At 41.7% G+C, this 57,671-nt stretch carries 44 protein-coding genes (1 of these 44 running past the window's edge); 18 read left to right on the forward strand and 26 right to left on the reverse strand.

What is annotated here, in order from left to right; all coding sequences use genetic code 11:
* Nucleotides 1-185: 185 nt before the first annotated feature.
* On the reverse strand, nt 186-1,334 hold the full coding sequence (locus I6E24_RS00910) for an aspartate aminotransferase family protein (RefSeq protein ID WP_235325490.1): 1,149 nt from the start codon (nt 1,332-1,334) through the stop codon (nt 186-188).
* Between the two features lie 21 nt (nt 1,335-1,355).
* Nucleotides 1,356-1,871 (reverse strand): pyridoxamine 5'-phosphate oxidase family protein, encoded by a 516-nt coding sequence (locus tag I6E24_RS00915; RefSeq protein WP_235325492.1) that lies wholly within the window; start codon nt 1,869-1,871, stop codon nt 1,356-1,358.
* A 174-nt stretch (nt 1,872-2,045) separates the two neighbouring features.
* Between I6E24_RS00915 and I6E24_RS00920 the strand changes: the two genes are divergently transcribed.
* Entirely contained in the window at nt 2,046-2,738 is a 693-nt protein-coding gene (locus I6E24_RS00920) for a Crp/Fnr family transcriptional regulator (RefSeq protein ID WP_235325494.1), read from the forward strand.
* Nucleotides 2,739-2,787: 49 nt separating this feature from the next.
* Here the strand turns inward: I6E24_RS00920 and I6E24_RS00925 are convergent, their stop codons facing one another.
* The 8 genes from I6E24_RS00925 to mfd form a co-directional block, all read right to left on the reverse strand.
* Nucleotides 2,788-4,074, reverse strand: coding sequence for an alginate export family protein (locus tag I6E24_RS00925; protein WP_235325496.1), 1,287 nt, complete (start codon nt 4,072-4,074; stop codon nt 2,788-2,790).
* 17 nt (nt 4,075-4,091) lie between these two features.
* Nucleotides 4,092-4,880, reverse strand: coding sequence for a cytochrome c biogenesis protein CcsA (gene ccsA, locus I6E24_RS00930; protein WP_235325579.1), 789 nt, complete (start codon nt 4,878-4,880; stop codon nt 4,092-4,094).
* Entirely contained in the window at nt 4,880-6,118 is a 1,239-nt protein-coding gene (locus I6E24_RS00935; protein WP_235325498.1) for a cytochrome c biogenesis protein ResB, read from the reverse strand. The genes ccsA and I6E24_RS00935 overlap by 1 nt, the downstream gene beginning before the upstream one ends.
* 7 nt (nt 6,119-6,125) lie before the next feature.
* Nucleotides 6,126-7,601, reverse strand: a complete 1,476-nt coding sequence (gene nrfA, locus I6E24_RS00940) for an ammonia-forming cytochrome c nitrite reductase (RefSeq protein ID WP_235325500.1) — start codon at nt 7,599-7,601, stop codon at nt 6,126-6,128.
* Between the two features lie 20 nt (nt 7,602-7,621).
* A complete protein-coding gene (nrfH, locus tag I6E24_RS00945; protein WP_204401063.1) occupies nt 7,622-8,182 on the reverse strand; it encodes a cytochrome c nitrite reductase small subunit in 561 nt (186 codons plus the stop codon).
* Between the two features lie 165 nt (nt 8,183-8,347).
* The gene (locus I6E24_RS00950) at nt 8,348-9,943 is read right to left on the reverse strand and encodes an ATP-binding protein (protein ID WP_235325502.1); all 1,596 of its coding nucleotides are present in this window, start codon (nt 9,941-9,943) and stop codon (nt 8,348-8,350) included.
* 277 nt (nt 9,944-10,220) lie between these two features.
* On the reverse strand, nt 10,221-13,514 hold the full coding sequence (locus I6E24_RS00955) for a S41 family peptidase (RefSeq protein WP_235325504.1): 3,294 nt from the start codon (nt 13,512-13,514) through the stop codon (nt 10,221-10,223).
* A 37-nt stretch (nt 13,515-13,551) separates the two neighbouring features.
* On the reverse strand, nt 13,552-16,923 hold the full coding sequence (gene mfd, locus I6E24_RS00960) for a transcription-repair coupling factor (RefSeq protein ID WP_235325506.1): 3,372 nt from the start codon (nt 16,921-16,923) through the stop codon (nt 13,552-13,554).
* An 81-nt stretch (nt 16,924-17,004) separates the two neighbouring features.
* On the opposite strand from mfd, the gene I6E24_RS00965 reads away from it, so the two are divergent.
* A complete protein-coding gene (locus tag I6E24_RS00965; RefSeq protein ID WP_235325508.1) occupies nt 17,005-19,191 on the forward strand; it encodes a tetratricopeptide repeat protein in 2,187 nt (728 codons plus the stop codon).
* A gap of 84 nt (nt 19,192-19,275) precedes the next feature.
* Here the strand turns inward: I6E24_RS00965 and I6E24_RS00970 are convergent, their stop codons facing one another.
* The 3 genes from I6E24_RS00970 to I6E24_RS00980 are packed head-to-tail and all read right to left on the reverse strand — an operon-like array spanning nt 19,276 to nt 21,583.
* The gene (locus I6E24_RS00970; RefSeq protein ID WP_235325510.1) at nt 19,276-20,181 is read right to left on the reverse strand and encodes a DMT family transporter; all 906 of its coding nucleotides are present in this window, start codon (nt 20,179-20,181) and stop codon (nt 19,276-19,278) included.
* A 27-nt stretch (nt 20,182-20,208) separates the two neighbouring features.
* Complete coding sequence (gene truA / locus I6E24_RS00975) at nt 20,209-20,961, reverse strand: tRNA pseudouridine(38-40) synthase TruA (RefSeq protein WP_235325512.1); 753 nt, start codon at nt 20,959-20,961, stop codon at nt 20,209-20,211.
* A 4-nt stretch (nt 20,962-20,965) separates the two neighbouring features.
* A complete protein-coding gene (locus I6E24_RS00980; RefSeq protein ID WP_235325581.1) occupies nt 20,966-21,583 on the reverse strand; it encodes a DUF5715 family protein in 618 nt (205 codons plus the stop codon).
* A gap of 240 nt (nt 21,584-21,823) precedes the next feature.
* Here I6E24_RS00980 and I6E24_RS00985 point away from each other — a divergent pair, with 240 nt between their 5' ends.
* From I6E24_RS00985 to I6E24_RS01005, 5 genes are all read left to right on the forward strand, one after another.
* The gene (locus I6E24_RS00985; RefSeq protein ID WP_235325514.1) at nt 21,824-22,900 is read left to right on the forward strand and encodes a YeiH family protein; all 1,077 of its coding nucleotides are present in this window, start codon (nt 21,824-21,826) and stop codon (nt 22,898-22,900) included.
* Nucleotides 22,901-23,511: 611 nt separating this feature from the next.
* Nucleotides 23,512-25,509 carry an AAA family ATPase gene (locus I6E24_RS00990; RefSeq protein WP_235325515.1) on the forward strand — a complete coding sequence of 666 codons (1,998 nt, stop codon included), beginning with the start codon at nt 23,512-23,514 and terminating at the stop codon, nt 25,507-25,509.
* 58 nt (nt 25,510-25,567) lie between these two features.
* On the forward strand, nt 25,568-26,185 hold the full coding sequence (locus I6E24_RS00995) for an L-threonylcarbamoyladenylate synthase (protein WP_235325517.1): 618 nt from the start codon (nt 25,568-25,570) through the stop codon (nt 26,183-26,185).
* A 25-nt stretch (nt 26,186-26,210) separates the two neighbouring features.
* A complete protein-coding gene (locus tag I6E24_RS01000; RefSeq protein ID WP_235325520.1) occupies nt 26,211-27,068 on the forward strand; it encodes a mechanosensitive ion channel family protein in 858 nt (285 codons plus the stop codon).
* 184 nt (nt 27,069-27,252) lie between these two features.
* Nucleotides 27,253-27,534 carry a xenobiotic reductase B gene (locus I6E24_RS01005; protein ID WP_235325522.1) on the forward strand — a complete coding sequence of 94 codons (282 nt, stop codon included), beginning with the start codon at nt 27,253-27,255 and terminating at the stop codon, nt 27,532-27,534.
* Between the two features lie 19 nt (nt 27,535-27,553).
* On the opposite strand, the gene I6E24_RS01010 is transcribed toward I6E24_RS01005, so the two are convergent.
* The 6 genes from I6E24_RS01010 to I6E24_RS01035 all read right to left on the reverse strand — a co-directional run bounded on the left by I6E24_RS01010 (nt 27,554) and on the right by I6E24_RS01035 (nt 36,107).
* Nucleotides 27,554-28,375, reverse strand: a complete 822-nt coding sequence (locus I6E24_RS01010) for a Fic family protein (RefSeq protein ID WP_235325524.1) — start codon at nt 28,373-28,375, stop codon at nt 27,554-27,556.
* Between the two features lie 151 nt (nt 28,376-28,526).
* On the reverse strand, nt 28,527-30,047 hold the full coding sequence (locus I6E24_RS01015) for a DUF3843 family protein (protein ID WP_235325526.1): 1,521 nt from the start codon (nt 30,045-30,047) through the stop codon (nt 28,527-28,529).
* A 32-nt stretch (nt 30,048-30,079) separates the two neighbouring features.
* Nucleotides 30,080-33,055 (reverse strand): type III restriction-modification system endonuclease, encoded by a 2,976-nt coding sequence (locus I6E24_RS01020; RefSeq protein WP_235325528.1) that lies wholly within the window; start codon nt 33,053-33,055, stop codon nt 30,080-30,082.
* A gap of 11 nt (nt 33,056-33,066) precedes the next feature.
* Entirely contained in the window at nt 33,067-35,061 is a 1,995-nt protein-coding gene (locus tag I6E24_RS01025; RefSeq protein WP_235325530.1) for a site-specific DNA-methyltransferase, read from the reverse strand.
* A gap of 75 nt (nt 35,062-35,136) precedes the next feature.
* Complete coding sequence (locus I6E24_RS01030) at nt 35,137-35,499, reverse strand: hypothetical protein (protein ID WP_235325532.1); 363 nt, start codon at nt 35,497-35,499, stop codon at nt 35,137-35,139.
* Nucleotides 35,500-35,513: 14 nt separating this feature from the next.
* The gene (locus I6E24_RS01035) at nt 35,514-36,107 is read right to left on the reverse strand and encodes an HU family DNA-binding protein (protein WP_235325534.1); all 594 of its coding nucleotides are present in this window, start codon (nt 36,105-36,107) and stop codon (nt 35,514-35,516) included.
* 286 nt (nt 36,108-36,393) lie between these two features.
* Between I6E24_RS01035 and I6E24_RS01040 the strand changes: the two genes are divergently transcribed.
* From I6E24_RS01040 to I6E24_RS01060, 5 genes are all read left to right on the forward strand, one after another.
* Nucleotides 36,394-37,143 (forward strand): polyprenol monophosphomannose synthase, encoded by a 750-nt coding sequence (locus I6E24_RS01040; RefSeq protein WP_235325536.1) that lies wholly within the window; start codon nt 36,394-36,396, stop codon nt 37,141-37,143.
* Nucleotides 37,144-37,170: 27 nt separating this feature from the next.
* A complete protein-coding gene (locus tag I6E24_RS01045) occupies nt 37,171-38,511 on the forward strand; it encodes a dihydroorotase (RefSeq protein WP_235325538.1) in 1,341 nt (446 codons plus the stop codon).
* Between the two features lie 114 nt (nt 38,512-38,625).
* On the forward strand, nt 38,626-39,528 hold the full coding sequence (locus I6E24_RS01050) for a vitamin B12 dependent-methionine synthase activation domain-containing protein (protein WP_235325540.1): 903 nt from the start codon (nt 38,626-38,628) through the stop codon (nt 39,526-39,528).
* Between the two features lie 73 nt (nt 39,529-39,601).
* A complete protein-coding gene (locus I6E24_RS01055) occupies nt 39,602-40,753 on the forward strand; it encodes a metallophosphoesterase (RefSeq protein WP_235325542.1) in 1,152 nt (383 codons plus the stop codon).
* 40 nt (nt 40,754-40,793) lie between these two features.
* Nucleotides 40,794-41,546 carry a lysophospholipid acyltransferase family protein gene (locus I6E24_RS01060; protein WP_235325543.1) on the forward strand — a complete coding sequence of 251 codons (753 nt, stop codon included), beginning with the start codon at nt 40,794-40,796 and terminating at the stop codon, nt 41,544-41,546.
* 93 nt (nt 41,547-41,639) lie between these two features.
* On the opposite strand, the gene I6E24_RS01065 is transcribed toward I6E24_RS01060, so the two are convergent.
* Nucleotides 41,640-43,019, reverse strand: coding sequence for a threonine/serine exporter family protein (locus tag I6E24_RS01065; protein ID WP_235325544.1), 1,380 nt, complete (start codon nt 43,017-43,019; stop codon nt 41,640-41,642).
* Between the two features lie 286 nt (nt 43,020-43,305).
* Here I6E24_RS01065 and I6E24_RS01070 point away from each other — a divergent pair, with 286 nt between their 5' ends.
* From I6E24_RS01070 to I6E24_RS01080, 3 genes are read left to right on the forward strand one after another with little or no spacing between them, the layout of a single operon-like run.
* The gene (locus tag I6E24_RS01070) at nt 43,306-44,520 is read left to right on the forward strand and encodes an efflux RND transporter periplasmic adaptor subunit (RefSeq protein WP_235325545.1); all 1,215 of its coding nucleotides are present in this window, start codon (nt 43,306-43,308) and stop codon (nt 44,518-44,520) included.
* A gap of 36 nt (nt 44,521-44,556) precedes the next feature.
* Nucleotides 44,557-47,682, forward strand: coding sequence for an efflux RND transporter permease subunit (locus I6E24_RS01075; RefSeq protein WP_235325546.1), 3,126 nt, complete (start codon nt 44,557-44,559; stop codon nt 47,680-47,682).
* A gap of 3 nt (nt 47,683-47,685) precedes the next feature.
* Complete coding sequence (locus I6E24_RS01080) at nt 47,686-49,080, forward strand: efflux transporter outer membrane subunit (protein WP_394800343.1); 1,395 nt, start codon at nt 47,686-47,688, stop codon at nt 49,078-49,080.
* 113 nt (nt 49,081-49,193) lie between these two features.
* On the opposite strand, the gene I6E24_RS01085 is transcribed toward I6E24_RS01080, so the two are convergent.
* From I6E24_RS01085 to I6E24_RS01095, 3 genes are all read right to left on the reverse strand, one after another.
* On the reverse strand, nt 49,194-50,447 hold the full coding sequence (locus I6E24_RS01085) for an alpha/beta hydrolase (RefSeq protein ID WP_235325547.1): 1,254 nt from the start codon (nt 50,445-50,447) through the stop codon (nt 49,194-49,196).
* Between the two features lie 103 nt (nt 50,448-50,550).
* Nucleotides 50,551-52,872: a TonB-dependent receptor gene (locus tag I6E24_RS01090; protein WP_394800344.1), complete on the reverse strand. Its 2,322-nt coding sequence runs from the start codon at nt 52,870-52,872 to the stop codon at nt 50,551-50,553.
* Nucleotides 52,873-52,974: 102 nt separating this feature from the next.
* The gene (locus I6E24_RS01095; RefSeq protein WP_235325548.1) at nt 52,975-53,334 is read right to left on the reverse strand and encodes a hypothetical protein; all 360 of its coding nucleotides are present in this window, start codon (nt 53,332-53,334) and stop codon (nt 52,975-52,977) included.
* 173 nt (nt 53,335-53,507) lie between these two features.
* Here I6E24_RS01095 and I6E24_RS01100 point away from each other — a divergent pair, with 173 nt between their 5' ends.
* Complete coding sequence (locus tag I6E24_RS01100; RefSeq protein WP_235325551.1) at nt 53,508-53,993, forward strand: GNAT family N-acetyltransferase; 486 nt, start codon at nt 53,508-53,510, stop codon at nt 53,991-53,993.
* Nucleotides 53,994-54,018: 25 nt separating this feature from the next.
* Complete coding sequence (locus I6E24_RS01105; RefSeq protein WP_235325552.1) at nt 54,019-54,609, forward strand: YqgE/AlgH family protein; 591 nt, start codon at nt 54,019-54,021, stop codon at nt 54,607-54,609.
* Nucleotides 54,610-54,624: 15 nt separating this feature from the next.
* On the opposite strand, the gene I6E24_RS01110 is transcribed toward I6E24_RS01105, so the two are convergent.
* Genes I6E24_RS01110 through recR form a run of 3 tightly spaced genes read right to left on the reverse strand, consistent with a single transcriptional unit; the run spans nt 54,625 to nt 56,234 of the window.
* A complete protein-coding gene (locus I6E24_RS01110; protein WP_235325553.1) occupies nt 54,625-55,140 on the reverse strand; it encodes a GNAT family N-acetyltransferase in 516 nt (171 codons plus the stop codon).
* The gene (locus I6E24_RS01115) at nt 55,137-55,598 is read right to left on the reverse strand and encodes a hypothetical protein (RefSeq protein WP_235325587.1); all 462 of its coding nucleotides are present in this window, start codon (nt 55,596-55,598) and stop codon (nt 55,137-55,139) included. The genes I6E24_RS01110 and I6E24_RS01115 overlap by 4 nt, the downstream gene beginning before the upstream one ends.
* Nucleotides 55,599-55,616: 18 nt before the next feature.
* Nucleotides 55,617-56,234, reverse strand: coding sequence for a recombination mediator RecR (recR, locus tag I6E24_RS01120; protein WP_235325554.1), 618 nt, complete (start codon nt 56,232-56,234; stop codon nt 55,617-55,619).
* Between the two features lie 87 nt (nt 56,235-56,321).
* On the opposite strand from recR, the gene I6E24_RS01125 reads away from it, so the two are divergent.
* Nucleotides 56,322-57,671, forward strand: partial view of a sodium:solute symporter gene (locus I6E24_RS01125; RefSeq protein WP_235325555.1) — the 5' portion only. The gene runs 111 nt beyond the window's last position; only the first 1,350 of its 1,461 coding nucleotides appear in the window; its start codon is at nt 56,322-56,324; the stop codon falls past the right edge of the window.

The following is a 57,671-nucleotide window of genomic DNA, read 5'->3' on the forward strand; positions in this document are numbered from 1 at the left end:
ATATTTATCCGCAAAAATAAAGTAATTGACAAATTATAAATACCATAAGGTAATAATAAACTTAACCGGAAACAAATGATGTCATACGTTTGTAACTAAAATGAAAAGAAAACTAAAAGCCAAGTTTAAGAACTATTTAAATACTATTTAAATACCGTTTAAACAGTATTTAAACAGCTCTTAATTCAATCATTTCCGCATTCCATCTTACGCAAACACTTGTTAAACTTATCTATAAAACAATCCACCTCCGATTTTGAGATACACAATGGCGGCAATATCCTCAGAACATTTTTTCCTGAATATCCGGTAAATATATGATAATCATAAAGCAAAGAATTGCGGATATCAGAAACTGAAACCGTAAGCTCAATCCCTATCATCAGTCCACGCCCTCTCACTTCCTTGATTAACGGAGAATTCAAAGAACGCAATTTACCGATAAAATAGAAACCTACTTCATAGGCATTCTCTATAAGATGCTCATCTTTCATTACCTGAATCACCGACAATGCAGCCGCACATCCCAGATGATTTCCTCCAAACGTGGTTCCAAGCATTCCCTTACACGGCTTGAAAGCATCGCTTATCAATACTCCGGAGAAAGGGAAACCATTTGCTATGCCTTTTGCCACAGTAATGATGTCAGGTTTTATGCCGCACCACTGATGGGCAAAGAACTTTCCCGTTCGTCCGTATCCGGATTGTATCTCATCCAGAATGAGAACGGCATTATACTGTTGGGTAAGCTTTCTTAAAGCCTTGAGGAATTCATCATCAGGAATTCTTATTCCTCCCACTCCCGATATTCCTTCTATTATCACAGCACATACATCACCTTTACGCAGCACGTCCTCAATCTCGGCAATATTCATATCTGCAAAATAGACATTGTCATTGGAATTAATAGGTGCGGTTATCAGCGGATTGTCTGTCACTTCCACTGCAGCAGACGTACGGCCATGGAAAGAACTCTTGAAAGCTATAACCTTTTTCTTTCCGGTATGAAACGATGCCAGTTTAAGGGCATTCTCATTGGCTTCTGCTCCAGAATTGACAAAGAACGTACTGTAATCCGGATAACCGGATATTTCCCCTAATTCATACGCAAGTTTTTCCTGGAGTTTATTAATCACAGAGTTAGAATAGAACATCAGATTCTGCATCTGCTCATACATACATTTTATCAGATACGGATGAGAATGCCCTATTGATATTACAGCATGCCCGCCATAGAAATCCATATATGAATTTCCGACCTCATCATATACATAACAGCCTTTTCCACGAACTATATTTATGGGAAATACAGAATATACATCAAACAAATTCATAAGCAATTCTTTAGTATTTTATTATTCCATCCTGCCATACTTCATCTCATCACCATTCTTATCATACTGCTTACGCTTCCCTGTCGGAGGATCCAATAAGATTATCCTGACAACCGCCGTACGATGAAGACTTCTCTCAACCGCTTCTTCGAAAGCATCCATGTGTTTGGGCAAGAAACGTTGGCTTATCAATCTCAGAGCCAGTACCTTTTCATAATTGTCAGTTACAATTTCAGCCTTTCCGAATGCGATAGCCGAACGATACTGGAGAGTGAATGTTCCGTCTTTAGGTCCTACAGTAGGCTGGCATTTGGTTACAGCAGAAAGGCATACTTCCGGATTCACAGCAATGGCATCAAGCTTATCTCCCTCCGGAGCACAATGAAAATACCATACATTATCATCTTTGCTTGCCAGAGAAAGAGGCACACCGTATGCAGTACCGTCCGCTCTGGTAAAACTGACAGTTATATACGGAGCCTTTCGCATCACCTCCAATGCCCATTGGCTGTCCATTTCACGACTTGTTTTTCTCATATTCCACAAATTAATCATTCAACTGCCACAAAAATACTATCATTACATCAATCAGTATGTAAGATTTATGACAGAGACCTGCATTTGGCAATAAATAAAAGACATTAATACGTAAATATATTTGACTATTAGAGATTAAACAGATACTTTTGTATTTGAAACTGTAAAGCAAAGATGAAAACAATAACTTTCGATAATTACTACAAGGAGAAACTGTTGTCAATACCACTGTTTTGTGATTTGCCAGACAACATCAAACACGAGATTATCAAAAAGCTTGATATAAAGCTTTATGATATTGATGAAAACACAGTGGTATTGGAACAGGGTAATGTATGCTGCAATCTGTATGTACTTCTTAAAGGTACATTGGAAGTAAATATCATCGATGCTAACGCCAACGAGATCCTGATAGAATATATAGAATCGCCAAGAGCATTTGCTACACCTCACCTCTTCAAGAAGGACAACCGTCTGCCCGCTACATTTAAGACTATAGAGAAATCTGTATTACTGACAGCTACCAAAGACTCCACATTCGAGCTGATAAGTAAATACCCTGATATATTAAAAAATTTCCTTTGTGTCTCGGGAAATTGCAATGTGTGTACCACTATGAGGCTGGATGTACTGTCCAGAAAAACCATCCGCGAAAGAATACTGGTATATCTGATGAAAAGAATTGACAAAAAATCTTCTACAATAAAGCTTACACATACCATCACCCAGCTGGCAGAATACTTTAATGTCACACGCCCTGCCCTTTCGACGGAATTCAACAAGATGGAAAAGGAAGGTATTATTACCCGTAAGGAGAACAACTATATAGAACTGAATCTGAAAGCTATAAAGAATTTTGTTCTGTAAAAGAAAAAGGCCATCCCGCAAACTGAATGACCTTTCATAATCATTTATGTCATTTTATAAAAATTCTTGGGTTTATATTTAGCGAAACCCATCCCCAGTCTTGCCAACTGCTGTGGTTTCCACCTTTTACAACATCCATTGTTGAGGTTCCGAACATAACGGAATAACCTAATGACATACTTACATCTTTCATTATTTTCCAGTTCAACTGATAGTCAATCTCAGAACCAAGTGTACGTTTCAGGTTGTCCAGCTTGACCGCTGTAGCAAAATAATGATAGTTCAGCCCCATAGATACAGCATTTGATACCTTGAAGTCAACTCCCACATGAGTATCCGAAAGGCCCGGATTATAACCGGTCGCAAAATCTGTGGCATAGAAATAATCCATTCCTCCGTAAAACTTATGATGTGTGCCATATAGAGGATTGAACGCCTTATATTTTCCGTCTGCATCGCTGGTTCCGCTCAAATAGTCTGTACCTATACCCACAGACCATAATCTGTTTATACTATATGAGAGGTCTATATTTCCCATATAAGCGGAAACTGTGCGTGAAGCCGTATTTTTACCGGTCTGATAATAGAACGATCCTGAGATGTTCCATGAGTCCGGCATATATTTGATATAAGTACCGAAAGTCTGCATGTATTTGGTATCAGCCTTCCTTGTCGCGGCATCTCCACCTTCCTGACCAATGTTCATCGCAAGCAATGAAACCTGCAGAGGTGTTGATGCGCAATCATAATGATACCACAACGTCTGCATATTCTTGTAGAGCTTGGTTTTACTGCTGTCATAGAATGTTCCTCCTATTACGTTCTCGTCATTCTGATTGAAAGCAAATATTCCATGAAGCTGATGGCCATTGTTCTTATATCCTATCTTCAACGCGTCATGATAACGTCCGGCAACATTCCAGTCAAGGCTTCCGAGAATTCGTTCATCATCGTACACCAACGCCTGCCTACCCAGCTGCACAAACCAATAGTCATTCATATTGAAAGATGCCCATGCCTCATTCAATATGAAACGCCCGTTTTTATCAATAAGGGCATCCTGTCCCCATACACCTACATGCTGTGCAGAAAACCTTAAAGCCAGTTTCTGACGTTCATAACCGAATGTAAGTCTGGCACGCTCGTTTACGAATCCGGCCGGAGACTCTCCTTTATCCCGGGGATACAATGCACCATTACGGTATTCTCCCCTTGTACGAATCTGGGCTGACACCCAGAAACTGTCATCCGCTTTTTTGTCATCTTGAGCATAAGACAATGATGCATTCCCCATAAGAAGGAATGGAATCAAAAAATGTAAACTTATTTTTCCCATAAATTTCAAGGTTTTAATCAGTTCATATTATACGTGTGGATACTGCTGCCCTGGGCAGAAGGAAGGTAGTTTATACCCCACCAGCACATCTGTAGGAATACGAACGACAACAGCAGTATGTACAGCGAAGTTTTTCTCCTGTCCTGCATCCCTATCCTTATATGGATGTATGTAAGATACGAAAACCATGTCACAGCCGCCCATGTTTCTTTAGGGTCCCACGACCAGTAGTGTCCCCATGCCTCTTTAGCCCACAAGGCACCGGTCAGCATTCCCAAAGTCATGAATGACAGACCTACATACACCAGATTATCGCATAAAGCCATCTCCTTATTGTCACATCCGGTTTTCTTTACAAACAGCAGATAAATGCCCATCAGGGCAGATGCTCCGAGCATAGCGTATGCGAACATATAGATAATGACATGAGGGGCAAACCACGGACTCTGCAATGCAGGCATCAGCGCCTTGTTGTGGATTTCAGGTTTAAGTATGTTTACACATATAAATACCACGGACAGCATTGTACTGAATCCGAGTATCCATTTATATTTCCATCTGATGTAAGTAATCAATCCGGCCAATGGCAAAAAGAAAGAGTACCAGAGGCGAGTCTCTCCCATAGTGCGCAGTGGAGGACGTTCCAATGATGCCCACAACAGACCTATGAAGGTACCGAACACAAGGAGTCCGGCAATAGTGAAAACACATGCCTTCGACTGTGACCCTTTAAAGGCATTCCAAGAACCTGCAGTCCACAATACCACAGACAAAACGGCAAAATATATAAACCAGTCCCAACTCATCATTTTTCAGTTTTTACTTTATTGTTCTTCTGTGCTGTCACAAACATACATACAGCTCCCAGCATTATCATTATAATTCCGACATATACAGCAGGTAACCACGGGTCTGAAACCAGTTCAAAAACACTTATATCGCTCCAGCGTCCTTTACTTTCGTCATAGCTAAGCTGATATATCTTCCAACCTTCTATCTCGGCAGGTCTGTTCACCTCTATTGTCTCTTCCAGAGTTTTGCCGCTCTCAGTATAAATCATAACATCGGATGAATAACGGCGAGGCTCCCTGTCGGGCATGACAAGGCTACAATCATTGTCAAGACGCAATGCCTGATAAGGGAAAAGGAAACTTCCGCAACTTACCCATCCGCTGACAGTCTGTTTGCCGTCAGGCGATACAGCTCTAACATTTACGGCATAAGTTGCTCCGGTGCTAGGCCATTCCACATACTTCACAGTGTCATTCCCCGATACAGAAGCCGCCATCTCTATTCTGTCCGATATCTCAATATTCCATCCTGACAACATTCCTGATTTTACCCCTTCCTCCAACAAGATATGTTCCGGGGCATCATAGGGTAGAGCCTTGCCTGTAGCATTATCTATCAGCATAAGCTTGGGAGGATATTCATCAATACTGAAGTCTTTCAGTTCTACGGCAAGCGGCAGTTCGTACACATTTCCATCAGCATCAGTGGCACGCCATTCCGCCTGACCTATACGGGTGTTCATCGTAAGTCTCTTCATATCGGCACTTCCCAAAGTAGCAGAAACCAAGGCTATGAACAGGCCAAGATGATTCAACAGAAACGGTATTCTTCTGATGCGAAAATGAAACAGACTCCTTATAGAAACCAGTCCTACGATAGTAGTCATCCAAAGATAGACAAGAATAAAAGGCCAGAATGAAAGCATGCGGTTCAAGATGAATACATCTTCCGACTGTACCGAAGACGGCACCTGCCTTATCATTCCCATAAGCAATGTGAGGAGAACAACAGCAATCAAAGACGGAACAGCAGCCTTATACGACATAGCCCAACGTACGAAATACAGCTTCGACCTTAAAAGATAGAGCACTATCAAGGCGGCCACATACAGCACCAAGATATATACATTAAGCGGACTGGCAAAACTGTTCCAATCAACAGCACCGGTAATAATATGAAGTATAAGACCTATGACGACAAGTCCGCCACAGGTCATTATACCTTCTTTCAGTCCCCAAGAATTATTCCACATATCAATTTTAGATAATACGTCCGTTAGCCTTTGCTTCTTTCAGCCATCCAGGAACAGTATTGTTCATAAAACGTTCTTTGGCAGCTTTCTCGGCAGGGATATCGAGTCCGATGTATTTCTGAGCCTTTTCCTTTGTAGAAATATCAGGCATAGGAACATTGTCTGTATATCCATGCTTTGCAAGAACCTTTGATATAGAGAGTCGTGCCTGCAAAGCTCTGTCGAGTCCATGCGAAAGGATCCTCTGTATCTCCTGAGGTGCATGGAATGCAGCTCCGTGTGAAGCGACTCCAAAATCCCATCTCCACTGCGCTTCGCGAAGAAGCTTCAATACAGGTTTCATCTCAGTTTCAGTAGCACCCTTATCCCATGCGAACTTGGCTTCTATATGTGCAGACGCAAGTTCCTTTTCAAGACGGTTTCTTATTTCATTAGCCTTACGCTGACGTTCGTAAACATTGTTTCGCAAAGTCTCTTCGCTTTCACGATGACAAACCTGACATGTACGGTCTATCATGGCAAGCGGGCTCTGGATATGGTGGTCACTGAATTTCAATCCGCCTTCACTCTTATAAGGCATGTGGCAGTCGGCACATGATACTCCACGCTGTCCGTGTATTCCCATCTGCGAAATCTCATAGTCTGGATGCTGCGCCTTGATAATCGGAGCACGGCTCAATGCGTGAGTATAATCAGAGAAATTGTTTTCATCGTAATACTGCTCCATAGCCTCAACAGTCATACCTTTATCCCACGGGAAAGTCAGATATTTTCCGTCACCCTTAAAGTAGTATTCCACATGACACTGCGCACATACCAGTGAGCGCATTTCCTGTGGTGTAGCCTTTGTTATGTCTTTTCCCTGACGGGCAAAAGCTTCAATCAGTGCCGGACGGCTGATGTGAAGGTCCATAGTCTCGGAATCATGACAATCCGAACATCCTATTGGGTTTACAATCTCAGAACCGAAAGCTGCCCACTTGTTGTTATAGAATGAATCAACTCCTATTTCCTGCATCATACGTGGAACGTCCGGACTCTTACAAGTCCAACAGGTCGAAGGTTGTGGTCCGTCGTTTGCAGTCTGAGGGGCTCCTGTACGTAGAGTTGCACGGATATCCTCTATGGCATGCATGTGTCCTCGTGGTGTAGCATAATCTTTTGAGAAAGCATAGCCAGCCCATAGAATTACCATTTCGGGACGCTGCTCGAGTACATCAACCTGGATGTTTCCATTGAACTCACTCTGGAAATCAGTTATGGCAGTTTCTGTCCACGTCTGATATTCACGAGGAAAATCACTCTGGAACTTCTCATTCTGTGGAACGATTCCCTTCATAGGGTTCTTCCTGTTGTTGAAGATGCTCACCACCTCTGCCCTACGTTCGGACAGAGCAGACACCGCTAATCCCAAACAAAAAACTACGGCCATTGAAACAAAAAACAATAACCATCCATGCCAAGATTTAAAATTATTCATCATATACTCTAGATTTAATTATTTTACTTCTTCATTTTTCTAAGCCATTCCGGAACAGGAGAGTCTGGCAACGGCACAATAGCCGCAGGAGTGGAAGAAAGACTGTTTTTTCCACCATGGGGAACATCTCTGTGGCAGTCCCAGCATGCCTTACCTTTTCCTACTTCGGACATCATATAATCTATGCGTCCCGTTTCCACAAATTCCGTATTCAATTGCTGGTGACACCTGATACAATTATTCATTATAACCTGTGAACTTGCGGGATGGGCCTGTATGACCTGAGGTTCGGAACTTGTCAGAAAAGCCGCAACATGTTTCATTCCGTCCATACCCTTGAAAGTCCATTTCCTGACGAAATTCTCATGCGGTACATGACAGTCATTACACGTTGCATCCCTTGAATGGGAGCTGTGCATCCACGTTGCATAATAAGGCGACATGATATGGCAGTTCACACAAGCAGAAGGCTCATCCGTGAGATATGTATGCGCCCTCAGCAAGTAGAGAAAAAACAATCCTCCTCCTACAATTATTCCTGATACAACAGATATAAAAATCTTTTGTCGTTTAGATAGTGTCATAAATTATACTTTTTTGCAAATAAAACATTTTTTATGGAAAAATGGTGTAATAATTATGACACAGACGATATATTTTATCGTGCACTATGGCAAAATGAAGAAATTAGGTATTGCGTCAGCCCATTGCTGTGGTTAATAAAATTATAAAGACATTTACAAAAACTATTAACAAGTTTCCCTATTGTTCAGATTAGAGAAAACTGTTTTCCACTCATTAATAGTACCTGTTTCAGAAGAAAAGCTTACACCTATTTTATATACTTTCCTACTATCCGAAGCATATTCGCGCGCATAACCTCTCTCTTCTATTTGCTGAACAGCCTCATCAGCTGTACCATCAAGCTTGAACTCGAATATATATACATAATCAGATGTTTCCACGACACAATCCACCCGTCCCTGACTCTGAACTTTTTCCACATACACAGTATATACACTAATAAGACGCATTATTAAATAAAAAGTATATTGGAAATACCGTTCTCTCTCCTGTTCGTTATCTTTACGACGCATCGTATAAGGAATACTTGCGAAAAAGGATGTAAACAATGTATGAAGAGTCTCCGGTTCACCCGATTCAAATGCGTCAACAGCATCATCAATCCAGTTACTCACGTATGTACGAGGTTGAAGATAAGACGAAGCCAATGCAGTCAGTAAACCATCCTTAACCTCATTGTTCGGAAAATCCAGAAGGAACCGGTTTCGGCGCATATCATAATCCTTTATAGTCAGATAGCCACTCTGATAAATCATAGGAAGAGGACGCTCTATATCTGCCTTATAATCTATAAATTGTTCCGGACGGTAATATTTTCCTGTAAGTTCATTCATATTTTCTTTAGAATGCGAAAGAAGGCGAATAAGATATGTAGGTGTACCGGAACTGAACCAAAAATTATTCATACTTACACTATCAAAAGCATTAAGAAGACTGAAAGGATTGTAAACGTCAGTCATACGGTCACTGAAATGATAACCGTCATATTTCTGTTTTAGCATTTGCTTAATTTCATCCGTTGTACATCTGTACTCAGATGCCATTGCAGTCATTGGTTCTGCAAAATAATTCTCCAACTCATTCTGAGTGATTCCGCAAAGCGACTCATATCGTCTGTCCAAACTTATATCCTTGGGTTGATTAAAACCGCTGAACACACTGACCTGAGAAAATTTAGTAACACCTGTAAGAAATACAAACTGTAAATGAGCATCAGCACTCTTAAATGCAGAATAGAAAGATTTCAAAACATTACGATGCGTTTCTTCCAATTCATAGTCTATATCGAGTACATCCAGCATTGGTTTGTCATATTCATCAATCAAAACAACAGCACGATATCCAGTCTGTTCATGTGCAGCACGAAGAACTTCCACAAACCTATCTCCTATTCCAAGTATATCTGTCCTGTCCGGCAAATTAAAATTACGCTCCCATTCTGATACATAAAAAATCAGTTTTTTCTCCAGTTCACCAGGATTACTGAAGTTTGTACTATTAAAATCCACATGAAAGACCGGATGTATGTTCCATTCATTTTCAAGTTTTTCCATTGCCAATCCCTTGAACAAGTCTTTACGACCCAGATAATAGTTTTCTATAGTTGATACAAGAAGACTCTTACCAAAACGGCGTGGACGACTAAGAAAATATATTCCACCATCGTGTGTCAAACTGTATATCAAATCTGTTTTGTCTACATAGACATAACCTTCTTCTATAATACGATCAAAACTTTGGATTCCAATAGGATACTTCATGCTTATTATTTATTTTACATTGATGCGATAAAGATAATACAAACAAAGTGAAGAACAAAATGAAAGATAAATTTTCGGTTTGACCAATCAATAATATTAAAATCCGCAACAAAAAAAGAATTTTCTTTTATAACTTCTTCGCCAGCATAAATCGTATAAATTCAGGAGTGTTTTCATTCGTTCAGACATCAGAAAAAAAACGTGAGCAAATTTGACTTAAAACATGCCCACGTTTTACCTAAAATTTGCCCACGTTTTTTTTAAGTATTTTTAAGCCTTACTTGCCCGAATCGATTTCTTTCAGCAATTCCTCTACAGCAGCCTTCAGCTGAGTATCCTCACCTTTAACAATAGTTTCAGGAGAGTTCAGGATATAGATATCAGGTTCAAGCTGTGTATTTTCCAAATAGCTTCCGTCAGGCAAACGATAACCTACCACAGGAATACCGAATACAAGTGTAGGGTCCTGAAGACGCTCCCAGTTGACACTTGTCATAGTTCCTGGAACAGGAGCACCCACCAGTTTGCCTATACCTTTATGCTTATATACCCACGGAGTTCCATGAGCATTAGAGTAATTAGCCTCACACTGAAGCATAATAGAAGGCTTGTTCCATCTGCGGCTTGGCATATCACAAGCTTCACGACCTCTTACCACCTGTGTGAAGTATTTCTTGCCACTAAACAGCACCTCGATATCCTCATGCAGGCGACCTCCACCATTGAAACGTGTATCGATAACAATTCCTTCACAATTATTGTACTTACCTAAGATATCAGAATATACTGTACGGAAACTTCCGTCGTCCATAGACTGGACATGAACATAGCCCAGACGTCCACCGGAAAGTTTCTCTACCTCCTCGGCACGCTGCTTAACCCAACGTTTATACAAAAGGGAACTCATGGCACCACTTGTAACCGGTTTAACCACTTCATCCCATCTTTCACCGGATTCTGGATTATAAACAGATACAAGCACCTTCTTACCGGCCTTTCCGTTAAGGAGAGTTGTATAATCTGTATCCTTGTCTATAACACTGCCGTCAATCTTTTCAATTATATTTCCGGCCTCAACTTTGGAATTCTTTCTGTCAAACGGACCTTTGGCCACAACTTCAGAAATACGAAGTCCCTTACCGGAATATTCCCAGTCGTACAGTAATCCCAAGTTTGCTGTAGCCTCAGTCTTTGAAGACGGACGATAGCTTGCACCGGTATGCGAAACATTAAGTTCGCCAAGCCACTCACTAAGCATCTCTGCAAAGTCATAATTATTTGAGATATGAGGCAAGAAACGGCGATAAGCCGCGGTAAGTCCTTCCCAGTCTACTCCATGCATATTAACCTCATAGAAACGTTTTTTCTCCTGTTTATATACATGATTGAACATATATTCACGTTCTGCGGCAAGGTCCATTTTCATTTCAGCCTTATATGTTATAGGCTTCAGAGACTCGGACGAAGCATCCATTTTCTGCATATTGCTACCACCAAGAATAAATACAGCCTTACCTTCCTTGTCGGTCTGCATATCTCCCCATCCGGCATCCATCTTATGCAGGAGCTTGGTTTCTTTTTTTCTCAGGTCCAACTTCCACATATCATATCCACCCTCGAATGAAGACAGATAGTAAAGCTTCTCTCCATCCTCTGAAATAATAGCAGAAGCTATGCTTGATGAGTTAGGAGTAAGACGTACGATACGGTCTTCTATGCCATCTGTTTCAACTTCTACAGGTTTTACAGATTCTTCGTCCTTCTTGTCGGCATCATCACCCTTCTTTGATTTTTTATCGTCTTTCTTTGAACTCTTGTCGCCCTTAGAGTTGTTTTCCTTCTTGGAAGCCTTCTCCTGTTCTTCCTTCAGAGCCTTCTCTATTTCATAATCCTCCTTGCTAAGACGGAATTTATCATATGAGTCCTGATTCATGAAGACTATCATTACATCATCCAGCGAGCCCCATGAAGCATGATTACGCATACCATATCTCTCGGTAGTGAAAAGAAGAGCATTACCATCCATAACCCAGCGAGGAGAACCGCTTGTGTAACCGCTTCCTGTAATATTCACAATATCTCCTTTTCCGTCGGCCTTAACAATACCTATGTCAGTGTAAGGATCGTGTTTGTGACCTATAAATTCAAGAGTGAACCACTTTCCGTCAGGACTCCATGAATACTCAAATCCTCCGTAAGTATTATACCATGTAGAACCATCGGTGATCTGTCTTACTTTCTTCGATTCGAGGTTCACCACCATAAGTTTGTTTCTGTCTTCAATGAAAGCCACTTCCTTACCGTCGGGAGAGAACTTAGGATATCCACGTTCCACCGATGTTGAAGGCAGCAAAGCTTCTTCCTCTATAAGTGTGGCGTTAGGGAAATTAGGATCATCCTTACGGGCAATCTTAGCCAGATATAGTTCCCAGTTACCTCCTCTTTCGCTTGCATAAACCAAAGTGCGGTTGTCTGCCCCGAAAGAAACACCTTTCTCTGCTTCCGGAGTATTGGTTATCCGCTTGGTGGTATTGTATTCTACAGAAGTCACAAAAACCTCACCACGCACAATAAATGCCACCTGTTTACCGTCTGGAGATACTACCGCCTCACTTGCGCCACGTGTGAAGCTCATATTTTCAGGCATAGCCTCATCATCTCTCACAACAGTAACATTCAGTTTCTTTGGCTTTTCTCCAAGGTTCTGAGTATAAATCTCACCATTATAAGAGTAGCACAATTTATTTCCGTCACCAACCGAAAGGAATCTTACGGGATGAACCTTAAAGTCGGAAATCTGACTCACATTCTTTGGGTCCGAAAGTGGGAAAGAATAGACATTAAAAGATCCTCCGTTTCTTTCACTTAGGAAAAATACGGTCTTCTCATCATCCGAGAATACAGGATTTCTGTCTTCACCTGCACGCTCTGTAAGATTGGTATGCTTTCCGCTTTTTGTATCATATAACCAGACATCACGTGTTACGGAAGAAGTATGATGCTTTCTCCACTCATCTTCATACCCCTTACAGTCCTGATAAAGGAACAAATCGCCTTCATTATTAAACTCAACCATTTCGGCAGGAGTGGCAAGAACCTGTAAAGTTTTTCCTCCTTCTGCTGGAACTTTATAAAGTTCAGTCATAGCCGAAGTAGGGAAAAGAGCACTCTGTGCAGGGTCCTGAATAGATGCGGAAAAATAGACGAACTTGCCGTCGGTACTGAAAGCTGTAGGTATCTCTGACGCAGAATTAAGGGTAAGTCTGCGTGCCGGACCACCATCAGCCGACATAATGAACACATCCTGATTACCATAACGGTCGCTTGCAAAAGCTATTTGCTTACCGTCGGGCGACCATACCGGGTCCGATTCATACGACTCCTGTGTGGTAAGCTGAACAGCCTGTCCACCGTCGGAACTAACCTTATACACATCCCCCTTATAGCAGAAAACCACTGATTTACCATCGGGCGATATGCGTACATCACGCATCCATAAAGGATTAATACTTGCAGCCTGAGCAGTCAAAGCTCCCGCACCAAGTATCAGCATTAGAATATTCTTTCTCATTATTCAAATATTATATTTCAGTTCTATATTATTTTATTTATCCAGCTTGTATGCTCGTTATTTCCTGCAATTCCCTTACAGCCGACTGCACATCTTTTATATCCTTGATAATCATGCTGCGTTTTCCGTTCTGTTCCCTGAGATTACATTGGCGCGGATAGCGCGACATATAGCCTATCATCTTGCCGAAAGCCTCACTCTGATAGTACGGACTGTCAGGATTGCTTACAAAGAAGAGTGTCATACGTCCTGATTTCAGGAATATCTTCTCTATACCAAGACGCTTGGCGATACGTCTCAACGGAACTATACGTATCAGCTCTTCCCCTTCAGGCGGAATTGCTCCGAAACGGTCTATCAGACGCGCTTTGAAATCTTCTACATCTTTGTCGAGTTCCAGTTTGTCAAGCTCACGGTAGAGCAACATTCTTTCGCTGCTGCTCGGTATATATTCGTTAGGGAACAAGAGTTCGAGGTCGCTCTCTACGGTACATTCATCTACGAAACCTTCGCCGCTCAAAACCTCATCACCAGCTTTCACTTCATCGGCATAAAGTTCGGAGAACTCATCGTTCTTAAGTTCTGTAACTGCCTCTGCCAATATTTTCTGATATGTTTCATATCCCAAATCGGCAATGAAACCGCTCTGTTCGGCTCCCAGCATGTTTCCAGCTCCACGAATGTCAAGATCCTGCATTGCGATATGAATACCGCTGCCCAAATCGCTGAAGTTCTCTATTGCCTGCAGACGGCGGCGTGCTTCCGGAGTGAGAGAGCTTAAAGGCGGTGCAAGCAGATAGCAGAAGGCTTTCTTGTTTCCGCGTCCCACACGTCCGCGCATCTGATGAAGGTCGCTCAGACCGAAGTTCTGCGCCTGATTTATTATAATGGTATTGGCGTTCGGAATGTCTATACCGCTTTCTATTATGGTTGTAGCAAGAAGTACGTCGTAATCGTAATTAACGAAATCGAAAATAATCTTCTCCAGTTCATCGGGCTGCATCTGACCGTGACCTATACACACACGGCAATCTGGTATGTTTCTTTCTATCAGAGCCTTCAGCTCCGCAAGGTTCTGTATGCGGTTGTTCACAAAGAACACCTGACCGTTGCGGCTCATCTCGAAGTTTATAGCCTCGGTTATTATCTCCTCGTTGAAAGTATGAACCTCGGTCTGTATAGGATATCTGTTAGGCGGTGGTGTCTGAATTACAGACAGGTCTCTTGCGCCCATAAGCGAGAACTGGAGGGTGCGCGGAATAGGTGTGGCCGTCATAGTAAGTGTATCAACATTCACCTTTATCTGACGTAGTTTTTCTTTCACACTTACCCCGAACTTCTGTTCCTCGTCTATGATAAGCAAGCCCAAATCCTTGAACTTGACACTCTTTCCTATTATCTTGTGAGTACCGATAAGGATATTTATCTGACCGTCGGCAAGCTCTTTCAAAATTCTACTGGTATCCTTGGCCGTACGTGCACGGCTAAGATATTCCACCTTGCAAGGCAATCCCTCAAGTCGTTTCTTGAAAGTCTGGAAATGCTGGTATGCAAGAACAGTTGTAGGGACAAGTACTGCCACCTGTTTATTGTCTGCCACAGCCTTGAAAGCCGCTCTTACGGCAACTTCCGTCTTTCCGAAACCTACGTCTCCACAGACAAGTCTGTCCATAGGACGGTCGCTCTCCATATCGGCTTTAACCTCCTGGGTAGCTTTCGACTGGTCCGGAGTATCTTCATACAGGAACGAAGCTTCCAGCTCATGCTGCAAGAAACTGTCCGGACTGTACTTGAAACCTTTTTCCTGTTTGCGCTGCGAATAAAGTTTTATAAGGTCGCGGGCTATGTCCTTTATCTTGGTCTTGGTGCGTTCCTTGATTTTCTCCCACGCGCCTGTTCCCAATTTGCTTATTCTTGGCGGCTCGCCTTCCTTGCCCTTATATTTGGAAATCTTATGAAGCGAATGGATTGACACGAACACCACATCATCATTCTGATAAATCAACTTGATTACTTCCTGAGTGGTATTCCCGTTAGGTATGCGTACCAGTCCGGCAAAACGGCCTATACCATGGTCTATATGAACGACATAGTCTCCAGGTTCAAACTGATTAAGTTCCTTAAGCGAAAGTGCAACTTTACCGCTACGTGCCTTGTCGCTGCGGAGATTGTATTTATGGAAACGGTCGAATATCTGATGGTCGGTGAATATACACAAACGCATTGTATGATCTACGAAACCTTCATGAAGAGTGCGATCTACCGGTTCAAATACTATATTATCTCCCCTCTCCTTGAATATATCCTTCAGTCGGTCAGTCTGTTTGGAGCTGTCGGAACATATATATATCTTATACCCTCTCTGGATGAAATCATTCAGAGAAGACGAAACCATATCAAAATTCTTATGGAAAATAGGCTGGACAGAAGTCTCAAACTTCAACCTTGCCTGAGGTGTACCGATAGGTTTTGAACCAAAATCAATCCTTCTGAAATCAAGAGCCTTGTCTGTGAAATCAGTTCCTTGAATAATGGTTTTCTGTATGTCAGGCAGTTCCTCATTGTCACCGTCTTCGGCAGCAGCTATAGCCTGCGATGAAAGAACTTCATCATGAATACTCTGTATCCTTTCCCTTACCCATAACAGGTCTTTCACACACAGCAAAGCGTGTGATGGAAGAAAATCAAGGAATGTCACCGAATCGCCGGTAACTCCTGTCAACTCCGGAACTATATTTACAGCAGTCTTCTTCTCTTTCGATAACTGCGATTCAACCTCAAAAGTTCGTATACTGTCTATCTCGTCACCAAAGAAGTCTATACGGTAAGGATACTCTGACGCAAAGGAAAACACATCGAGAATACTTCCACGTGTGGCAAACTGCCCCGGCTCGTAAACATAGTCCACATGATCGAACCCCAACGATATCAATTGTGCAGCTATAGTGTCAGTCTCAACATTCTGACCAACCTTGAGCGAAACGGTCTTGTCCGTCAGAAGCTTCTTCGACACCACTTTTTCCGCCAAAGCTTCAGGATAAGTAACCACCGCCAGATTATCCCTCTTTTCCAGACGGCTCAACACTTCGGTGCGAAGAATCTCGTTTGCAGCATCTTTCTGCCCATACTTGATGGCACGCCTGTACGACGAAGGGAAAAACAGGATATCCGCATCACCATTGGCCTGAACCATATCGTGATAGAAATATCCGGCCTCCTCACTGTCATTAAGCACAAACACATATACTGATGGATTATTCTTTATAAATGCCGAAAAGAACAATGATACACACGAAGCATGCACACCGCCCACATAAACAGTCTTTATGCCACCATCCTTAAGAATCGAAGCCAAACCTTTGGTGTTAGGATGAGCGGCATATACGTTTTGCAATTCTGTAATAGTCATCGTTATGAAAAATAGTTCGTGCAAATTTACGAAAAAGTTATTATTTTTGCAGCAATAGTATAAATATTGAAATTACCGTATATGTACAACGAGATAAAAAATTTGATTTATAGCCACAAACTGAAAGAAGCTCTCGAAAAACTTCATGAATACGCATCTTCTACAGACAACTGGCAGATAAAATCGGACATTGAAAGTCTGAAAACCACATACGGCTTAATGCTGCAATACACCAGCCAAGGTATGAACGATCCGGAAAGGAAAGAAATGTATACCCAATTATTAAGAAAAGCATTTATTCTTAATGAAAGAGTAAAAATTCAGAATATGCTGGAAAATGACAGTTCATACGTTTCACAAACATACAGAGAGGAAAAACATAGCCCTTCGAAAGGATACGCTGAAATACTGCAGAAACTGGAAGAAAGACAAAAAGACATCAGAATCTCCGACATGTATGAAGAACCATACCGGACAGAACTTACAGAAACTCAAATTAAAATAAGACAATCAATACTTGAAGAGTTATTCAACAAGACCTGGCGGCCTGTAGTATGGAACGAGGAGGATTATAACGGAGCACTTTCGATAATAGAATCAGAAAAAATATCCGACAATGACAAAGCATTATTCACATCGGCTTTATGTCTGAGCCTCATATACATGCTTGATATATATAAGTTCAGGACGCTTTTGCATATCTATCTGAAATGCAAAAGCCCTGTAATCACACAACGTGCTTTAGTGGGTATAATGATAGCGATACACCTTCAAAGTGAAACAATCGACTATTCATACCCTTATCTTCTGGACGAAATAAATCTGATGAAAGATAATCCATATTTCCTGGATGATTTCTATACTGTAATCATACAAATGGTTTTATCACTTGACACAGAGAACATAAACAAGAAGATGAGAGACGAGATAATACCTTCGATAATGCAATCTACGGAGCTGACATCACCTATCGATGATATGTCAGACATGAATATTGAAGAGTTTATTGAAGATATTATAGAAGAGAATCCTGAGTGGAAAGAGAACATAGAGAAAATCAAAGATCAGATAAAAGAACTGGACATGCTGCGTCAGGAAGGAGCGGACACAAACATGTGCACATTCTCAAATCTGAAAAGCTATCCTTTCTTCTACGAACCGTCACACTGGTTCTACATCTTCAGTCCGGAAGTGCCGGTAATACATGAAATGATGGCGGACAAAAAAAACAATTATAAGCCATTCATCGAAACCCTGATGAAAGCTACAGACATGTGTAATTCCGACAGATTTTCTTTATGTCTGACTTTCAAGACTATGCCTAACCTGCCTTTGGATGCGATGAATACAGGACTTACTGCACAGAACAAAATGAATGAAGAATTAGAAGGTATAGCTACTGAAAAGAAAAAACGACAGACCGAAAGCAGACTTTTCATACAGGACTTATACCGTTTCTGCAAACTTTGGAGAAAGTATAATGAGAAATTAGATATATTCTCGGATAAAATTGCCTTGTGGCAAAACATATCAATACGAAAAATAGTAAAAGAAAGCGGCAAACTAAAACAACTGGCAGACTATCTGTTCGCCAAAGGACATGTGGATGACGCTGTATTTGCCTATATGGACATCATCGATGACAATCCTAATGATTACGAAGCTTTGCAGAAAATAGCGTATGTGAATATTTTAAATAAGAGTTACGACAAAGCACTGGAACTGCTTAAGCAAGCCGATATCCTTTCTCCGGGGAATATATGGACACTTAAAAACATAGCACTTTGCTATAAAAAGAAAAAACGCTATGACCTTGTACACGAATATCTGAAAGAAGCCGAGCAGATAAACCCGGATGACCTGAGCATCTGCACCCAGATAGGGCAGGCACTCATCACTGAAGGTATATACGATGAAGCCCTGAGATATATGTTCAAGGTGGAATACATGACTAAAGGCAAGACTTCGGCTCAAAGGGCAATCGCATGGTGTTATTTCATGATGGACAGATATGACGATGCGATAGACATGTACACCAAAATACTGGAAAAGAAAGATGCCATAGCGGAAGACTGGATGAATATAGGGCATGTATATCTGGTGAACAACGATATAAAAAGCGCTATCTCATTCTATAAAAAAGCAATTGAACTGCAAGACAAGAAATCTTCATTCTATGAGATATTCTCATCTGATATAAAGACCCTAAAGAGTAAGGGGGTTGATGAGGTTCTGCTCAATATGATTCCGGATATGACAATATCATAAACATAAATTTAGCTCCTGTTTAAACGGTATTTAAATACTGTTTAAACAGGAGCTAAACATTTTCCATATTTCAAGATCTAATTACTATCCCAACACGTTTCCCAAATACAGGAACAACATACTTATCAACACCAGAAGCAAATCCACGGCCTTGCTCTTGAGATTCTTCTCACGGAATACCATTGCTCCGAACAGGAAGGAAACAACAACACTGCTTCGTCTTACCATTGAAACAATTGAAATCATCGAATCTTCCATCGACAAGGCATAGAAATACACAAAATCGGCAGCAGAAAGAAATATCGAAATCAGAATAATACACCAGTCCCAACGGAAAGGAGTTCCATGCTTACGCCTTGGCCACCAAAGGAAAAGTATCACACCTCCCATAAGGAACAGCTGGTAGATATTATACCATGCCTGCACCACCATGTTATTGAACTGCCCCATAAGATACTTGTCGTAAAGTCCGCTTATAGCTCCCAAAACAGCCGCCAGTACAACAAACCATACCCAACGGTCGTGCTTAAAGTCAATCCCTTCTTTTTTACCTGAACGGCTTAAAAGGAAAAAAGATATAATGGCAAGCAACACTCCAATCCACTGATACAGATTCAGTCGTTCGCCAAATATAAGAAGTGCGCCTACGAGTGTCATCACAGGTCGTGTCGCATTGATAGGTCCTACTATAGTAAGAGGCAGATGCTTCATACCGAAATAACCGAACACCCATGAGCCAAGCACTATAAACGACTTTAGGATAATGAATTTGTGCACTTCCCAGCCTGCATCGGGAACATAAAACAAAGAGCCGTCAAGCACTTCAGGACTGAAATGCGAAATCAGTATAAAAGGAATAAATATAAGACTGGAAAACAATGTATTCAGTCCGAGCACAGGAAGAACAGCATTATTTGCCAACGATTTCTTCTTGAACACATCATAAAAGCCCAGCAATGCCGCTGAGCAGAATGCTAAAAGTAACCACATATATTTAGTTTTTAAGTTCTTGAGTTTTTATAAAAACAAATCCTCAGGATAACCTATATCAACAAGGAACAGGGCATGAGCCGGAACAGAGGTTCCTGCACTGCAACGGTTCTTGTCTTCAATAACCTTACGGAAACCGTCGACAGAGAGTTTTCCGCGTCCCACTTCTACCAGTGTACCTACCACAGCACGCACCATGTTGCGCAAAAATCTGTCTGCCTGAATGGTAAATACCCATTCATCCTCTCCACACTGAGTCCACTCGGCATGCATTATCTTGCAATTATTGGTTTTAACGTCAGTATGGAGTTTACTGAAACTTGTGAAATCTATGTAATCAAAAAGAACGGCAGCTGCCTCATTCATCTTTTCAATATCAAGTTTCTGGAATAACCTCCAGGAATAATGACGCGCAAACGGATCTTTGCGCGTAGTAATGTAATATTTATATGTACGATATGTGGCATCAAAACGCGCATGAGCTTCCTCACGTACACGTTTCACATTATAAACCGATATGTCCTGAGGCAGCAAACGGTTCAACTTATCTGTTACCTGCGCACAGTCCAGCTCGCGATCGATATCAAAATGGGCAACCATCAATCGGGCGTGTACACCGGCATCCGTGCGTCCGGCTCCAACTACTTCTATATTTTCATCCCTCAGGAATGTAGCCAAAGCCCTGTTCAGAGTTTCCTGAACACTGTCACCGTTTGGCTGGATCTGCCATCCGTGATAGTTCGTACCGTCATAAGCCAGGTAAATAAAATATCTGTTCATTCCGTTATTTTCTTGCTGTGATATGGAAACATCCCTGTTTCAGTTCATATTTGACATAACATCTTTCTTCTTTCTTCAAATCGCGAAGCACCTCCGACAGAACCAGCTTAAGTGTATCAGCGCGTACATCCTGCATTGGTCGTCCGTCAGGATCTTCCACCTTGGTAAATCTCTTCCAGCTAATATCGAATGTTGTGCCGTAAAAGTGACATGAGTTCATTGAAGCGTTAACGTTTGTACGTCTAAGTCGTTTAACGTCTTCTTTAGTACGTGTAACAGAAGTTACGATAATCTTATTAGGATTAAGTCCCTTGCTTTCGAGCGAATCAAGAAAATTCTCGCCTATAGATTCAAGCAATGCACTGGCTGTAGGAACAAGATAAGGAATGGAATGTGTAAGCGAATCCATGTCATAATACTCGCATGGTTCTATTTTTACCAATTTTTTCTTCAGATGTTCAGCTTCTTCGCGCGATGCCACAGGGGTTATACCTATAGCCTTTGCTGTCTTGAGCTGTACGGCATTCAAATCGCCAAAAGAACGTTTGTAACTCACCACTCCTTTTATATTACGTGGATTATTCATCTTCATACTCTTGTCTCCGCACGATGAGAATGCCATTACAACTATAGCAAATGCGCAGAGAGCACCAAATAAATTCTTCATTCCGTTATATTTATATTTTCGGACGCAAAATTAACAATAATGCTTGACATAATAAAAGTACACCACTGTAATTATTCGGTATTTTAGCTATTACCAAAAGTTATAAGCTATAAAATAAGATGAAAAACAAAGTATTGGCAAAAGCATTATCTTTGCAGCCGAAAATAAGAAACTATAATATTAAACAAGAACAATATGTTTACAAAAGAAAATCGCGCCAATACCATACACGGTATTCTGCTTATCGCACTATTCTCTTTCTCCGCATTCTACATCGCAGAAATTCCATTCGTAAAAAGTTTGTCATTCAGTCCGCTGATTGTAGGTATCTTCCTTGGTATGCTATATGCCAACAGTCTGAGAAACAAACTGCCTGAGACATGGGTACCTGGAATTAAGTTCTGCACCAAACAGATACTTCGTGCAGGTATAGTGCTCTATGGTTTCCGCCTTACACTTACACAAGTAGCAGCTGTAGGAATACCGGCAGTGGTTATAGACACAATAATAGTAGCCGGTACAATCTTCCTGGGAATATGGCTTGGCAAGCTACTGAAAATGGATGCAGATACATCGCTGATGACTGCTACAGGTAGTGCCATCTGTGGTGCAGCTGCTGTATTAGGAGCCGAACCGGTAGTGAAATGCGAAGGTCATAAAACAGCTATCGCAGTATCTACAGTGGTTATTTTCGGAACTATATCAATGTTCCTCTACCCTATCATGTACCGTTCAGGAATGCTTGATGCGCTGGGAGATACCGGCGTGGCAATATATACAGGAAGTACCCTTCACGAAGTGGCTCACGTGGCAGGAGCCGGAAATGCCATGGACCCTACAGACTCATTGGGAATAGCCGGTACAGCCACTATCACAAAAATGATACGCGTAATGATGCTTGCTCCGGTACTTGTTATAATGGGTATCGCCCTTTCAGGACGTAAGACCAAGGACGAAAACGGTAAAACACAGAAAAGTAAAATCACAATTCCTTGGTTTGCATTCGGTTTCATCGGTATAATCTGTCTCAACTCACTTCTTCAGTATCTTCTTGGTGTAGACAGCGTAAAAGAAATACCTCTGAATGGCGCTATTGAATATATTGACACATTCATGCTCACAATGGCTATGACAGCACTGGGAACAGACACAAGCATTGACAAGTTCAAACAGGCAGGCGCAAAACCATTCGTTCTTGCCGGACTGCTTTATATCTGGCTCGTAGGCGGAGGATACCTGATTACAAAATATCTTGTTCCTATATTGGGATAATAACATGACAAAAAAATATTATACAGACAATATTACATGACAAAAATGTCAGCTATAATACTTTTATTTGATTTACATCAATAAAAAGCTATAAAAATTGAAAAACATGTCGCATAACATATTTTGTGAAAAAAAAGGCCTTATCTTTGCAGTGTAATTAAAGACCGACAGGTCCTAAACTTAACTAAACACATAAATAATTTTAAGGTAAATAGGTAAAATGATTAAGGTAAAAATCGAAGGCCAGCCGTGAGGTTCGCCCGAGAGAAAAGAAAAGTTATTATTAACTTAAAGAAGAAAGGATAACATTATGAAAAAGGTAAAAAGTATTTTTAACAAGATTGCCAATGCAGACCCAATGATTTGGGGTTATGTAATGTTGAACGACAACATGGCAAACAGAAAGTAAAAAGTTTCGGGTCACAACGACCCTAGTAATTTGAAAATTATGACCGTGAGGTCTGGAAATAAAGAAAAGCGTCTGTATTAATTTACAGGCGCTTTTTTACATATCAATAAATGACACAACCAATTATTATCACAACTTTAAAATTTAATTACTATATTCGCATTCAGAACAAGAAAATATAAAGAAACTTACCGTCCCCAAAATGACTACATCAGGTATAGACACAAGCAACGAAGAGTTCCAAAATGCATTAAAGCTAATCCAATATACCCATCAGTCCGTTTTTCTCACAGGAAAAGCCGGAACAGGAAAATCTACTTTCCTGAAATATATCTGCCAGAATACAAAGAAGAAATATGTAGTCCTGGCACCTACAGGCATTGCTGCCATTAATGCAGGAGGAAGTACAATGCACAGTTTTTTCAAACTCCCGTTTCATCCTTTGCTTCCTGATGACCCAAAATTCAAAGGTGGCAGACTTCATGAGTCGTTGAAATATACTTCCAATCACAGAAAACTCCTGAAAAGTCTGGAACTTATCATAATAGACGAAATTTCAATGGTCAGGGCGGATATCATCGATTTCATTGACAAGATTCTAAGAGTATATTCCGGTAACATGCGCGAACCTTTCGGAGGAAAACAGCTATTGCTCGTTGGAGATGTCTTTCAGCTGGAACCTGTTGTGAAAAGTGATGAAAAAGAGATACTCAGCAAGTTCTATCCTAACCCATATTTCTTCTCGGCAAATGTATTCCGCCAGATGGAGTTGGTATCAATAGAACTGAAAAAAGTGTACCGACAAACAGACAAGGCGTTTGTAGGTATACTGGACCATATACGCAACAATACAGCACGTGCAGCCGACCTGCAACTCCTTAATACCCGTTTCAACGCCCCCATATCAAAAAACGAAAACGATATGTACATCACTCTTGCTACCAGAAGGGACAGCGTAGATTACATAAACGAAAGAAAACTTGACGAGATAGACAGTCCCCCAGTTGTTTTAAAAGGCGAGATAAAAGGCGAATTTCCGGAAAGCAGCCTTCCTACCAACATGGAACTGACCGTAAAAAAAGGAGCTCAGATAATTTTCATAAAGAACGATATGGAAAAACGCTGGGTAAATGGCACATTGGGTACAATTACAGGATTCGTAGCCGACGGAAGCATTAGCATCACAACCGAAGAAGGAAGGGAATTCTATGTAGAGCAGGAAAGCTGGAGCAACATACGATACCACTACAACGAACAGGAAAAGAAAATAGAAGAAGAGGAACTCGGGACATTCAAGCAGTTTCCCATCAAACTGGCATGGGCTATTACTGTACATAAAAGTCAGGGACTTACATTCAACCGCGTAATTATAGATTTCACCGTAGGAGTATTCGCCGGCGGACAAACATACGTAGCTCTAAGCCGGTGTACATCGCTCGAAGGAATCCAGTTGAAAAAGGAAATAGCCCGTACAGACATATTCGTAAAGCCTGAGATAACAGAATTTGCCCAAAGGTTCAACGACAGCATGTCTATAGACAGAGCGATGAAAAAAGCACAGGCAGACATTGAATACGAAAATGCGGTTAAAGAATTCGACAAAGGTCATTTTGCGGAATTCCTTGACAGCTTTTTCAAAGCCATACATAGCCGATACGACATAGAGAAACCTCTTATACAGAGATTTATACGAAAGAAGCTTGGCATAATAAACAAACTGAAGGAAGAAAACAAGTCGCTCAAAGAAGAACTCCGCAAACAAAAGGAGAACCTGAAGAAATATGCCCACGAATACTATCTGATGGGAAATGAATGTATCACGAAAGCTAAAGATACCAGAGCCGCACACGCCAATTTCGACAAGGCCATAGAGCTGTACCCTGAATTTGTGGACGCATGGGTAAGAAAAGGAGTAACATATTTCGACGAGGACAACATAGAAGAAGCAGAAAGATGCCTCAACCATGCACTACAGATACAGCCAAACAATTTCAAAGCCATCTACAACCGTGGCAAGCTCAGACTATTCACCGGCAGGACAGAGGAAGCAATCTCCGATCTGGACAGAGCCACAAGCCTGAAACCGGAGAATGCGGGAGCACATCAGTTCTTCGGCGAAGCACTTGAGGCTGCCGGCATGGAATACGAAGCAGAAATACAATACAGGATAGCAGAAGAATTAAGAAAGAAACACAAATAATAATATTTCTCAATATTTTTTATTATTTTTGCAAATATTCAGATTTTAAAGAAACATTATGGGGACATTAATAAAGCTGTACAGTAAAAACAACAGCATTGACACTCTGCAGACTATAGCAGACACGCTTAACGATGGAGGAATAATAATCTATCCCACCGATACGATGTATGCCATAGGCTGTCATGCACTGAAAGAACGTCCGATAGAACGCATCTGCAAACTAAAAAAAATAGATTCTCGTAAACATCATCTGTCAATTATTTGTTATGACTTAAGTAACATAAGCGAATATGCCAAAGTCAGCAACACGACTTTCAAGCTTATGAAGCGGAATCTGCCCGGTCCCTTCACATTTATTTTGAAGGCCGACAGCCGTCTGCCGAAAATATTCAGAAACAGAAAGGAAGTAGGTATACGTGTACCTGACAACGATATAATCAGGGAAATATGCCGTATGATAGACGCCCCAATCCTGTCTACCACACTTCCGCTGGAAGAAAATGAAGATCCAGAATATGTTACCGACCCGGAACTGATATTCGAAAAATTCGGCAACGATACTGACATCGTTATAGATGGAGGTATAGGAGGTCTGGATCCATCCACTGTTATAAACTGCATTGAAGATGAGCCGGAAATAATACGCCAAGGGAAAGGTATATTGGACGAATAATTTTTAAACAAATAAATAATTAATTATGCTACTTACATTATTAAACATTGCATCAAACGTTACATCGAAAATTAACCTTGAGGCTGTATTGGACAAACTTGTCGGCTGGGGAATTGAAACAGGTAAAAACATTATCGGAGCAATACTGATATATGTCATCGGACGTTTCCTGATTAAACAAATAGGAAAACTGCTGACTAAATTCCTTGAGAAACGCAAATTGGAGGTGAGTGTAAAGACTTTCTTAAAGAGTCTTCTCAGTATCACTCTTAACCTTATTCTTGCTTTTGCTGTTATAGCCCGTCTTGGCGTTGAAACCACAAGCTTCGCTGCAATTCTTGCCTCTGCCGGTGTTGCCATCGGTATGGCACTTTCAGGCAACCTTTCAAACTTTGCAGGCGGACTTATCATTCTGGTGTTCAAGCCATTTAAGGTTGGCGATTTCATCGACGGTCCGGAAGCAAGCGGTACAGTAAAGGAAATACAGATATTCCACACTATTTTGGCTACAGTTGACAACAAAATAATTTATGTTCCAAACGGCTCAATGAGCAGCAACGTAGTAGTAAACTACAGCAAGCAGGACACACGCCGTGCCGAATGGGTTATTGGAGTTGAATATGGTGAGGACTACGAAAAGGTAAAAGCTGTAATAGAACGTATAATCAATGAAGATGATAGAATACTTAAAGACCCTGCTCCATTCATCGGTCTTGGTTCTCTTTCAGCAAGCAGTGTTGATATAAAGGTACGCGCATGGGCATCTACAGCCAACTATTGGGATGTATACTTCGACTTCAACAAGAAAGTTTACGAAACATTCAACAAAGAAGGAATCGGTTTCCCATTCCCACAACTCACTGTACATCAGGCTAAAGACTAATAACATTAATCTTATAAAAACTAATAGCCCGGGAATACGTTGTAAATGCGTATTTCCGGGTTATTTTATATATAAATTTCCTTCACATCCTGCACAATATCCACATCCTGCACGAAATGTACACATAAATTAGGCTAAAACCGTAATTTACATTATCTTTGCAATACCCAACTAATTGATAATCATGTACAAATACACCGAAATAGAAAATATCAGACTATCCAACGGAAAGACCATCAAAGAAGTAAACGAAGAAGTACGTAAAGAAGTTGAGCGCATTTACTTGGAAGGATGGGCTAAAGGTATTTCCATACCGTTTAAAGACGAGAAAGGAAACATTTATTTAGCCAATCCAGATGGAAGCGAAGACTTGGTAGAGTTTAATCGTAATGAAAGAAGCTACAAAATAATATCACGTGTCGCACAAGCAGGACATGGAAAATACGCTTACCTTCTAAACAGATAGATTAATAATTCTCTACCTTTTATTTTTTAGACTCAGAAACAAAACGGAAACCGTCTATAAAATTATCCGTAAGATTCTTCTTCTCTGATATTTCATGCTGAAGCCTGTTAATAGAAGTTTTAAAGAAGAAATCAATAAGAAATTCATCAGTACGTTCCTTCTTAATATATTTTAAAGCTGCAATATATTCTTCTCTATGACTGTTAGGTATTATCAGCAATGGCTGTCCCATTTTGAGAAGAATAAAATTTGACATAAGCCTTCCCAAACGTCCGTTACCATCGCGGAACGGATGAAGATACTCATAAAAACCATGGAACTTTGCGGCTATAACCATAGGATGCACCTCACCGCTATCTATAGCACTCTGCGTGCTTTCAAGAAGACGTGGAACCTGCCTTATCAGTTTTTCATGTTCACCGAATATTGTATCACCGGCACACATATCGACAGTGGTATATTCTCCTGGCTTACTCGGAACTTCATCATTCCTTGTTTTATACTCTAAAGTATGCTCCGTCAACAGTCTGTGAGTCTCTTTCAGCAGTTTCTCGGTAAGCGGTTTATCCAAATTATTCAACAAATATTCGTATGCCTGGAAATGGTCGAGAATCTCAAAAGCTTCGAAAAGAGTCTTTCCATGAGGAATCATACCCAATCCTTTCTCCTTCAAAGTACGGGTTTCATCTACAGAGAAACTATTGCCCTCTATGGCACAACTATGTGCTGAAAACAGGATTTCATTATATTCCATGAAATCGGATTTACTGAATCCATCGGCAACTATTTCTTTATATTCTGCTACCAATGAATCATATCGTGGAATCAATTCTTCGTACATAGGAAATTGCGGGTTATGAATTTATACAAATCAAGTTTCATATTTCCACAAAGATAGTGCAAAGCGAATGAAGTACAAAGCGAAAACATTGTTTTAAACCAATAGAGCAAATTAATTGCAAATGCTTTGCAATTAATTTGCAAGTCTTTTTCTATGACAAATCCTTCTCCCTGCACTTATAGAAGAAATAATCCAGTATGAATCGAGCATTCTTCCTTACCAGCTCTTTACCGTGTTCCAGTCCTTGGGTGCTATTCAAGGCTGCATCCTTCAAGTATCCTCTATCAAGAAGTTCGCATGCTGTTTCGTATGGTATCAATCGGCTATTCGTCAGGAAATTAAATGCATTCTTTTCTGCTTTTTCCTTATTATAATAAGGATTATCTGGAGAAGCGATACAGTCACAATAGTTACGCACAACAGATATTCCCTGTTTAGGTGTAATACACAGCATCAATACGTCATTTCCCGTATCAGGAATTTTCAGTCCTTGAGCTATTTTATATTTCATCTTATTTGAAATGAAATCGTTCACCTCTTCTTTTCCTTTCAGGAATACAAAATGTTTTCCTTTAGTTGCCGCAACGAAGTCATCGTATGCCGCCTTTTTGTTAGTATCCGATAAATCATTCTTAATGTCATCAAGTTTCGGAATATCTTTAGTGCTATAAATATTCATAGCTCCATTGTGTTGCCAATACTTTCCAAACTTGAACAGAGTTGTTGTAACTACCGTATCACCCGGTATTAACTTTGGAGCGTTCAGTTCAATAGAATCTTTTGTTACTTTATACGTTTCCTCCTTGTCAGAAAATTCCTTGAACACATAATAATCATCAGTGTCGTCCGTCACCAGATATAATGCTTCCAACCTGCTGTCAACGTCCATATATGGAGCATCAACAGGATTCACAGCCTGTTCCTCAAAAAGAAGTTTCAGATAATCAGGGGCGGTAATGGAAAGAAGAGGTGTCCTGCCCGACAATATGGCGTTCATCTTAAAGGAATATATCATCAAATCCATCGTACGGTCATCAAGTTCCTTACGCTTCCCCAATTCCTCCATCTGCTCGGACAGGCTATCCAAATAACATTCATAACAGCCCATGTTGATATATGAATTAAAATAGAACCACTCCACTTTACTTCTGTATTCAAGGAAATCATCCTCTGTCAAATAAGAGAAATCAAAGAAATCCTGAAGTCTTTCATTTACCGGAGCTGTCTCGAATTCCTCGTCGAAGATATCGTATATTTCATTTGCCAATGCCAGAATACCGGTATTCTCAGGATTATAGATTTTCTCCCCTATTTTATCTTTCTGAAAGCAATGCCACAGAATGAAGCGTACGTCTTCCACATTTATTTCGTCGGGATAATAATCTTCGCCCGTTTCATAGAAAGGCAATCGGCTGCCATACCGTTTTTCGCACTGCGAAGTGAATACCTGCCAGACACCGGTCTGCGAAATAATGTCTTCAAACCATCCGACAAGAAATATCGCCGTGTCTTCGTAAACCTCGTCTTCCGGCTCTGTTTCTCCCTCCATTATGTCATAATCATATAGAACTTCAATTATTCTGTTTACCAATTTACAGTAATAATTGTCTGTTGCATCGGTTTTTGTATATGGATGCATAGACACCCATTCTCTAGGATAAATTTTTCTCATTATTACCAGTTTTTGATTATATTCAATAAATATCACGCCAATACCTCATTCACAATCTGCAACATCTTTTTGTTGTTAACCTGTGTTCTGAAATGTACAGTATAACCTTGCGAAGAAAGATTGTCGAAAAACACCTTGGCGCATTCAATCTTAAGATTTTCCAATCCACGGGTTCCGGTCATATTGTCAACATCTTTAGACTCCACTACTATGTTCAGTTCCTTTTCACCATTTTTCTTTTTTACCACATACATAAAGTCTGGGCTATAAGTACCTCCTGCCACGGTAGGAATAGCTATACTGTTTCGCGGAATCTTGCCATAGACAACAACCTCGGCTATGTCGGCATTTATATTTTCCAGTTCCAACGGAGAATCAAACGCTTTAGTGTCATACAGATATTTTGCCATAGGCTCTCCTTCTACTACCTTCGTGCCTATCCTGCCTTGAGCAATTTCATTTCTTACTGTGCCATCACTGTAAGTCAATGCCGTCGCTCCGATATTTCCGCCAGTCTTTTTATATTTGAAATGCCCCATCAGATTTTCCGCCTTCCATTCGGCAAATTTATTGATTATAATCCCTGCCGACTGCTCGTTAAAGAAAGAGTTCTTCAGTCTGCCGTGCTTTTCAACATAATTGTTTATTGCACTGTGCAACACAGGTATAGGAATATTTGTAGCCAATGAAATACGTTTCAGGAATATACCGTATGGCAGTGAGTTCTTTATCGTATATTGTACTCCTCCATCCATAAGGAGAGACATCTGTTCGCCGTCACTCTTCACCACGTCCCTGTGACTCGTGATGACCTGCTCGGAGAAAACACATTCCGACTCTAAAATATATGTCAGAGCATCCCGGATTTTAGAATTTAGTTCTTCTTCATACCAGATGGTATATCGCCTGTTCAGAATACTCCACAATTCGCTGATTTCCTCAAAACGAGCTTTTCGTATTCCCACAGGCTTGTTTTTCAACTTATTATTATCCTTAATCTTGTCAGATACAACTCCCGAACGGAACAACGGATATTCATCAAAGAATTTTACCCTGTTTTCAGGAACAATGGAAAGCATATCCGAATCATCGGGATCCAAATATCTTTTTGTCAGAAGTTCTGCTATAAGGTCTCTCTTGTCCACTCCCATTTTTGCGGCTATCGTACCAATATGTCTGAATGAGATAAATACAGTTTCAGGAACCTCGCTGTTAATTTGCTCTACTAATTTGTCGGCAAAATCAGCTTCAGTGAAATCCACAATATAATTAAGCATGAAATCCTCATTTGAGATTCTGTTGCCACACTCATCAACCGGGAGACGCAATCCACGGCCTACCTCCTGAAGCTTTGAGTTGTCACTTCCGCTGGAACGTAGTTTGGCTATGGTGAATACGTTGGGATTGTCCCACCCTTCCTTTAGCGTCCATTTGGAAAAGAGAAATCTTCGCAATATATAATTACCGTCTTTATCCCTGAAAGAAAGAAGCTGTTTCTTACCGTTAAGGATATCGTCCACCTCGCGTGCTATATCCTCGTCCGAAGAGCTGTTGTCCTGCGCAAAATACCCTGCATGACAGGCTTTTATATCACTAAGGCTTGCTTCCAGATAATCCCTATATTCTTGTTCGCTGTCGCTCAGTACGGCTATAGTTTCTTCAAGCTTTTCTTTCAGCAACCGTTCGAAAGTTTGCAGCAGATAAGGTTTCTTGCCATCGGAACTTTCTCTATACGAAGTTATATCGTCAATAAAAAACAGGGCCAAAGTCTTGATTTTGAACTTCCTTCCGCTAAAATTTGAACGTTCGGTTTCAAAATGCCTTTCCAGTGCAAGACGGAGCATCTGCTCCTGATATGAATTCATGTATATGTCCACATCTATCTCCTCTCCCACATTCTTCGTCAATCCATTGGAGAGTTCTATACAGTTTCTGTCTATGGTTTCTATCATGATGCCGCTGAACTCTTCCGCCATTACGGACAGCGAATCACCGACATGCAGATGAAACGTACGTGTAGGCTTGTCAGCACTCCTATAATGGAAGGTAGCCACATCATTTTTCACTGCGGACAACAGTTTCACCTTTTCATTCTTCTTTGAGACAGGCTCGAAATGCTCCTTTGCAACCCCCTTTATCAGTCCCTGATTGAATGCCTGGCAGGCGTTAAGGTCATAAAGCAGGTTTTTATATTCCTGAATAGCCCTCTTGGTCTTACCTTTACCAATAGTAATTTCCGGGAAAGTGGCACCAAAACGTATTATACACTGTGGTGCAAGCTCATCCATTATCACACCGAAGGCTTTCTGTTCGCGCGAAAACTTGTGCGGTTCGTCTATTATGACAAACGGCCTTGTGGCACGCAGAGCATTAAAAGGACGATAAAAGCCCTCTACAACCGTTCCGTAATCATCACGGCTAAGCATATAACCTTTAGCCACTTTCAGCAGCTGCATATTAACCAGAAGAACATATATCTTGTTGGAATTGCGGCTTGAGCCTTTCACAAACTCGCTTACAGCCGTAGGGAAATACTGCCTTCCCTTTTTCTTGCTCTTCGCAGGTTCCAGTGTGAGCAATTCTATTTCAGCGTCATATCCGCAAACATCGCGAAAATGACGTTTCACTGCATAATCTCCCATAAACTGCCTTGCTCCTGCCTTTATGGGAAGTGTAGGCACAGCCACTATGAATTTGTTGATACCGTAACGTTTGTGCAGTTCGTACATGGCATGGGTATATACATACGTCTTTCCCGTACCTGTCTCCATTTTTATATCCAGATTCAGACACTTACTGTCATAGCTGTATCCCTTGTATTCCACAGACAACCCATTGGCATCCTGAATATTCTTTATATTTGCTCCTACACCATCTATATATGTAGTTATCTGCGGATTGGCATAATATACTGATGGCGGCTCTATAGTGGTCTTATGAAATACATCGGCTATAGCGTCCACGGCTTTCTGCTGATGTGGCAACGATGGTTGAAGTATAAGTTCCATATATATTTATGTCAATAACGGATATCAAAATTAATACGCATATTCTTTTCCCCAGCCTGAACTGTCTGCATATTGTCTTTCAGTCCCTGCTGCTCGTTCCAGGTCAGAGCATAGCCATATACCACTATATTCTGCGGATTGAATTCAGCTTCTGTCTGATATTTATCAAGCAGTCCTCCTACGGCCCCGTTCGTAAGTCCGGGATTGATGATATACAGGTGGTTAGGCATACGGTAAACCTCATACCCGTCGAAATCGAGTGTTTCTATCTCCGGAGTAAGTCCGTAACCGTCCCTTACGAGCCATGTGGCAAGAATAGCAGGTACACCGAACTCATCAACAAGCGTTTTGTCGCCAAATATATATTTCGGGTCATAGTTTTCTATTTTTTCCACTGCTATGTCAGATGGCTCTTGCAGAGTATAATGCTTGAATCCCAAATCGCCGTGGAACAGAGGATTTTCCTGTTTTATCTTGTTGGCGGCACGCTTGATGCGCTCAAAACCTACATAATCATAAGTTGTAGGATATCCTAATTCTTGTAACCAATTTATTGTTTCCTGAATTTGCCTTTTCTTCCCTGCATCACAATTTCTTAAACGTTCATTGAGTTCAAAAGGTAATTGAACAACTATAAAATGACAGTTATTCCCTTGTGAGTTTATATTGAAAACAGCCTCTGCCGTTGTTGCACTTCCACCAAAAAAATCTAAGACAAAGCAATCATCAACATTTGCAAAATCCAGAATCATTTTAATATACTCAACAGGCTTAGGATAATCAGCAAAATTGCCATCCAGAAGTGCATTAACTTCTTGAGTACCATTTTGATTATTTATTGTTCTTTCAAGCCAAATTGTTTTACGTTTTCTTGAACGTTCGACTCCATCATTTTCGAGAAAATCTTTAACATCAATATCAAATTCTCCTCTCCTTGATACATATCTAGGTACAAGACGTTCTAATTCATTTCTACACTTATCAAGCCCCCACATCCAACGTCCATCTCTACCATCTGATTTCTTAGGTAAAACACATTCCCATCCATCTTTTTTATCTAAAGAAACTTGTAAAGTTTTTGGCTCAACATAAATAGGGAAATACATATCTGGACGATCAGTTCTTAATGACGCTACTCCGCGTTGCCTTAATCCTAACAATCTATATTTCCTACCATCTATTTCCCTAAATGAATACTCTTTACGTTGTTCTTCAGTAAGTTCCGCACCTTTTAATTTTGCTTTTAAAAAATTTCTAGAATAACACAGCAAATAGTCATGTACAGTTGCAACAAAAGTATCCGACTGTCTTCCACGAGGATTAGACTGAACACAAATTTGTGCCACCATATTCTCTTCCCCAAACACATCATCACACAACAACTTCAGATTACTCTGTTCATTATCATCTATGGATATAAAAATCACACCGTCGTCAGAGAGCAAGTCTCTGGCAAGCACAAGGCGAGGAAGCATGAACATCAGCCATGCAGAATGAGTGGCCGAGCCACGACGTGTCAAATCAAGAATTCTAATCGCCTGTTCCTCAGAAATACTAAGTTTGGAAGACAGTTCTTCGGGAGTAAACTTGAAAGAATCGTTATATACAAAACCGTCGGAACCGGTGTTGTACGGAGGGTCTATGTAAATGCACTTTATGCGTCCGGCATAAGATTTCAGCAGGTGCTTCAACGCATCTATATTGTCACCGCTGATATATACGTTTTTGCTGTCCTTGTTCTCGGGCATGCTGTTATGTTCCTCATCCGGTACAACAACAGTTGTAGTATCAAGCGAAGCCAACAGTCTGGCATAATTTTTACCCAAGAAACGAAGTTCATACCCCTCATCCGTCACATTTATCTTGTCTTTCAGATATTCTTTAAAACGTTCTATATCGAAAGAACCGTCGGCATGGAAGCATGCTGGAAAATTTTCCCTCAGCACTTCCACTTCTTTAGCTCCGAGGGTGACATTATTATTCTTTTCAGTTATATCCTTTATCATTATTCATTTGAGTTATTATGCGACAAAATTAATATTTTTTTCACATATCTGTCCACCATATAACTTAACCTAGCATCAATCCTCATTAAGTTCCTCAAAGAAACCTTCCAATCCGCCTTCTATCTGCTTACCCCAATCCTCTATCTGTTTTGAAAAATCTTTCAAGGCGTTTTTGGTCATTTTTGCATAAATCCTGCCTTTCAGCTTTCCTATCTCCTTCAGTTCGTCATCGGTAAACTCGTATTTCGACATTTCCTCTTCAATCTTCTCATACTCAGAAGCTATCTTTTCCCAATCTTCTTCCGTAAATTCATCATATCTGTCTTCCACCTCTTCAACCAATGATTCCAGATGTTCTATCGGAGTTTTTGAGGTCTCGCATGACGAGAAACACAACGAAAAAGCTATTGCAGCTAAAAATACATTTAATTTGTTCATAGTTATCGTTTTATTTAGTTCTTAATATACATAGGCATATTCACTGTTCCTGCATTCTTCAGCACTCCGTCTTTCACGAGTTCTTTAAGAGTACGCAAGGCTTTAGACTTGTTGAAACCTGTAAGTTTTTCAAAATCTATACGGCGCAGAAACTGGTTATCGGCAAAATATCTGTCCAGCGCAACCATTATTTCCGACTGTTCCATGTTCTTGGAATGGCGAGAATCGTCTATGTCATGTTCAAAATGCACACATTCCAGTTTATCAAGCAGTTCTTTCTCTGGAACAAATCTGATACCTTTTACACTAATATCGTTTGAAGATACATATTTAGGAGATACATTGGGATCGCATTTAAGACTGAGACTGAAATGACCGAGACCTTCAAGATGAACGGAATATCCATCTTTAAAAGCATCATACAGCTCGTCTCTTAAAGCCGTCAGCACAGCCCACACATCCGATTCTGTAAGGGTACATTTCCTGTTTATGCTCTGACTTATGTTTCTTGTATTTATAACTCCTCGTGTAATTACCTTAGCATGTATCCCGGAAGAGGTAACTCCTTCATTTTCAGGATTGTTATACAAATCAAATTTTATTGGCATACTTATATTCTTTTTAAAATTAATATTATTCAAACATAAATTTCCCATCAAAGATATCGTTACACGTAGGTGTAACGCGTGTAACACGAACGTGCAACACTCGGAACACGAACGAATCACACGCGGAACACGAACGTGTAACGGTAAATATGGCAAGAAATCCTGACATAAAAAAGGAATCAGAAAATAAAAATTTATCCACATAGGATAATTAACAATTAATAACAAGAGAGGGAGGAATTTTTCATTACCTTTGTTCTTAAGTCTAAACTATACATTTTTTCTTATGCAAAACAGTGACAGCATCATCATAATTCCTACTTACAACGAGAAGGAAAACATCGAGAATATAATCCGTGCCGTGTTCGGACTGGAGAAGTTCTTCCATATCCTTATTATCGAAGACAACTCGCCGGACGGAACAGCAGACATAGTGAGAAGACTGCAGAAAGAATTTCCGGAAAGGCTTTTCATGATTGAAAGAAAAGGCAAACTGGGTCTTGGAACTGCATATATAACCGGTTTCAAATGGGCCATAGAGAAGAAGTACGACTATATTTTCGAGATGGATGCTGACTTCAGTCATAACCCTAACGACTTGCCAAGACTATATAAGGCTTGTCACGAGGATGGCGGAGATGTTTCTATCGGTTCAAGATACATCAGCGGAGTGAATGTAGTGAACTGGCCTATGGGCAGAGTATTGATGTCGTACTTCGCATCGAAATATGTGAGATTTATCACCGGAATACCTGTTCACGACACAACTGCCGGATTCAAGTGCTACAGACGTGAAGTACTTGAAACCATCGATCTGGATAAAATCCGGTTCAAGGGTTATGCGTTCCAGATTGAAATGAAGTTCACTGCCTACAAATGCGGATTCAAGATTATAGAAGTGCCGGTGATATTCATCAACCGCGAACTGGGAACTTCGAAGATGAACAGCAGCATATTCGGCGAGGCTGTATTCGGAGTTATCAAACTGAAACTGGACAGTTGGTTCAAGAAATATCCTAAGAGAAAAGGTTGTTAGTTTTTAGTTATTAGTTTTTAGAATAAGATGAAAAGAATTTGGATAAAGAATGCTGTCATCGTGAACGAAGGCAGACAGTTTAAAGGCTCGGTTGTGACTGAGGATGAAACAATATACAGAATTATCGAAGGCGATGCTGCGCCTGAATGTGATATAAACGAGACTATTGATGCGGAAGGTTGCTTCCTGCTGCCGGGAGTGATAGACGACCATGTGCATTTCCGCGATCCGGGACTTACTCACAAGGCTGATATGGCTACAGAAACCGCTGCGGCTACTGCCGGCGGTGTGACTTCGTTCATGGATATGCCTAACTGCAATCCGCAGACCACTACCATCGAGGCTCTGGAAAACAAGTTTGCCGATGCCGCTACCAAGTGCGTGGTGAACTATTCTTTCTATTTCGGGGCAACGAACAATAATGCCGACCAGCTTAAAAATCTTGACAAGACTCACGTTTGCGGCGTGAAACTGTTTATGGGCGCAAGTACAGGCAACATGCTTGTGGACCGCATGGAAGCTCTGAAGAAAATATTCTCCGAAGCAGGAATGCTGATTGCCACTCACTGTGAGGATCAGACCGTAATTAGCCGCAACACAGCCGAAGTAAAAGAAAAGTATGGCGAAGATGCTGACATTTCTCTTCATCCGATAATCCGCAGCGAGGAAGCTTGTTATAACTCATCATCGCTTGCAGTGAAATTGGCTAAGGAAACTGGAGCACGTCTTCATATCCTTCATGTAAGTACAGCCAAGGAACTGGAACTTTTCGAAGACAAACCTCTTTCTGAAAAGAAAATCACTTCGGAGGCTTGTGTCTCTCACCTTATGTTCTGCGATGAGGACTACAAGACTCTTGGCGGACGCATAAAATGTAATCCGAGCATCAAGACACGTGCTGATCGTGACGCTCTGAGAAAAGCACTAAGCAGTAATCTGATTGATGTGATAGGCACCGACCACGCCCCTCACCTTCTCTCTGAAAAACAGGGCGGTGCACTGAAGGCTGTATCGGGTATGCCTAGCCTGCAATTCTCATTGGTAAGTATTTACGAGCTTGTCAAGGAAGGCGTGCTGTCAGTGGAACAGCTTGTACAGAAAATGTGTCATGCTCCTGCCAAACTGTATCAGATTAAGGAAAGAGGATTTATCCGCGAAGGATATAAAGCAGATTTGGTGATACTAAATCCTAATCATGAATGGACTGTCACAACTGACTGTATAAAGAGCCGCTGCGGATGGAGCCCTATGGAGGGAAGAAACTTCCATGCCAAGGTTGAGAAAACTCTGGTAAACGGAACTGTGGTTTACGAAAATGATACCGTAAATACTGCCCACAGAGGTCAGGCACTGGTATTCGACAGATGATTGTAAAATTAGTTTTTAGTTCTTAGTTGTTAGTTCCATCCGAATGGCTCTAACAACTAAAAACTAATATCTAATAACTTATTAACTATTAATTTTTAATTATTAATTTCCCAAATGCATACAGACATCACCGTAAAAGAATACGACATACACGAACTGGCTGATTACATAAACTGGATTTACTTTTTCCACGCATGGGGATTTCAACCAAAATATTCGTCAATAGCCGATATTCATGGCTGTGACGGCTGCCGTGCAATGTGGCTTGTATCTTTCAAGGAAGATGAAAGGCCAAAGGCTTCCGAGGCGATGCAACTGCACAAGGAAGCGCAGAGAATGCTCAACAGCCTGGACGGACGCTTCAAGGTTTATGCCATGTACCGCCTGATGTACGCCAATTCGGACGGCGACAATCTGATAATGGAAGGAACAAGATTCCCGCTGTTAAGACAACAATCGAGGGTCAATGACTCTGACCCGTTTCTGTGTCTGAGCGATTTTGTAAGACCTGCCTCATCAGGAGTGACAGACACAGTGGGATGCTTTGCCACCACCATTGACCCGGAAATGGAAAAGGAATTTGAAGGCGATGACTATAAACTCATGCTATGCAAGACTTTGGCTGAAAGACTGGCCGAAGCGGCAGCAGAAAAGATTCATGAAACAATCAGAAAATCGGTCTGGGGGTATGCTCCTGACGAAAATCTGAGCATAAAGGAATTGCTTGACGAAAAGTATTGCGGAATACGTCCTGCCGTTGGCTATCCGTCACTTCCCGACATTTCGGTGAACTTTCTGCTTGATGATTTGTTGGATATGAAGCGTATCGGAATAACTCTGACTGAAAACGGTATGATGCACCCCCATGCTTCGGTGAGCGGACTGATGTTCGCGCATCCGCAGTCAAGATACTTCAGTGTTGGAAAAATAGATGAAGCGCAGCTTGCCGACTATGCTGAAAGGCGTGGTAAGACTGCCGACGAGATGAGAAAGTATCTGAGGGCGAATGTTGGGTAATCAGATATTAGTTTTTAGTTGTTGGTTTTCAGTTGTTAGCTGTTAGTTATTAATTTTTAATTATTAATTCTTAATGATCTTACTTAGAGTTGCAATATTTTTTCTGCTGATGTTGTTGCTGCCGGACTGGTACATACACCGTATATATATAAGGTGTAAGAAAAGTAAGCTTTACAACAGGCTTCTATGGTGGCCAACTATAGGTCTGCTTCTGATGCTGGCTCTCTTCATAGCATTACACGACAGTCTGCACGACTATTTCGGCATATTCCTTATCGTAACTTTATGTTTCTGTATTCCCAAACTGACATTTGTCTTATTCAGCCTTGTGCTGAGGGGCATCAATAAAGTAGCAGGACTGAAAATACCTCATGCGGCAATATCTGCCCTGCCCGCTCTGGCTATGCTGGGATATATTCTTTTCGGAGCGATAAAGGGAAAAGAGAATTTCAAGGTAAGGGAGGTGACATTCACATCGGCAAACCTGCCTGAAGAATTCGACGGCTACAGGGTTCTGCAACTCTCGGACATACATTCCGGAAGCTGGAAAGGCAATCCTGAAGCGTTGAAAAGAGCTATAGATATATGCAACAGTCAGAATGCGGATCTGGCATTGTTCACCGGCGATCTGGTTAACAGCCGTTCCGACGAGCTTATAGAATTTATGAATATCTTCTCTGAATTGAAAGCGAAGGATGGTGTTTATTCCGTATTGGGAAACCACGACTACGGGACATACGTCAAATGGAATTCAGAAGCAGACAGGATTACAAATATAGACTCTCTAATATCCCGCGAAAACAGAATGGGCTGGAAAATGCTGAACAACAGTCATACTATAATCAGAAAAGGTAATGACTCTATAGCAGTGATAGGAGTAGAGAACAGCGGACGTCCTCCTTTTCCTGACTATGCCCGTCTGAAAGAAGCCTCAGCAGGCACCGAAGGCATGTTCCAGATACTAATGAGCCATGACCCTACCCACTGGCGCAGGGAGGTTCTGCCTAAATCGGATATAGAACTCACACTGTCGGGACATACACACGACATGCAGATAACATTCTTCGGACTGTCCGTTTCATCGTTCATTTATCCTGAACATAACGGCATGTATATGGAAGGAGACAGAGGACTTTACGTAAACATAGGACTGGGACATGTATTGTTCCCGATGCGCCTTGGAGCATGGCCTGAGATAACGGTTATCACACTAAAGAAAAAATAAATAAAAAATTATACAGCAACTGGTTAATAATTAAAAACTTATGAAATTTCTATTCATTATCTATCAAATTTGTATTTGGTTGCCGATTTTCCTTGTCACAACAATTCTTACGGCACTGACAACCATGATTGGATGCCATCTTGGCAACGGGCATTTCTGGGGATACTATCCCGGAAAGATATGGTCGCAGATAACATGCTACACTTTGCTTCTTCCGATAAAGGTAACAGGACGTGAAAACATAGACCAGAAACAGTCATACGTATTCATAGCCAACCATCAGGGTTCGTTCGACATCTTCCTGATTTACGGTTTCCTGGGAAGAAACTTCAAGTGGATGATGAAGAAAAGCTTGAGAAAAATCCCGTTCGTAGGAAAGGCATGCGAATCGGCAGGATTTATCTTTGTTGACAAGTCGGGTCCCAGAAAGATACATGAAACCATCGAACAGGCATTCCATGTACTGAAAGACGGAACTTCGCTGGTGGTTTTCCCTGAAGGAGCAAGAACATTCACCGGACACATGGGAATTTTCAAAAAAGGAGCATTCCAGCTGGCAGACGAACTTCAGCTTCCTGTTGTTCCGCTGACTATTGACGGCTCGTTCAATATACTTCCGCGTACCGGCAAACTGTTGTCCTGGCATCCTATGAAGCTTACCATCCACAAGCCTATATTCCCGAAGTGCAAAGGTCCTGAAAACATCAAGGAACTCATGGAAGAATCGTACAAGGTGATAGAAAGTGCGTTGCCTGACGAATATAAAGGGAAGGTTGAAAATCCGGACCAATAAATACGCAAACATAAAAAAACAGCTCCGGCATATTGGAATTTGTTTCCTTATGCCGGAGCTGTTTTTTTATTGTATTATATAAATCTGCACTGATTACCATTCAACGAACTTGCCGCGTGCTCTGCGGTCTGCAAGAATTTCTTTCAGGCGTTTGTTCTTTTCCTTAGCGATGAATTTACGTCCGAAGATATTAGGAATGGCAACTCCCAGGGAGATACACAATATCACCATACCCGAAGTGATACCGCTCTGGATAGCCTTCATCAAGACTGAAATCTGCTCAGGCGATTCCACATTCATATTGATGATACCGAAAAGCATACGGTACATAAGAACTCCCGGAATCATAGGAATGACAGAAGGGATGGTCAATACGTGGTTTGGACAGTGGAACCAGTGTACAGCCTTGATAGCTATAAGGCTCACCAATACAGAACCTGCAAACGATCCCATCACCAGTCCCATGTCAAGACCGATATTGTCTGTACTCGGACCGAGATTTACGAAGTTACGTGTACAAACAGCTATAATACCTCCTATGGCAACAACCCACAACAGACGGCGCGGTATATTGAATATCATAGAGAATCCCATTGCAGAAATAGCAGCAGCTATGGCATATTCAATATACGAATGATGAGGAACCATACTGATAGTCGGGAAGAAGTTTTCTATGTGACAAATCTTAACGGCAAACGCTATACCGAAAGCCATGGCAGAAACCATAAGCAGAGTATTTACAGCTCTGACAACACCTACCTGAATATAATTGTCGAGCATATCATCGACAAAGTTTATCAAAGGAACACCCGGCACGATAAACAGCGCGCATGCCAACAGAGGATGCCAAGGTGTTGATGTCCATGAAGCGGGCAATAGAGTTGAAGCCCATGCTATCATAGTAGATATAAAAGCAGCAATAGCAATACCCATGTAATGATTTAGACCTGACTCATTACATTTGGCACGTACTCTCATACCGATGATGGCCGCTATTGAAGCATAGAGAAACGCAACCCAGTCGCAACCGAACTGAATACAGAAACCGCCGCAGGCAAAACCGGCACCGATGGCAACCTGCCAAGGAGTATAGTTACGTTTGCGCTTGCGAATTTCTTCCAGTTCTGCCTCGTATTGGTCGAGTGTGTAATCGTTCTCTATTGCACGCCAAGACAATTTACTTACAGCGGAAATAGCTGTCATATTCACTCCATGACCTTCTATTCTTTGGAATTTAGTAAATGAGTAATCACCATCACTCACATTTACCATAAGCATTGTGAAGCTGACATTGATGTGAAGTTTTTCTTCCGGAATACCCAGGAAAGCGGCAGTACGCTTCATGTTTCTTACAACGCGGTTGGTGTCGGCAAGACTCTCAACCAGAAGTTTTCCGGTGCGTAGAAGTAAATCTACTCTTCGATGAAGCAACAGCTCATCGTGTACTTTTTCAGTCGTCTGAAGATGTTCCATATAGTCAAGTTTTGTTTTCGGCTGCAAAGGTATTAATTATTCCTATTTTATGTGTATCTTTGTAGCGCAATATTATACAAAAAAAATATCCGGATTTGGTAAGAAACAGAAAAATCACATATCGTTTCCACAGTTTTGTGGAAAAATTACACACCTTTTAATAATAAAAACTACTTGACAATACATTTTAAACAGTTTATTTTCAGTAAATTAGATTCTCCGTCTCAATTATGGCATATGGATTGCCATTAATTTAACGGCATCTAAAATATTAACAGATTTGTATATGAAACGATTTTTAACAAAGAGAGACTTGAAGTTCAAGAAGAAACAAGCCATTTACGCATGCATCTGCATTATCTTAGTAGTAGGTCTTTATTTTATCTTCAACAGGAAAGAAAAACCTGTCGTCGAAAGACCTATAGTATGTGTGCAACCTGTCGTACAGGAGAATGTTGAAATCTATGGCGACTATGTAGGACGAATCAGAGCGCAACTTTTTGTTGAAGTCAGAGCCAGAGTGGAAGGCTTCCTGGAAAGAATGCACTTTGAAGAAGGTAGTTACGTTAAAAAAGATCAGGTACTTTTTGTCATCAATCAGGACCAATACCGCGCAAAAGCAGACAAGGCCAGAGCACAATTGAAGAAAGACGAGGCTACGGCTCTGAAAGCCAAACGTGATTTGGACCGTATCCGCCCACTTTATGAGCAGAACGCTGCCAGCCAGCTGGATCTGGACAATGCCATTGCAGCGTACGAAACGGCAGAGGCTAGTGTAGGTATGAGCAAGGCTGACCTTGAACAGGCCGAACAGGAACTGGGATATACCATCGTACGCTCCCCTATTTCAGGACATATAAGTGAAAGACTTGTTGACCCGGGAACACTGGTAGGAACAGGAGGCAAATCACTGCTTGCCACAATTGTAAAAAGTGACACCGTAAACGTGGATTTCAGCATGACAGCCCTTGACTATCTTAAAAGCAAGGAAAGAAACGTTACATTCGGTCAGAAAGATACTACACGTACATGGAAACAAACTGTAACGGTTACACTGCCGGACAATACCGTATATGAGCATAAAGGTCTGGTGGATTTCGCGGCTCCGCAGGTTAATCCAAAGACAGGTACATTCCAGGTAAGAGCTGAACTTCCAAATCCCGAACATGTACTTCTTCCGGGACAGTTTACAAGCGTAAAAGTACTTCTCGACGTAAGAGAGAATGCTACAGTTATTCCAAAGAAATCACTTATCATCGAAAAAGGCGGATCATACGTATTCGTGATGCGACGCGACTCCGTAGCAGAAAGACGCTTCATCGAGATAGGTCCGGAATTCAAGAATGATGTTGTAGTGGAAAGAGGTCTGGCACCGGGAGAAATGATTGTGACAGAAGGTTACCACAAGCTAACACCGGGAGTGAAAGTACAGGTTGCTCCTGAAGATATAAGCCAGGAGGAAAACAAGGCTGACAATGACAGCAGCACTACAAGCAAGTGAAATTAACACAGAGGTAAACTAACCAAGCTACAATTTATGAAAGTAAGTTTCTTTATAGACAGGCCGGTATTCTCGGCTGTCATCTCAATACTTATTGTCATAGTAGGTATCATAGGATTGATGATGCTTCCTATCGACCAATACCCACAGATTACTCCGCCTGTGGTTAAAATCAGTGCCTCATATCCGGGTGCGAGTGCCGTAACCGTTTCTCAGGCGGTGGCAACTCCTATCGAGCAAGAACTCAACGGTACTCCCGGTATGCTTTATATGGAATCAAACAGTTCGAATACAGGTAGTTTCTCGGCTACGGTAACTTTCGATATATCTGCCGATCCTGATATGGCATCCGTTGAAATACAGAACCGTGTGAAACTGGCTGAATCAAGACTTCCGGCGGAAGTTGTTCAGAACGGTATCGAAGTGGAGAAACAGGCTGCCAGCCAGCTTATGACCCTTACATTAGTATCTGACGACCCTAAGTTTGACGAAATCTATCTTAGTAACTTTGCCACACTTTATGTTCTCGACCTTCTGCGCCGTATTCCTGGGGTGGGTCGCGTATCGAACATCGGTAGCCGTTATTACGCAATGCAGATTTGGGTTGACCCTGCCAAGCTTGCCAATTACGGACTGACAGTAAAGGATTTGCAGAGTGCATTGAAAGACCAGAACCGTGAGTCGGCAGCCGGAGTATTGGGACAGCAGCCTATGTCGAACGGAATAGATATTACCATACCTATCACAGCCCAGGGACGTCTTTCTTCTGCATCCCAGTTTGAAGAAATAGTGCTTAGAGCAAATCCCGACGGTTCACTTATCAGAATGAAGGATGTGGCAAGAGTTTCGCTCGAGGCATCATCATACAGTACCGAGAGTGGAATCAACGGTGGTAACGCAGCTGTGCTTGGCATATACATGCTCCCGGGAGCCAACGCAATGGAAGTGGCACAAAGAGTGAAAGATACAATGGAGGAAATCAGCCAGACATTCCCGGAAGGTCTGGAATACAATTTCCCGTTCGATATGACAAACTACATCTCGCAGTCTATCCATGAGGTGTATAAGACTTTGTTCGAAGCCCTGTTCCTGGTGATTGTGGTGGTGTTCCTGTCTCTTCAGAGCTGGAGAGCAACACTCATACCTGTGGTTGCAGTACCTATATCGCTTATCGGTACATTCGGATTCATGCTGATATTCGGGTTCTCACTCAATATGCTTACACTGTTGGGACTTGTTCTTGCCATCGGTATCGTGGTGGACGATGCCATTGTGGTAGTGGAAAATGTGGAACGAATAATGGAGGAAGAAAAACTCAGTCCTTACGAGGCCACAAAGAAAGCTATGGAAGGTCTTGCCGGAGCCGTAATCGCAACATCACTGGTGCTGGCTGCGGTGTTCGTTCCTGTAAGTTTCCTTTCCGGTATCACAGGACAGTTGTACCGTCAGTTTACAGTGACAATCGTTGTGTCAGTACTTCTTTCCACTGTTGTGGCATTGACATTAAGTCCGGTGATGTGTTCTCTGATATTGAAACCTACAGATCCGGACAAGCCTAAAAACAGAGTGTTCAACTGGATAAACAAATGGCTGGGGATCGGTAATAACCAGTACGTGAAATATATAAAACGTATAATCAAGAATCCGCGCCGCGTAATGGCAGGTTTCGGTATGGCACTCATATTTATATATGTGTTCCACAGATTGGTTCCTACCAGCTTCCTTCCGGTTGAGGACCAGGGATATTTCACTGTAGAGCTTGAATTGCCTGAGACTGCCACACTCGAACGTACGCGTAAGGTTACTGACAGGGCTATTGACTTCATAATGAAAGACCCTGCTGTGGAATATGTGCAGAACGTTACAGGTACCAGTCCACGTGTGGGAACAAGCCAGGCAAGAAGCCAGCTCACAGTCATCCTGAAAGAGTGGAAAGAACGTGACAATACTACGATAGACGAGGTAATGGACAGAGTTCAGAAAGAGCTTTCTACATATCCCGAAAGCAAGGTTTATCTTTCTACACCACCGGTAATTCCAGGACTCGGTACTGCCGGAGGTTTCGAAATGCAGCTTGAAGCCAGAGGTGAGGCTACATACGATGACCTGGTACGCGCTACAGACACTCTGATGCATTATGCTTCAATGCGTAAAGAGATTGCAGGTCTGTCATCATCACTGCAGGCTGAAATTCCTCAGTTGTATTTCGATGTTGACCGCGACAAGGTGAAACTCTCAGGAGTACCAATGGCAGATGTATTCTCCACAATGAAGACTTACACAGGTTCGGTTTATGTGAACGACTTCAACATGTTCAACCGTATCTACCGTGTATATATCCAGGCCGAAGCTCCTTATCGCCAGCAACGCGAGAATATAGGTCTGTTCTTCGTAAAAGGTTCGTCAGGCGACATGATTCCGCTTACAGCACTTGGAACAACAGACTACACTACAGGACCAGGTAGTATCAAACGTTTCAATATGTTCAATACATCTGTTATACGTGGTACAACTGCCAACGGTGCCAGTTCAGGACAAGTAATGGAAATTCTGGAACAAATAGCACGCGAGAAACTTCCTGACAACATAGGTGTGGAATGGAGCGGTCTGTCATATCAGGAAAAACAGGCAGGCGGACAGACAGGTATTATATTGTCACTGGTATTCCTGTTTGTATTCCTCTTCCTTGCAGCACTTTATGAAAGCTGGACTGTACCTATCGCTGTATTGATTTCACTTCCGGTTGCAGTGCTCGGAGCATACGCCGGAGTAACATTGTGCGGACTTGAGAACGATACCTACTTCCAGATTGGTCTTGTAATGCTTATCGGTCTTGCTGCAAAAAATGCCATCCTTATCGTGGAATTCGCAAAAGACGAGGTAGATAAAGGCAGAGATGTGATAGAATCTGCCATACATGCGGCACAATTACGTTTCCGCCCTATCCTTATGACATCATTGGCATTTATCCTAGGTATGCTTCCAATGGTATTGGCTACAGGTCCGGGCTCTGCGAGCCGACAGGCTATCGGCACCGGAGTATTCTTCGGAATGATAATAGCCGTTACAGTAGGTATAGTGCTTGTGCCATTCTTCTTCGTAATGATATATAAGGCTACAGGCAAAATGAAACAGAAACGTATCAACATAAAGAAAGCATAATTTATGAAACATATAGCATCTATATTAAGACTGACAATCTTCTTCCTTATGGCTTCCACTATCGGTGGTTGCCAGTTAGGAAAGCACTATACACGTCCTCAGATTGAGATGCCTGAAGTGCTTGACAGCTTGAGCATGGACAGCACGTCAATGGGTGATTTCCCTTGGGAAGAACTTTACACGGACACCACACTGCAGGCTCTGATAAGAAAAACACTTGAATACAACAAGGATATGCTTATAGCCGGCGCACGTATCAAAGAACTGGCTGCCATGAAACGTATCGACTGGGCCAACATGTTTCCGGCTATAACCAACAGGATTTACGCCGAAGAGGAAGTGGAAAATTATGGTGGAAACAACCGTAAACCGGACGACCAGTTTGATATCAAATTCGGAGTTTCATGGGAACTTGATTTATGGGGCAACCTACGTTGGGCACGTGATAAGAGTATGGCCGATTTTATGGGATCCATAGAAAATCAGCGTGCTCTGAAAATGAGCCTCATTGCACAAATGGCACAATCATATTTCGAACTGGTGGCATTAGACAATGAGTTGGCCATAGTTAGAAAGACTGTTGATGCGAGACGTGAAAGTCTGTATCTTGCCAGAATCAGATATGAAGGTGGATTGACAAACGAAACAGCGTTCAGACAGGCCCAGGTGGAATTGGCCAGAACAGCAACTCTTATTCCTGATCTTGAAAAGAAAATATCATTGAAAGAGAATGAAATAGCTTTCCTGACAGGCGAATATCCACATCATATAAACCGCTCAGTGCTGCCTGAAGATGTATTGCTACCGGCTACCCTACCTGTTGGTTTGCCATCAAGCCTTTTGGAAAGACGTCCCGACGTAAGACAGGCTGAACAGTCGCTTATCGCCGCAAATGCAGCAGTTGGAGTGGCATTCACAAATATGTTTCCACGCCTGACTCTGACAGCATCGTACGGAGCAGAAAGTGAGGAGTTGAAAGATATATTCAAATCTCCACATCACCTTATTACCGGTTCGCTCATTACCCCGATATTCAATTTTGGAAAGAATCGTGCGGCACTAAAAGCAAAGAAAGCCGCATACGAGCAGGCCACATACGCTTACGAAAAAGCTGTACTAAACGCATTCAAGGATGCAAGAAACGCAATCGTGGAATTCAACAAAACACGCGATATATACGAAACCAGATTGAGACTGGAACAGGCTTCGAAAAGTGCTCTTGACCTTGCCGAACTGCAATATATCAACGGTGTCATCGGATATATCGACTTGCTGGATGCACAGCGTGGTTATCTGGATGCACAGATAGGATTGAGCAATGCAATACGCGACAAGCAGATTACTCTGGTAAATCTCTACAAGGCTCTTGGAGGCGGATGGTCGCAGGATACAAAATAAAGACATAATTTACAATACGTTTAGAAACTGTTTAGGCAGTGTTTGATCTTCTCGTTTGGTTAAACGGAAATCAAACACTGCCTAAATGTTTTCTAAACATAAGATTAATGCTGTCAATTCATTCCGAGCATAGGACCGACTACTTCCCACAATCCCATATAGCGTAACATAAATTCTATACCGCCCAATACATGACCTGGCATTGACAAGTCTGTAAGAGTGGATGAAGTCCACATTTTATGAGCGTTCACGGCATTGGAATATGGAACGAAATCATCCAGTGGCGAATGATACATATATATTGGAGCTTCCGGCTGGACAGATGAATTGACTAATGAGTTCTTACGTAGCGCATCAATAACGGCTATCACATCGGCATTCCCATTGAAAGTAGGCGTATCAAAGAAATCAGGATGTATCACTTCCGTGATATCTGTACCCAGTGCCTCGTGCCACTCTGAAAGCGGTCTTGTGGAGAACATCTTGTTCAAGCCTTTTTCAATTACTATCGGAGCATAGAGATTTTCATCACTGACCTGCAAGTTTTCTCCATATACCATACCACGAATCAGATATGGTAAATATCCTGTACGCGCATAAGGTAACGGATTATCCTTATATGATAGAAAAGTCTGGAGAATACTTTCCAGATCATAAGGACCACCACCCGCATATACAGCCCTTACACTTCCTGCCTGACCTCTCCTTTCAAGTTCGAACAAGGTAGCCATGGAAGCCTGACCTCCTTGTGAGTATCCCACCAGTTCAATATCATCATCTGTTTCAGTCACCAATTTCTGCTTCAGATATTCTTTTGCAGCCCCAATCATATCAGCACATGCAGTACCAGTCAGTAGATTATGCTGGTACGGATGCTGACGGTCGGGAGTTTGGCTTGAGCCATATCCCAGATAGTCCGCCATAACGATAACGTGTCCGCTTATAACAGGTAACATCTCGTAATAGAAAAGCTGCTTCGAAGGCGCTTCTTCCATATCGAGTGTCCCATGCTGAATACTTACCAGGTGGTCGTAGGATGATGTTCCGCTTGGCATGGCAATAACTCCAGACGCGACAACAGGATTTCCGTCTACCCCGGTTGTAGTATATTCAATCGCGGCAACATCAACATCACGCATCAACATAGAAACAAAATCTGCAGATAAGTTTATACCCTGGCCGGCCACATAGTCCACCACCATCGCTGCAAGTTCCTCCTTATTGAAGCTGGTTTCTTTTATAACTTTTGTTAGATAAACATTCTCTGTAGAAGGTTCATCCACAGAAAGAGGTTCATCATTGTTACAGGCTACAAGAAAAAGCAGCATCAATAACGTCAACAGTTTACTCGTAAAATGCTTATTCATTCTTCTATGTATTTATCAGTTAGTTAAATTGCTGTAAATATAATCATTTACAGTAAAAACAAAGAAATCTTTGCCATATTTATACTGATAAATACACACTAATTTAATTGAAGAACTTTATACCGATGAATATAGTTCTAGGCTGTGTAGGACCGTAGAAATATTTTGAATCACGTCCTATACCTTTATCCAAGTCTTTCTGGAAAGCATTGAATATATTGTTCACACCACCGTTCAACTGTAGTTTCAGATGATCGTTCAATACAAAAGTGTAGTTCAGTTTCAAGTTCAGTTCCATGAAGTCCGGAGTCTTTTCAAGAACATCTTTCTCTATATAACCGGCAAAGTGAGGTACAAGCATACGTCCTGTATATACACCCGACAATGAGAAATCAAAATTCTTGTTTTTGAACGGAGCCGAAGTAAACGTAAAGTAACCGTAAAGGTCAGGAGTACGTGTCATCTTCTTCGTTGGTGCCACATCGGTATCCTCACTCCAGTAAACAGCCTCTGTGTATCTGCTCTGCTGTGCGGTAAAACCTAACTGCAACTGGGCATCCCTGCCATGAGCAATCTTATAGTCGATATTCGCTCCATATACTCTCGCACCACGTCCGTTGCAACGCTCCTGTATGGTAGTTCCCGGCTGATCGCCCTCACCTATATTTTTAAGATAGAATACATCGTTAAGCATTGTGTAGAAACCTTCCACCAAAAGGTTTGACTGGAAATGGCCGAAAGAAGCACTCCAATCTACAGAACCGCTGAAACTGTTTGAGCGTTCAGGTTTGAGCCCTTCCGCCAGACGGATAATCATAGCTTCACCACCTACTGCAGCTACGTGCAAGTCCTCATCATATGCCTGTGGAGCACGGAAACCTGTAGACCATGTCAGACGTCCCTGCACCTTATCCGACGGTTTCCACAAGGCATTCACGCGCGGACTGAATATCACATTGTCCACAAGGTTATGCTTGTCAAGACGGAATCCCGCCAACAAAGTGAACTTATCCATCTTCCATTCGTTCTGGGCGTATGCGCTGGCTACTTTCACATCCTGTTTCAAATCGCGGTTATATCCAGCCATGATGTCATGCAAGGCATTGTACTGATACTCCAGACCACCGGTAAAAGTAGCCGGAGAGAAGAGACACTTGTCCATATTGCCCACATACATTGCTCCACCTACGGCTGTCAAATCGTCCGTAGTTCCGTATGCCTTTCCCGGATCATCAAGTTCCTGCGTACCATAGTAGCTGTTGCGGTCTGTATGCTGAACAGAACCGTAGACAGAGAGTTTATGACGATATTCATTGAAGAAAACATCATATGTCAGACCTCCACTGTTTATAATATGCTTTGTCTGCTCACATATATCTGCTTCATGAGGCTGCAGATTGAAATTGCTTCCTCCACGTCTGAATTCATTTGTAGTATGATATTCCAGGCTGATACGGCTGAAATGAGTCGGGCGGTAATAAGCTCTGAGTCCGAATGTATTCATATTCAGCTTTCCCAGTTCCGAGAAACCGTCGCCATCAGCGTCATACGGATTTCTGTTTCTATACGACTGATACAATGCTATACCGTATGTATTGTCAGAAGATACGAGAGAGGCATTCGCTCCCATATACTGTTCCCAAGATTTTCCTCCAAGATTGGACATATTGGTAGAAACCTGAAATGAATTGTTTATCGGATCTTTGGTTATGATATTGATAGTACCACCTACAGCATTTGCACCGAAAAGAGCCGATCCACCGCCACGCACTACCTCTACCCTCTCTATCATATTCACAGGAATCTGCTCTAGACCATACACTCCAGACAATGCGCTCATCACCGGACGGCTATTGATAAGAATCTGCGAGTACGGACCTTCAAGACCATTTATACGCACCTGTGGGAAACCACAATTCTGACAGTTATTCTCAACACGCAATCCTGACTGATAGTTAAGCGACTTAGCCAAATCAGTAGAATTTACCATTTCGAACAGCTTGTTGTTCATCACGTTCACCACCACAGGAGCAAGCTTTCTGCTTGTCTCATTTCTGTTGGCAGAAACCACCACTTCGTCTGTCATGATAGTTTCCTCAGAAAGGACAAAATGCACATCTACAGTATATTCATCGCTCACGTTCACCTCCTTGGTTTGCTGTGCATAACCCACAGAATTCACTTTCAATGTGTATTTTCCCGCTGGAACTTTCTTCAGTTTGAAATATCCGTCTGTATCAGTCACTGTTCCCTCGCCAGTTTCCACTATAATGACCGTAGCGTACGGAAGACTGTTTTCTGTACCTTTTTCTATTACATGACCTGTTATTACGTTACCCTCTTTCACTGGGCTGTTATCGACTCCTGTCGCCATACTGACTATAGCGCACAAAAGAGCCGAAATGAATATTGATAATTTCTTCATTTCTTTATTTTTTTAAGTTTGATAAAATGTTACGACGTATTTATCCCATACCTATACAGAAATACAGGCACGAAAAGACAGGACACCATACATGGCGCCTTACTACACAAATAGAAATGAAGAATAAGGAGGTGCACGCAGACCTATACCGGAATCGAATTCCGGCAACAGACATGTAGGGACATGTTCTGTATAGTCAATAAGGAATATAGGTTGAAACGGAGTATCGACAATCAAAGGTTCCGAAGCTTCCAAAGAATGGAAATCCGTAAGAAAATGCATAACCAGAGTCTGTCCGGCGCTATGTGAATGCTGGTCCGAGAATGGATGCGAATGCACAACCATTACGCCGTTCACCACGTGTACATGGGCGTATGCAGAGATTATGGCATAATATACCACAAACACATTAAGAAACAGCGAAGCTGTCATTCTGATCCATGTCCTAGTGTTTTTTGTCATAATCTTCTGATATTTCTGCCTATTAAAATTACGGGCGCAAAGATACATCAAAATACTACTGACAGCAAGTTTATCACAATTTTATCTACTTATCAGATAGCAAAATACCTTTTTTTTAGGTAGTTTATTAAAGAATTTCATTATATTTGTTATAAAATTCAAAAACAAATCCAATGATAACAGAAGTAACAACAAAAGACGCTACCGAAATAACCGCCATATATAATCACTATATACGTGAAAGTGTAGCCACTTTCGATACCGAAGAATGGAGCGTAGAGAAAATGTCGGAACGCATACAGACTCTTTCGTCCGCTTATCCATATATAGTTTTCAGAATGCCTGAAGGAAAGATAGGAGGTTTCTGCTATGCACATCCATGGAAAGAAAAAGACGCTTACAGCCGTACACTTGAGACTACAGTCTATGTATCACCGGAATATACAGGTCGCGGCATAGGGAAACAACTTATGAATGAGCTTATCAGGATATGCCGCGAAAGGAATTTCCTTACTCTCATAGCCTGCATAACAGAAGGAAATGAAAGCAGTTTCAGACTTCACGAGAAATTAGGTTTCGAGCGTGTTTCACATTTTAAGAAAGTAGGTATGAAATTCGGGAAATACCTCGATGTGATAGACTACGAGCTGATACTATAACCTCAAAAAAAACACTGAATAACAAATGTTCGAAGACATATTTCAAGTAAAATCAAATAATATCACTCCAAAGAAAGGCAGAATATTACTTGCCTCTCCATTGCTCAACGATTACCATTTCGCACGTACGGTAGTACTTATGGTGAGTCATGGAGACAACGGCGACATGGGTGTTGTCTTGAATAAAGACTTCAGATATCATGTTTCATTGAACGACCTGGTAAAAGAACTGGAAGATGTACCTGCAATACCGGTATACAAAGGAGGGCCCGTGGGACGCGACACGATGTTCTTCATACACGATATTGAAGAAATAAATGACTCGCTTCCTCTAAGAAACGGTCTGTTCATGAATGGAGATTTCAATCAGATGATAGACTATATCAAATCCGGCAATCCAATTTCAGAGAGAGCACGTTTCTATCTCGGTTATGCCGGATGGGAAGAAGGACAGTTGCAGTCCGAAATGGAAGAAGACACATGGATTGTGAGCGAACTTACGAAAGACAGACTTTTCAAGGAGAATTACAGGTCATTATGGATGAACTGCATGAATGACATGGGAGAGCCATACAGCACATGGGCAAAATATCCTACATTTCCAACAATGAACTGACAGCCCGGCATAACACTATCGGTTGGCTATCTTCTGATACATACAAACATCATAATACTGCTGTCCCCGACGTATCCACGACTTGAGGACGGCAGTTTCTGTAAATCCGCAAGAAAGGAAAGTTTCACGTCCAGCCTCATTATCGCATCTGACATACGCATACAACTGATTCATACTTAAAAATCTGAAACAGTGTTCCTCCATCATGCGGAGAGCATTTCGCCCAATACCCTTTCCTCTGAATTCGGACAAAACTACAATTCCAACCTCAGCCCTGTTATTGCGCACATCAAAATCGAACACATCCACTATTCCCGCCACCTTTCCGTCAGGCAATACAATCATCAGCCTCAACTGTTTGTCAGTAAATATATCGTTAGTGTTGGCAGCAATATACTGTTTCATCTGATAACGTGAATAAGGTCCGGTGTTACCGCCATTATGTATCCACAAATCAGAATCGTTTTCTATATCCAGCATGATGCCAAGATCTTCCGGCTCTGGGGCACGAAGTATTATATCCATACTCATGACTCCTCCTCTTCCTTAAGCAAGTCAAGTTCCGAAAGCAGCCTTTTCTTGCCCGGTACACAGAACATCGAGGCAAGTACTGCCATTGCACCGCAGAGCAGGCCCGTTGTATCCATGGTCCAGTAATACAGAGATATATTGAATACAGCCACCACCAAAAGCAGTATAATCCTTACCTCACTCCAACGGCGGTAACTCTTCAAAGCGCTATCAATATCAAGGTTCCGAATATACTTTGTCAGAGACAGATTGAATATACGCAACGACATAGGGATAAGGCATATTGCAAGTAACACGCCGGTCAACTGGGCAATATATACAGCTCTGGAATTACCAATCAGAGTACCTTCCTCCAAGATACCGTTTTCATATCCAGCTATCAGGCATATAATAACAACCCATGTAACAGCAAACTCTATTTTAAGCAGTCTAATCAATCTGTCTATTTTCTTTTCCATCATTCAATTTTCGTTTTATCACATTTTACCTGTAAACTCAATCCTGTTCACTATAGAACGTCCCAAAGTAACCTCATCAGTGTATTGCAGTTCGTCGCCTATCGAAATACCGCGCGAAATGACAGATACCTTCACATCAAGTCCGTTCAGTTTGCGGAAGATATAGAAGTTCGTACTGTCACCCTCCATAGTAGAGCTCAATGCAAGAATTATCTCTTTCACTCCACCTGCCTTTACACGGTCCACAAGGCTGTCTATCTGCAAATCGTTCGGTCCCACACCATCCATAGGTGAAATCACACCGCCCAGCACATGATATAATCCGTTAAACTGTTGGGTATTCTCCACAGCCATCACGTCGCGGATATTCTCGACCACACACACAATTGATGAATCGCGCGAAGGAGTGGAACATATACGGCAGACATCCGTATCCGAAATGTTATGGCATACCTTGCAGTATTTCACTTCATGTTTTAGTGTTACTATCGCATTGCCGAACGCCTCTACAGATTCCGTGTCCTGACGCAAAAGATGCAGTACAAGACGCATGGCAGTCTTTCTTCCTATACCCGGCAATCGTGAAAACTCGTCAACGGCCTTTTCCAGAAGTACCGATGGATATTGTTGGTTCATTGTGTCTTTTTTTGAGTTTGTTAGTTTACTTCAAGCCGCAAAAATACAAAAAATCTGATTATCTTTGTGCTTTAATTTGCTAATAACATGAACGGAATATTTATCCTTATCACCATAATAATCTATTTCGGGATATTGCTGTGCATATCGCGAATCACAGCCCGCAGCCACTCGGACAACGACGCATTCTTCCGGGGCAACCGCCAGTCACCATGGTATATAGTGTCATTCGGAATGATAGGCGCATCACTCTCAGGAGTAACATTCGTTTCTGTGCCGGGAATGGTGAAAAACATAGATATGACCTACATGCAGACATGCATGGGTTTCTTTGTAGGCTATCTGATAATAGCTCACGTACTCCTCCCCTTATACTATAAGCTGAACCTTACGTCAATCTATACATATCTGGGGCAAAGGATAGGCAGATATTCATACAAGACGGGGGCTTCATTCTTCCTCATATCCAAAATGCTGGGAGCGGCTGCCAGACTATATCTGGTATGCATCATTCTGCAACACTACGTGTTCGACGCCTACGACATACCGTTTGCCGTGACAGCCATAGGAACCGTATTGCTGATATGGCTATATACACACAAGAGCGGCATACGCACGATAGTATGGACAGACAGCCTGCAGACACTGTGTCTGCTTCTGGCCTTGGGGCTTATATTGTATAATGTGGCAGACAAGCTGAACCTGGACATTGGCGGAGTGATAGACACCATAAAGAACAGCAGCGAAAGCCGCATCTTCGTTTTCGACGACTGGCAGTCAAAACAGAACTTCTTCAAACAGTTCTTCAGCGGGATATTCATAACCATAGTAATGACAGGACTTGATCAGGACATGATGCAGAAGAACCTCTCCTGCCGTAATCTGAAGGAAGCACAAAAAAACATGTACTGCTACGGAATATCTTTCGTGCCGGTAAACCTGCTTTTCCTTTCATTGGGTATCCTCCTAATGGTAGCTGCCACACAGATGAACATAGCCATTCCGGCTAAAGGCGACGACCTCCTTCCGATGTTTGCGGCTGGAGGTCATCTGGGATATGCGGTACTGGTGTTCTTCACCATAGGAATAATAGCGGCAGCATTCTCCAGTGCCGACTCCGCTCTAGCCGCCCTGACAACAAGCTTCTGTATAGACATTCTGAATACGGACAGATATAGTGAAAAGAAAGCCGAGAGAGTAAGAAAAATCACTCATCTTGGTATAAGCATAGTGTTCGTGGCATGCATCCTGGCATTCGAGGCTATAGACAGCCAAAACGTGATAGACACTATATATACACTTGCATCATATACCTACGGTCCTCTGCTGGGACTTTTCTGCTTCGGACTTTTCACCAAATTAAGGCCACGCGACAAATATGTGCCTTATATAGCAATTTTATCACCTGCAATATGCTACATAATAGACATTCTCACA

It is taken from the genome of Bacteroides caecigallinarum (assembly GCF_021530995.1).
Classification (GTDB): domain Bacteria; phylum Bacteroidota; class Bacteroidia; order Bacteroidales; family Bacteroidaceae; genus Phocaeicola; species Phocaeicola faecigallinarum.

Coding starts and splice junctions, on each gene's coding strand:
- I6E24_RS01005 (WP_235325522.1), top strand. CDS start 27,253: ATGTACAAATACACCGAAATAGAAAATATCAGACTATCCAACGGAAAG.
- I6E24_RS01000 (WP_235325520.1), top strand. CDS start 26,211: ATGCTACTTACATTATTAAACATTGCATCAAACGTTACATCGAAAATT.
- I6E24_RS01010 (WP_235325524.1), bottom strand. CDS start 28,375: ATGTACGAAGAATTGATTCCACGATATGATTCATTGGTAGCAGAATAT.
- I6E24_RS01100 (WP_235325551.1), top strand. CDS start 53,508: ATGATAACAGAAGTAACAACAAAAGACGCTACCGAAATAACCGCCATA.
- truA (WP_235325512.1), bottom strand. CDS start 20,961: ATGAACAGATATTTTATTTACCTGGCTTATGACGGTACGAACTATCAC.
- I6E24_RS00925 (WP_235325496.1), bottom strand. CDS start 4,074: ATGGGAAAAATAAGTTTACATTTTTTGATTCCATTCCTTCTTATGGGG.
- I6E24_RS00920 (WP_235325494.1), top strand. CDS start 2,046: ATGAAAACAATAACTTTCGATAATTACTACAAGGAGAAACTGTTGTCA.
- I6E24_RS01075 (WP_235325546.1), top strand. CDS start 44,557: ATGAAAGTAAGTTTCTTTATAGACAGGCCGGTATTCTCGGCTGTCATC.
- I6E24_RS01105 (WP_235325552.1), top strand. CDS start 54,019: ATGTTCGAAGACATATTTCAAGTAAAATCAAATAATATCACTCCAAAG.
- I6E24_RS01110 (WP_235325553.1), bottom strand. CDS start 55,140: ATGAGTATGGATATAATACTTCGTGCCCCAGAGCCGGAAGATCTTGGC.
- I6E24_RS00950 (WP_235325502.1), bottom strand. CDS start 9,943: ATGAAGTATCCTATTGGAATCCAAAGTTTTGATCGTATTATAGAAGAA.
- I6E24_RS01040 (WP_235325536.1), top strand. CDS start 36,394: ATGCAAAACAGTGACAGCATCATCATAATTCCTACTTACAACGAGAAG.
- I6E24_RS01060 (WP_235325543.1), top strand. CDS start 40,794: ATGAAATTTCTATTCATTATCTATCAAATTTGTATTTGGTTGCCGATT.
- I6E24_RS01020 (WP_235325528.1), bottom strand. CDS start 33,055: ATGGAACTTATACTTCAACCATCGTTGCCACATCAGCAGAAAGCCGTG.
- I6E24_RS00910 (WP_235325490.1), bottom strand. CDS start 1,334: ATGAATTTGTTTGATGTATATTCTGTATTTCCCATAAATATAGTTCGT.
- mfd (WP_235325506.1), bottom strand. CDS start 16,923: ATGACTATTACAGAATTGCAAAACGTATATGCCGCTCATCCTAACACC.
- I6E24_RS01050 (WP_235325540.1), top strand. CDS start 38,626: ATGCATACAGACATCACCGTAAAAGAATACGACATACACGAACTGGCT.
- ccsA (WP_235325579.1), bottom strand. CDS start 4,880: ATGAGTTGGGACTGGTTTATATATTTTGCCGTTTTGTCTGTGGTATTG.
- I6E24_RS00980 (WP_235325581.1), bottom strand. CDS start 21,583: ATGGCATTCTCATCGTGCGGAGACAAGAGTATGAAGATGAATAATCCA.
- I6E24_RS01030 (WP_235325532.1), bottom strand. CDS start 35,499: ATGAACAAATTAAATGTATTTTTAGCTGCAATAGCTTTTTCGTTGTGT.
- I6E24_RS01015 (WP_235325526.1), bottom strand. CDS start 30,047: ATGAGAAAAATTTATCCTAGAGAATGGGTGTCTATGCATCCATATACA.
- I6E24_RS00965 (WP_235325508.1), top strand. CDS start 17,005: ATGTACAACGAGATAAAAAATTTGATTTATAGCCACAAACTGAAAGAA.
- I6E24_RS01095 (WP_235325548.1), bottom strand. CDS start 53,334: ATGACAAAAAACACTAGGACATGGATCAGAATGACAGCTTCGCTGTTT.
- I6E24_RS01035 (WP_235325534.1), bottom strand. CDS start 36,107: ATGCCAATAAAATTTGATTTGTATAACAATCCTGAAAATGAAGGAGTT.
- I6E24_RS00990 (WP_235325515.1), top strand. CDS start 23,512: ATGACTACATCAGGTATAGACACAAGCAACGAAGAGTTCCAAAATGCA.
- I6E24_RS01045 (WP_235325538.1), top strand. CDS start 37,171: ATGAAAAGAATTTGGATAAAGAATGCTGTCATCGTGAACGAAGGCAGA.
- nrfH (WP_204401063.1), bottom strand. CDS start 8,182: ATGACACTATCTAAACGACAAAAGATTTTTATATCTGTTGTATCAGGA.
- I6E24_RS01085 (WP_235325547.1), bottom strand. CDS start 50,447: ATGAATAAGCATTTTACGAGTAAACTGTTGACGTTATTGATGCTGCTT.
- I6E24_RS01025 (WP_235325530.1), bottom strand. CDS start 35,061: ATGATAAAGGATATAACTGAAAAGAATAATAATGTCACCCTCGGAGCT.
- I6E24_RS00995 (WP_235325517.1), top strand. CDS start 25,568: ATGGGGACATTAATAAAGCTGTACAGTAAAAACAACAGCATTGACACT.
- I6E24_RS00935 (WP_235325498.1), bottom strand. CDS start 6,118: ATGTGGAATAATTCTTGGGGACTGAAAGAAGGTATAATGACCTGTGGC.
- I6E24_RS00970 (WP_235325510.1), bottom strand. CDS start 20,181: ATGTGGTTACTTTTAGCATTCTGCTCAGCGGCATTGCTGGGCTTTTAT.
- I6E24_RS01080 (WP_394800343.1), top strand. CDS start 47,686: ATGAAACATATAGCATCTATATTAAGACTGACAATCTTCTTCCTTATG.
- I6E24_RS00985 (WP_235325514.1), top strand. CDS start 21,824: ATGTTTACAAAAGAAAATCGCGCCAATACCATACACGGTATTCTGCTT.
- I6E24_RS01090 (WP_394800344.1), bottom strand. CDS start 52,872: ATGAAGAAATTATCAATATTCATTTCGGCTCTTTTGTGCGCTATAGTC.
- I6E24_RS01065 (WP_235325544.1), bottom strand. CDS start 43,019: ATGGAACATCTTCAGACGACTGAAAAAGTACACGATGAGCTGTTGCTT.
- I6E24_RS01070 (WP_235325545.1), top strand. CDS start 43,306: ATGAAACGATTTTTAACAAAGAGAGACTTGAAGTTCAAGAAGAAACAA.
- I6E24_RS00955 (WP_235325504.1), bottom strand. CDS start 13,514: ATGAGAAAGAATATTCTAATGCTGATACTTGGTGCGGGAGCTTTGACT.
- nrfA (WP_235325500.1), bottom strand. CDS start 7,601: ATGATGAATAATTTTAAATCTTGGCATGGATGGTTATTGTTTTTTGTT.
- I6E24_RS00915 (WP_235325492.1), bottom strand. CDS start 1,871: ATGAGAAAAACAAGTCGTGAAATGGACAGCCAATGGGCATTGGAGGTG.
- I6E24_RS01115 (WP_235325587.1), bottom strand. CDS start 55,598: ATGGAAAAGAAAATAGACAGATTGATTAGACTGCTTAAAATAGAGTTT.
- recR (WP_235325554.1), bottom strand. CDS start 56,234: ATGAACCAACAATATCCATCGGTACTTCTGGAAAAGGCCGTTGACGAG.
- I6E24_RS01055 (WP_235325542.1), top strand. CDS start 39,602: ATGATCTTACTTAGAGTTGCAATATTTTTTCTGCTGATGTTGTTGCTG.